At 61.3% G+C, this 57,671-nt stretch carries 40 protein-coding genes (1 of these 40 running past the window's edge); 26 read left to right on the top strand and 14 right to left on the bottom strand.

Annotation, left to right across the window (positions count from 1 at the left end; genetic code table 11):
* On the top strand, positions 1–609 hold a 609-nt coding region (locus tag K8U03_05230; GenBank protein ID MCE9604290.1), incomplete at its 5' end, for an amidinotransferase.
* A gap of 106 nt (positions 610–715) precedes the next feature.
* Entirely contained in the window at positions 716–1,681 is a 966-nt protein-coding gene (locus K8U03_05235; GenBank protein ID MCE9604291.1) for a class I SAM-dependent methyltransferase, read from the top strand.
* Between the two features lie 6 nt (positions 1,682–1,687).
* On the opposite strand, the gene K8U03_05240 is transcribed toward K8U03_05235, so the two are convergent.
* Positions 1,688–3,409 carry a hypothetical protein gene (locus K8U03_05240; GenBank protein ID MCE9604292.1) on the bottom strand — a complete coding sequence of 574 codons (1,722 nt, stop codon included), beginning with the start codon at positions 3,407–3,409 and terminating at the stop codon, positions 1,688–1,690.
* Between the two features lie 368 nt (positions 3,410–3,777).
* Between K8U03_05240 and K8U03_05245 the strand changes: the two genes are divergently transcribed.
* Entirely contained in the window at positions 3,778–4,422 is a 645-nt protein-coding gene (locus K8U03_05245; protein ID MCE9604293.1) for a DUF1080 domain-containing protein, read from the top strand.
* A gap of 26 nt (positions 4,423–4,448) precedes the next feature.
* Here the strand turns inward: K8U03_05245 and K8U03_05250 are convergent, their stop codons facing one another.
* The 3 genes from K8U03_05250 to K8U03_05260 are packed head-to-tail and all read right to left on the bottom strand — an operon-like array spanning position 4,449 to position 7,883.
* Positions 4,449–5,339 carry a cupin-like domain-containing protein gene (locus tag K8U03_05250; GenBank protein ID MCE9604294.1) on the bottom strand — a complete coding sequence of 297 codons (891 nt, stop codon included), beginning with the start codon at positions 5,337–5,339 and terminating at the stop codon, positions 4,449–4,451.
* 46 nt (positions 5,340–5,385) lie between these two features.
* Positions 5,386–6,681, bottom strand: coding sequence for a GNAT family N-acetyltransferase (locus tag K8U03_05255; GenBank protein ID MCE9604295.1), 1,296 nt, complete (start codon positions 6,679–6,681; stop codon positions 5,386–5,388).
* Entirely contained in the window at positions 6,678–7,883 is a 1,206-nt protein-coding gene (locus K8U03_05260; GenBank protein ID MCE9604296.1) for a GNAT family N-acetyltransferase, read from the bottom strand. The genes K8U03_05255 and K8U03_05260 overlap by 4 nt, the downstream gene beginning before the upstream one ends.
* A gap of 458 nt (positions 7,884–8,341) precedes the next feature.
* On the opposite strand from K8U03_05260, the gene K8U03_05265 reads away from it, so the two are divergent.
* Positions 8,342–16,813 (top strand): tetratricopeptide repeat protein, encoded by an 8,472-nt coding sequence (locus K8U03_05265; GenBank protein ID MCE9604297.1) that lies wholly within the window; start codon positions 8,342–8,344, stop codon positions 16,811–16,813.
* A gap of 6 nt (positions 16,814–16,819) precedes the next feature.
* Here K8U03_05265 and K8U03_05270 read toward each other — a convergent pair whose 3' ends face one another.
* From K8U03_05270 to K8U03_05280, 3 genes are all read right to left on the bottom strand, one after another.
* Positions 16,820–17,641 (bottom strand): MOSC N-terminal beta barrel domain-containing protein, encoded by an 822-nt coding sequence (locus tag K8U03_05270; GenBank protein ID MCE9604298.1) that lies wholly within the window; start codon positions 17,639–17,641, stop codon positions 16,820–16,822.
* Between the two features lie 4 nt (positions 17,642–17,645).
* Positions 17,646–18,476 (bottom strand): signal peptidase I, encoded by an 831-nt coding sequence (gene lepB / locus K8U03_05275; protein MCE9604299.1) that lies wholly within the window; start codon positions 18,474–18,476, stop codon positions 17,646–17,648.
* 84 nt (positions 18,477–18,560) lie between these two features.
* Positions 18,561–19,409: a hypothetical protein gene (locus tag K8U03_05280; GenBank protein MCE9604300.1), complete on the bottom strand. Its 849-nt coding sequence runs from the start codon at positions 19,407–19,409 to the stop codon at positions 18,561–18,563.
* Between the two features lie 215 nt (positions 19,410–19,624).
* Here K8U03_05280 and K8U03_05285 point away from each other — a divergent pair, with 215 nt between their 5' ends.
* Both K8U03_05285 and K8U03_05290 read left to right on the top strand, forming a co-directional pair.
* A complete protein-coding gene (locus K8U03_05285) occupies positions 19,625–20,998 on the top strand; it encodes an MFS transporter (GenBank protein MCE9604301.1) in 1,374 nt (457 codons plus the stop codon).
* Between the two features lie 214 nt (positions 20,999–21,212).
* Complete coding sequence (locus K8U03_05290) at positions 21,213–22,031, top strand: sugar phosphate isomerase/epimerase (protein ID MCE9604302.1); 819 nt, start codon at positions 21,213–21,215, stop codon at positions 22,029–22,031.
* 44 nt (positions 22,032–22,075) lie between these two features.
* Here the strand turns inward: K8U03_05290 and K8U03_05295 are convergent, their stop codons facing one another.
* Complete coding sequence (locus K8U03_05295) at positions 22,076–24,172, bottom strand: fused MFS/spermidine synthase (GenBank protein MCE9604303.1); 2,097 nt, start codon at positions 24,170–24,172, stop codon at positions 22,076–22,078.
* A 551-nt stretch (positions 24,173–24,723) separates the two neighbouring features.
* Between K8U03_05295 and K8U03_05300 the strand changes: the two genes are divergently transcribed.
* The 10 genes from K8U03_05300 (at position 24,724) to K8U03_05345 (ending at position 36,657) form a co-directional block, all read left to right on the top strand.
* Positions 24,724–25,290, top strand: coding sequence for a prepilin peptidase (locus K8U03_05300; protein ID MCE9604304.1), 567 nt, complete (start codon positions 24,724–24,726; stop codon positions 25,288–25,290).
* Entirely contained in the window at positions 25,287–25,808 is a 522-nt protein-coding gene (locus K8U03_05305; protein ID MCE9604305.1) for a pilus assembly protein, read from the top strand. The genes K8U03_05300 and K8U03_05305 overlap by 4 nt, the downstream gene beginning before the upstream one ends.
* Before the next feature lie 67 nt (positions 25,809–25,875).
* The gene (gene cpaB / locus K8U03_05310) at positions 25,876–26,982 is read left to right on the top strand and encodes a Flp pilus assembly protein CpaB (protein MCE9604306.1); all 1,107 of its coding nucleotides are present in this window, start codon (positions 25,876–25,878) and stop codon (positions 26,980–26,982) included.
* A 159-nt stretch (positions 26,983–27,141) separates the two neighbouring features.
* Positions 27,142–29,046 carry a pilus assembly protein N-terminal domain-containing protein gene (locus K8U03_05315; GenBank protein ID MCE9604307.1) on the top strand — a complete coding sequence of 635 codons (1,905 nt, stop codon included), beginning with the start codon at positions 27,142–27,144 and terminating at the stop codon, positions 29,044–29,046.
* An 88-nt stretch (positions 29,047–29,134) separates the two neighbouring features.
* Positions 29,135–30,355, top strand: a complete 1,221-nt coding sequence (locus tag K8U03_05320; protein ID MCE9604308.1) for a response regulator — start codon at positions 29,135–29,137, stop codon at positions 30,353–30,355.
* Positions 30,356–30,572: 217 nt separating this feature from the next.
* Positions 30,573–31,886, top strand: a complete 1,314-nt coding sequence (locus K8U03_05325; protein ID MCE9604309.1) for a CpaF family protein — start codon at positions 30,573–30,575, stop codon at positions 31,884–31,886.
* Between the two features lie 46 nt (positions 31,887–31,932).
* Positions 31,933–32,892: a type II secretion system F family protein gene (locus K8U03_05330; GenBank protein ID MCE9604310.1), complete on the top strand. Its 960-nt coding sequence runs from the start codon at positions 31,933–31,935 to the stop codon at positions 32,890–32,892.
* Positions 32,893–32,896: 4 nt separating this feature from the next.
* Positions 32,897–33,886, top strand: a complete 990-nt coding sequence (locus K8U03_05335) for a type II secretion system F family protein (GenBank protein ID MCE9604311.1) — start codon at positions 32,897–32,899, stop codon at positions 33,884–33,886.
* A 186-nt stretch (positions 33,887–34,072) separates the two neighbouring features.
* Complete coding sequence (locus K8U03_05340) at positions 34,073–34,630, top strand: hypothetical protein (GenBank protein ID MCE9604312.1); 558 nt, start codon at positions 34,073–34,075, stop codon at positions 34,628–34,630.
* Between the two features lie 185 nt (positions 34,631–34,815).
* Positions 34,816–36,657, top strand: coding sequence for a tetratricopeptide repeat protein (locus K8U03_05345; GenBank protein MCE9604313.1), 1,842 nt, complete (start codon positions 34,816–34,818; stop codon positions 36,655–36,657).
* A gap of 40 nt (positions 36,658–36,697) precedes the next feature.
* Here the strand turns inward: K8U03_05345 and K8U03_05350 are convergent, their stop codons facing one another.
* Positions 36,698–37,510 (bottom strand): formylmethanofuran dehydrogenase subunit C, encoded by an 813-nt coding sequence (locus K8U03_05350; GenBank protein MCE9604314.1) that lies wholly within the window; start codon positions 37,508–37,510, stop codon positions 36,698–36,700.
* Positions 37,511–37,726: 216 nt separating this feature from the next.
* Here K8U03_05350 and K8U03_05355 point away from each other — a divergent pair, with 216 nt between their 5' ends.
* The 7 genes from K8U03_05355 (at position 37,727) to K8U03_05385 (ending at position 47,649) form a co-directional block, all read left to right on the top strand.
* Positions 37,727–39,937: a fused MFS/spermidine synthase gene (locus K8U03_05355; GenBank protein MCE9604315.1), complete on the top strand. Its 2,211-nt coding sequence runs from the start codon at positions 37,727–37,729 to the stop codon at positions 39,935–39,937.
* Positions 39,938–39,958: 21 nt separating this feature from the next.
* The gene (locus K8U03_05360) at positions 39,959–40,606 is read left to right on the top strand and encodes a molybdenum cofactor guanylyltransferase (protein ID MCE9604316.1); all 648 of its coding nucleotides are present in this window, start codon (positions 39,959–39,961) and stop codon (positions 40,604–40,606) included.
* A 62-nt stretch (positions 40,607–40,668) separates the two neighbouring features.
* A complete protein-coding gene (locus K8U03_05365; GenBank protein MCE9604317.1) occupies positions 40,669–41,145 on the top strand; it encodes a tRNA (cytidine(34)-2'-O)-methyltransferase in 477 nt (158 codons plus the stop codon).
* 128 nt (positions 41,146–41,273) lie between these two features.
* The gene (locus tag K8U03_05370) at positions 41,274–42,323 is read left to right on the top strand and encodes an Ldh family oxidoreductase (protein MCE9604318.1); all 1,050 of its coding nucleotides are present in this window, start codon (positions 41,274–41,276) and stop codon (positions 42,321–42,323) included.
* 164 nt (positions 42,324–42,487) lie between these two features.
* Positions 42,488–44,938, top strand: coding sequence for a DUF1592 domain-containing protein (locus K8U03_05375; protein ID MCE9604319.1), 2,451 nt, complete (start codon positions 42,488–42,490; stop codon positions 44,936–44,938).
* Between the two features lie 37 nt (positions 44,939–44,975).
* Complete coding sequence (locus tag K8U03_05380; GenBank protein MCE9604320.1) at positions 44,976–46,346, top strand: DUF1552 domain-containing protein; 1,371 nt, start codon at positions 44,976–44,978, stop codon at positions 46,344–46,346.
* Between the two features lie 52 nt (positions 46,347–46,398).
* Positions 46,399–47,649 carry a hypothetical protein gene (locus K8U03_05385; GenBank protein ID MCE9604321.1) on the top strand — a complete coding sequence of 417 codons (1,251 nt, stop codon included), beginning with the start codon at positions 46,399–46,401 and terminating at the stop codon, positions 47,647–47,649.
* A gap of 49 nt (positions 47,650–47,698) precedes the next feature.
* Here K8U03_05385 and K8U03_05390 read toward each other — a convergent pair whose 3' ends face one another.
* The 3 genes from K8U03_05390 to K8U03_05400 form a co-directional block, all read right to left on the bottom strand.
* Positions 47,699–49,093: a DUF1501 domain-containing protein gene (locus K8U03_05390; protein ID MCE9604322.1), complete on the bottom strand. Its 1,395-nt coding sequence runs from the start codon at positions 49,091–49,093 to the stop codon at positions 47,699–47,701.
* Positions 49,094–49,347: 254 nt separating this feature from the next.
* Positions 49,348–51,600, bottom strand: coding sequence for a PSD1 and planctomycete cytochrome C domain-containing protein (locus K8U03_05395; GenBank protein ID MCE9604323.1), 2,253 nt, complete (start codon positions 51,598–51,600; stop codon positions 49,348–49,350).
* Positions 51,601–51,677: 77 nt separating this feature from the next.
* Positions 51,678–53,576 (bottom strand): hypothetical protein, encoded by a 1,899-nt coding sequence (locus tag K8U03_05400; protein MCE9604324.1) that lies wholly within the window; start codon positions 53,574–53,576, stop codon positions 51,678–51,680.
* A gap of 326 nt (positions 53,577–53,902) precedes the next feature.
* On the opposite strand from K8U03_05400, the gene K8U03_05405 reads away from it, so the two are divergent.
* Positions 53,903–55,516, top strand: coding sequence for a DUF885 domain-containing protein (locus K8U03_05405; protein ID MCE9604325.1), 1,614 nt, complete (start codon positions 53,903–53,905; stop codon positions 55,514–55,516).
* A gap of 74 nt (positions 55,517–55,590) precedes the next feature.
* Here K8U03_05405 and K8U03_05410 read toward each other — a convergent pair whose 3' ends face one another.
* Together K8U03_05410 and K8U03_05415 are read right to left on the bottom strand one after the other, a co-directional pair.
* Entirely contained in the window at positions 55,591–55,776 is a 186-nt protein-coding gene (locus K8U03_05410; protein MCE9604326.1) for a hypothetical protein, read from the bottom strand.
* A gap of 120 nt (positions 55,777–55,896) precedes the next feature.
* A complete protein-coding gene (locus K8U03_05415) occupies positions 55,897–56,085 on the bottom strand; it encodes a hypothetical protein (GenBank protein MCE9604327.1) in 189 nt (62 codons plus the stop codon).
* A 213-nt stretch (positions 56,086–56,298) separates the two neighbouring features.
* Here K8U03_05415 and K8U03_05420 point away from each other — a divergent pair, with 213 nt between their 5' ends.
* Together K8U03_05420 and K8U03_05425 are read left to right on the top strand one after the other, a co-directional pair.
* Positions 56,299–57,321: an SDR family oxidoreductase gene (locus tag K8U03_05420; protein MCE9604328.1), complete on the top strand. Its 1,023-nt coding sequence runs from the start codon at positions 56,299–56,301 to the stop codon at positions 57,319–57,321.
* 2 nt (positions 57,322–57,323) lie between these two features.
* Positions 57,324–57,671 carry the 5' end (the start) of a transketolase gene (locus tag K8U03_05425; protein ID MCE9604329.1) on the top strand. The gene runs 531 nt beyond the window's last position, so only the first 348 of its 879 coding nucleotides appear in the window; its start codon is at positions 57,324–57,326; its stop codon lies off the right edge, out of view.

The raw sequence follows: 57,671 nt of genomic DNA on the forward strand, positions 1-57,671 counted from the left end.
ACGGCGATCATCTCTCACTTCCGCCACCCACAGCGGCAAGGAGAAGAGCCGATCGATGAGGCTTGGCTGCGCGCGGCAGGGTTCCAAGTCCGCCGCTTGCCGGAAGAGATTTTCTTCGAAGGGGCCGGCGATGCCCTCTTCTGCGGCGACACGCTCTTCGCAGGCTATCGCATTCGGAGCCATGCGCGCGGCCATCAGCTGGTCGGCGCAGAACTCGGGGTGCGCGTGATTCCGTTGGAGCTCATCGACGACTATCACTACCACTTAGACACTTGCTTCTGCCCGCTATCGACGACCACGGCGATCTACTACCCGGCCGCCTTCGACGACTACGGCCGGCAAGTGCTCCGGGAGTTGGTGCCGGAATTGATCGCGGTCGAACGAGACGAGGCCCGCCGGTTCGCATGCAATGCGGTCGTCGTCGGGCGAACGGTCGTGACGAACACCGGTTGCCCCAAGTTGCACGAAGAGCTGCGCCGGCGCTACTTCACCCCGCTGGAAACGCCGCTGGACGAGTTCGTAAAGGCCGGCGGGAGCGCGAAGTGCCTGACGCTCCGTCTCGACGGCGAAGAAGGAGCCGGCTGGAAGCACGCGCCGGCCGGGCGCTAGAAACGATCGGCGGACGGAATCGCTTGACGGGTTCGCCTGCCGTGCGGCATGATTCGTGCGCCATTGCTCTACAGTGCCGTCCATCTCAACGAGAATCGAACGTTTTGTGGCTGAACTCGATCGTCTACTTTCCGGCATCAGCATCTATCAAGATGTCGTCGTCGCCGGGAAGACCGAGCGGAAGGGAGTGCGTGATTGCGAGAGTCGGTGGCAAGCGATCGCGCCGTATCTTCCTGCGCGGGGCGCGCTGCTGGATGTGGGGGCGAACTTCGGTTGGTTCTGTTTGCGCTGGTGTGCCGAAGGGGCCGAGCGAACGGCAGTCGCGTGGGAAGCCGATCTGCGCACGGCGGCCGTAGCGCGGTATGTGCTCGCCTCACATCGGCATGAACGAGTTTGCCTCGCCACGACCACGGCCGAAGCCGAAGCCGTGCGGAAAATGGAAGCGGCGGGCCAGCGCTTCGATGCCGTGCTCTGTCTGTCCGTGCTGCATTGGATTGCGGATCATCGCGAATTCGTCGCCACGCTGGGGCGCATCGCCGATCGGATTTTCATCGAACATTGCGACCCGCGCGAAGAGGGGGCGGGTATCGAACAGCTGCGCCGCGAGATCGGCGACATCGGGCCTTATCTACGCAACCTGTTTCCGGAGTTGCACGTCGAACGGATCGCCGTGTGGGAAGGGCATCGCTCGAAAGAGTATCCGCGCGAGCTCTGGCTCGTGGCTCGCAACGAAAACAAGCCGACGAGCGCCGAAGCGAGCCGCGCGGGTTCGTCGACGAATGGGGGAATCTTCGCCGGCGCGGTCTTGCCGCTCTCGGTCGTTTGGCCGCCGCGCTCTTGGTGGCGCGAACGGCTTGACGAGACGTTGCTCGAAGCTGACGGCCGGACGGTGTTCACGCCGCACGGGATCCGCTGCCGAGTCGAAGAAGAGGTTGATGCGAAGGGGGCCGTCGTCGATGATCCCGACGAGATTCGCAGCGCCATCGCGAACATGCCGGAGCGGGGTGTGACGACGCTCCGAAGGCGGCTGGCCCGTTGGTTGCATGCCGCGCGACGACGACTGACGAGGTGAGAACGGTTACGGCCGTTCGAGCATCATCACGTTGTTGTCCGCAACTTGGAACAGCGGTCGGTAAGGGGTGTTGTGGATCCCTTCGCGTGCGCGACCGAAGTACCACACGATGTTCATCGACAGGCCCCACGATTCGGCGGCGGTGCCGTTTCCTTGTTGGCCGGCCGGCGGCATGATGTAGTTGAAGCCGCCGACGAGATCGGTTCGGTTCGACATCGGAACGCGGAAGTCGGAGCCGATGATCGTGAGGTTTTGGCTGGTGAAACCGCCCCAGAAGCGACCTTGGCCGCCGTACTTGGTCGTGTAGCGATAGAAGAAGTTGTACATGTCGCTCGGCGTGATCGTTTGGTTCGCGACCATGTTGAAGATGGTGAAGCTCACCTCGTCGGACTTCGTGCCGAACACGCCCCAGAAGCCGAACTCATGTCCCCGGCCGGTGAGCCAACTGGTTTCGAGTCGGACCTGAGCATACGTGGCTTTGGTGTAAAAGTTGTCGGTCGTCCAATCGTAGGCGACGCCCCATTGCAGGCCGCAGCCGCGATAGGCACGATGGAAAATCGCACCGGTGACGAACACTTGTTCGCGAGCCGACGAGCCGAAGATGTTGCCCGAGAGATCGCTCTGCGCCCAACGGGCACCGAATTGATAGCCGATTCCGCACTTCGGATACGGCACGATCGCGCCGGCGAGATTGAACCCTTCGTTGAAGCCGAAGTTGCCGTTGATTCCTAAGTCGAGCGGACCTTTGAAGCCTTGCGTGCCGCCGAAGACGGAAGCTTCACGGAACAAGAAGCCGAGGCAGTTTTGCAAGCAGCGTGCGACCTGACCGCAGCCGATACGGTGGTGTCCGTAGAGACCGCATTCCGGGCAGCGCGAAGGATCGCCCCATTCGTCTTGGCTGCATGTCCCCGAACCGCAGTTGCCGGCCGCACAGTTGCCCGACACGCACGACGAGCGGTCTCCTTGACCTTGAGCACCTTCGTAGTCGGGATCGAGGTGGATGTCTCCTTGCAGGTATTGGGAGCCGTCTTGGGTGAGGTCGCCGTGATACTCGGTGCCGTCTTCGTTGTAGATCGGGCCGCTGAATTTTCCTTGGTTGCCCGAAACGCTATCGGGCACCGGCACGACTTCTCCGCGAATGGTTCCCGGCACCTGAGCGCGAGAGGTCGCCGAGCGTGGAGCGGGGGCTTGGATGATGCCGTTGGCATTGCTGCCGGAGCCGATCGGGCCCCCTTCGGTGATCTTCGGCGGACCGACGAGTTTCTCGCCGTCGGCGAGCCGGATGTTGTAGTCGGTAAGCGTTTGCGTGCCCGACTGCGAGCCGGCCTGATGCGCGACTTGGCGGGCATCGGAGCGGCCGGTGAAGTTCGAGCGACCGGCGGGAGCACGTGAAGGGACCGAGTGGAAGTGCGTGGCTTGCGATTGCGTGGCCGGGGCCGGCTTCGAGCGAGCGGCGGCAGGAGAACGATTCGTCGTGGTCGGAGCGGCTGGGCTTTGTTGCCAGTCGGGCCGGTAGGAGGCATCGGCGGTTTGCGTACTGCGAACGGCCGAGCTGTGCATGGCCGGGGTTGCGTAGTCGACCGTGGCTTCGCTAGTGCCTGCCGTCGCGGCACGGGTCGGAGCCCACTTGCTGTTTTGAGCGCGGCTCTGGGTCGACGCGAATGCCGCCGTTAGGAACAGTGCGGCTGTCGCGAGACGCGAGGCGGAGCTGAGATCGGCAAATGTCATAGAATCCCTCACAAAGCTGATACGTGCTCGAAAAGTGAGCCTGCACGAGTTGTCAGGCGTATATTCGGAAAGACCCTAACCGGAACTTTCGTTAAAACCGGAAAAGTTCTCGTAATCGGAAAAGTCTGACTATTCGACGCAGTCTAAAGACAAGCTTGTGCATGCATGAGAGAGGCTGATTACCAACCGAAGCCGGTCTTTGCACAACTTAGGCAGAACGCCTAGACATGAACCGCAGCCGAGGCCATGCTAGCGGCCTGGGTAAATTAGTGAAGAAGTCGCTCGGTACTGTGCTGTCTCTATTAGGAGTTTTGATCGTGAACGTTCGATCCGTTGTGCATGGTGCCGCGTTGGTTTTCCTCGGCGGCATGCTGACGAATTTTGCCCAAGCCCAAAATACGAAAGAAGAAGGCTTTCGGCCGTTGTTCGACGGCAAGACGCTCGGCGGTTGGGTGCAGCGCGGCGGCAAAGCGAAGTACACGATCGAAAACGGCGAGATCGTCGGCTCGAGTGTCGCCGGAACTCCCAATAGTTTTCTCTGCACCGATCGCGATTACGGCGACTTCATCTTAGAAGTCGAGTTTAAAGTCGATCCCGCCTTGAACTCCGGAATTCAGATTCGAAGCCAGATATTCGATAGCGAGAAATCGGTCGAGATCGGCGGGAAGAAAATCACGATCTCCGCCGGTCGGGTGCATGGTTACCAAGTCGAGATCGATCCTTCGGATCGCGCCTGGAGCGGCGGCATCTACGACGAAGGGCGGCGCGGTTGGCTCGTCGACTTGAAGGGGAACGCGGAAGCCCGCAAAGCCTTCAAGCAAGGGGAGTGGAATAAGTATCGCGTCGAATGCCAAGGGAGCTCGATCAAGACGTTTATCAACGGAGTCGCCGCGGCCGACTTGAAAGACGACGTCACGCCGAGCGGTTTCATTTCCTTGCAGGTTCACTCGACGAAGAACCCGAAGCCGCTAGAAGTGCGCTGGCGAAACATCAACATCCGCGAGTTGAAGTAGCTCGCGAGAGTAGTGCGACGACGCAGTTACTTTGCGTCTTTCATTCCGGCGATTCGCTTCGCAGCCCGCACTCCTCCGACGAAAGCGAGCTTCATCCGATCGCGCAGGGCCGACGCACCGACGTTGCTCGGCTTCACCCCGAGCTTGCGCAGCGACTTGTTCAGGCGATGCAGCGAGCGGCGATCGGTCGAGTCTTTCGTTTGAAACGTCACGCTGAACGAGATCGACACTTCGGGCCCGTTCTGCACCCAATGCGGCGCGGCCACCGGGAAGTGCAACCCATCGCCGGCGAGCAACTCGAAGCGTTCGCTGCGCGTGTTGTACCAATCTTCGAACGGCAGATTGCGATGGCCGCCGGTGAAGAACGCCTCGAGATTTTCTTCGGTGAGAATCTCGCGGTCGTTCTGCGGAAACATATGCACGGTCTTCCGCCCGCGGATTTGCAGCAGGAAGTTGTTTTCCGGATCGATATGGTAAGGCGTCACGGAGCCCGGCGACGAGATGAAGATGAAGCCGGCCTGATGTTTCATGCCCGGCGATACATGATCGGAAAGCCCGCGAATCTCCGCGAGGCAGCTGCCCAGTAGGTCCGAATATTCTTCATCGAGCTCGACGTTCTTCAGCACCATCCAGGAGCGGCATTCTTCGATGCGGCGAATCGTGTCGGGAATCGAGAGGCCGTTGAGCGGCGTCTTCGTCGGATCTTGCGAGACCGGGAGTTCGCCCGAGTTGTACTCGACCTTCTTCGCCGGCAACTTCTGAGCGAGCTCGATCAATCGCGGCAGCGAGAACAACGGGTGATCGCTCAAGTGGTGGCCGATCGTAAACGGGCTGCGATTGAACTTCGCGTCGAACGTGCTCTGATCGAGATTCGCAAGCAGGTTGCCGGTCGACGAGCGGAGAAGTTGTGGCGTCATAGGTTCCTCGGAGCGTATTGAGATGTGCTTGTTGTTTTTGAAGGTCTTAGTGCTGCGAATTCGTTTTCGAGGCCGCCCGACCGCCGGCAGTTTCGCGATGCTTCCCGCGCGACAGCTTCGACTTCACCCAGCGCACCAGCGGCATCAGCGAAACCGCGAGGTCGCCATAGCGGGCCCCGGTGGAAACGACGAGCGATTGCCGAATCGTCCGCTCCGGCCAAAGCGGGTTGATCATCGGATGGTCGGGTACGGCGCACGAATCCATCCATTCGATGCCGCGCTCGTGCAACTCGCGAATCAAAGCCAATTCGAGCAGTAGGCCGGGAGAATGCTCGGCGAACTTCTCGTCGTACGCGATCTTGAAGCTGTAACCGCCGTCGCCGGTCATGAAGTTGCAGATCATCGCGATCGGTCGGCCGTCGAAGTCGAGCCGGCCGAGCAGCAGCTTGTCGGCCATCGCGCCGCCGTGAAGCATGTCGCGAAAGAAGCGTGAGTGTCGTTCGTCGGAGTCGAGCGCCGTTTGCGAATCACCCTTCCAGCCGCCCGCTTCCAGCCGAAGAAACGCATCGACCCAAGCGTCGACATCGTCGTGGTCGCGATACCAGGAGGTGGTCAGCGTGCCCGTTTCGGCGAGGCGGCGTTCCGTGCGCTGAATGCTTTGGCGCTTCTTCCGCGACAGGCTCGTCTTCAAAAACGATTCGGCATCGGCGGCGCGGCGAAACAAAGCGCGCGTTTGCAGGTCTTTCGTAAACACCGGCCGGCGCGCGGCGTAATTCGACTCGATCAACGCGCGCTGGAGCGGCCCGTCGCCGGCGATCATCGGCAGGTGGACGACTGCGGCACCTTCCGGCGACGTGGCGGCCGCCGTGAAGAAGTAGTCGAGCACCTCGCCGACGCAATCGCGGCGCACGAGCGGAGTGCCGAGAAAGCAGTGTGGGTGTCGCCAAAGTTCCCAACAGCGTATAGGCAGACCATAGAACGACCGCCGACGAATGATCGGAAACAGTCCGCAGATCACTTTCGGACCTTCCGGATGCACGCGCTTCGGAGCTTCGATGACTAGCAGTTCGACCCGTTCGTCTTGCGCCAAACTGCACCAAGCCGGCAGCAGAAACCACGGCTCGAAAAACGAATTCGGCTCGATGGCCGTCGCGACCAAGCGTTGCCATGCCGGCTCTAATTGGCCGAGCATGTCGGGCTGGGTCTCGAACCGATGCGTGAACTCGAACAGGGGCAGATCCGGCTCGTCTTGGCGTGGCGGGGCGGCCCGATCGGTGGCGAGCTTACGCGCTTTCTGGGCGAGCGATACGGCAAGTGAGTCGGCCATGGCGTGCAGCGTCATACTTCGACGAGCTCCTTCGTGGCGAGCGGTTGCGCACTATCGCCGGTCGTAGAACTCGGCGCGCGTTGGTTCCTGATCGGCTGCGACGTGCCGGCCTTCGCACGATATCCGCGCCATGCGCGACTGAGATTCCGTGCCGCAACGAAAGCGGTGTCGCGAATTCTCGAAACGGTGCGGGGCGACACGCAGCGCAGCCGCGCCAACGGCACTGGTCGGCCGTTCCAATCGGCTTTATACGATTCGTCGCCGCGCAGGAAATCGAGCGTCGCGAAACCGGAAGCGATGAGCTGATCTACGGTGAAGCTATACAGCAAGTGCCCCGGCTCCAGATGCGCAAATGCGGGATCGAAGCCCGACTGATACATGTATGCGGTCTCGCGACCGAGCAGATACATCTGAATCGAAATCGGCACCCCTCGCTGCGTACACCACATGAGCCGGACGTTGCCCAACGGCGCAATTCGATCGACCGCGCTGCGCAGAAAGCGCTCGAACGTCGGATCGGTAAAGCACCCTCCGCCGACGACTTTCTCTTGAAACCGGCTTTGATGCAGACGGACGAAGTCGTCCCAGATCGCGGCGATTTCGTCCGGCTGCGCGGCCGAATGGAAAGCGATCTCGGGATCTTCGGAGCGGCGTCGCGCTTTGTGAATCTTGCGGCGAATGGTTCGATGTGTCGAGGCGACGAACTCGTTCCAGCTGCCGGGCAGCGAGGTCGTCCAACTCGATTCGAGCTCATCGGTCGAAATCGCGAAGCCCTGTTTTTTCAGACCGGCGACGAGCGACTTTAGCGACGGTTCGCCGATGTCGATCCCTTCCAGTTCCCAAAGATCGATCGGGCCGATGCCGGCCGCTTTCCAAGCCGCAGGATCGAGCAGCGCGGCCACGATGGCATCGATGTGGTTCGCGTCGTCGGTCGGGCCGAGCAGGATGCGGCGATAATCGGTGCAGGCCTTGCCGCTGCCGAGAAATTGGAGCACATGCCCCTGTACGCTTCGCCGGACCAAGTAGAACGGAGCGATGGCTACGATCGTGCCTGCCTCGCGCACGACGCCGAGCGCCAGCCGGCCGCCGCGTCGAAACTCGTGCCACCACGCGTAGCTCCACTCCCAGCCGTTGAGCGGGTCCTCGCCGGCAAGGCGATTCCAATCTTCGCGCAAAGAGGCGAAGCCGGCATCGCAGCGGATGATTTCGAGTTGCATCGAGGTTCGACCGAGGAAGAACGGGACCGTAGATCGCTAAATGTAGTGCGCTAAATCCGGCTGCGGCCGATAGGGACGCAACGGCCTAACGGAATGCTCCGTCAACGCACGTCAAACCTAGCTTAGAAACGTACGTCGGGCGGGCAGGTGTGGAGGTCCGCGGCCGGCGAAAGGCGGCGAGGTACGCCAATGATGCCGAAAGGCAACGTAAACGGCTGCCGATGCGTCGAAAAGCAGCGATTTTGCCGGCTCTGTTGAGGAAATTCCGTCGAAGTGCGGAAACTTTATCTCGGTTCGCGGCGTCTGATCGTCGGGCGGCACTCCCGGACCTCGCGCCTCGTCCTTCCGCACGTATCTCCCCGTTCGGCGGCTAGTTACATTGGGCGTTGAGCAACCGAGCTATCTTGTATTGGCCGGCATCTCTCGTCGTCGTTGAGAAATCATTGAGGAATCCGATCATGCGGTTCTCGCACTCCGTCTTGTTTCATGGCGTGGCTTGCACGGCGTTCCTTTCGTCTTCCTGGACGTTGCCGACGTCCGTCCTTGGTGCGGATGCACCGGAGACGACCTCGGCTAAGCCGCTCGGGAATAAGGCGGCTGCCGAAAAACTCCCTTGGGACGACGCCGAACCGATTCCCACGCCGATCGCCGAGCGCTTGCAAAGCCGCGATTATGCCGCAGCGGTGGCGATGCTCGATAAGCTCGCCGCCGAGCCCAAGGCCCCGCGCGCCCGCTTGCTCTATGCCAAAGGGCGCGCCTGGCATCAGGCCGGCAAGTTCGATGACGCCATCGCGGCGTTCGGAGTCGTCGAGAAGGAATTCCCGACCGATGTTTGGGCTCGCCGCGCGCGCTTCGCTCGCGCCGTCGCGCTGGCGAAGAAAGGGGACTTCGCTTCGGCCGAAGTCCTGTATCGGGCCGAGGCCGAATATCTCCTCTCGCACGAACGAAAGCAGGAACTGGCCGACGTCTATTTAAGCTTCGCCCGCAAGTATGCGAAGCCGCGCGATGAGAAGAGCCCGGCCGATCAACCGCCCCCCGACTTCGGCAAGGCGTTGCAATTCTTTTCCGCCGCCTTGGAGTTGGGACCGAAGCCGAGCTTGCGCCCGGAAATCGAACTTCAAATGGCCGATTGCCATCGGCTCTCCGGCAACTTACCCGAAGCCATTACGCGCTACGTGAAGTTCGTCAAAGAACGCCCCAGCGACGAGCGAATCATCGAGGCCCGATTTCGCTTAGGCGAAGCGCAACTAGCCGCGGGGAATCCTCAAGAGGCGCGGCATGCTTGGCAAGACCTGCTCGCGCTCGTGCCGGCCGATCGGAAGCCGGCCCGTCCGGAAGACGAAGACTTTCTGGCTCAAGCGGCGTTTCAGATCGGCACCACGTACGGCATGCCGACGCCGGCGAACGACGACGATCTTGCGCTCGGCACGACGGCGCTCGAGGCGATGATCGAACGCTTCCCCGACCACAAGCTGGCGGGGAAGGCGCGCGTGGCGCTGGTGCGGAGTCGGATCGTGCGCGGACGCTTCGCCGAAGCGACCGCCGCGGCCGAGTTGTTTCTCAAAGACACGAAGCGCGCCGCTTCGGACGAAGCGGCCGACGTGCGCAATCTGATGGGGTTTGCGCTCCGGCAACAAAAGAAGTTCGTGGAAGCACTCGCCGCCTGGCGAGATTTTCTGTTGAAGCACCCTTCGGATGCGCAGTGGAGCGCGGTTCAGCAGCGGATCATCGAAACGGAATACCTGATCGGCTGGGAGGCCTTCGAGAAGAAAGACTACGTCGAAGCGCGTAAGCAATGGAATGAATTTCTCATTCGCTATCCGCTCGATCCTCGGAGCCCGATGATTCTCTTTCAGTTCGGCCGTGCGGAATACTTAAACGAGAAGTGGGACGCCGCGATCGAGCAATGGCGCAGGCTCGTCTCGAAGTACCCGGGCCACGAGATTTCGTCGCAAGCGCAAATGCTCATCGGCATCCTCTTCGAAGAGAAGAAACACGACCCGATCATGGCGATGGCCGAGTTCGTGAAGGTGACGTGGGGCTCGCAGGTCGGCGTCGCCCAAAACCGCATTGCGCAACTCCGAGCCAAGCGCCTTACCGTCGCCACGGAGCGGATTTTCCGCACGTCGGAAACGCCCTATATTAAGCTCGATTCACGAAATATCGACAAGGTGACGGTGCGTGTCTACACGGTCGATCTGGAAACCTACTTCCGCAAGATGCACCTCGCGCGCGGCATCGAATCGCTCGATCTAGCGTTGATCGATCCCGATCGGACCTTCGAGTTCACGGTGCCTGAGTACGGCGAGTTCAAGCCGTGTGAAAGTCGGATCGAGTTGAAGTCGGAAGACTTGGCGAAGGCCGCCGACGCCGCGAAGCCGAGCGTCGTCGCCGTGACGATCGGCAGCAAGACGCTCGAAGCGACGACGCTCGTGATTCGCAGCGATCTCGACATGATCGTGAAGAGTTCGCGCGACGAGGTCTTCGTGTTTGCCGAAAACATGCTCACCGGCAAGCCGTGGCAGGGGGCGAGAGTTCTCGTTTCCAACGGCACTGAAGTGGTCGCCGAAGGAACGACGGCCGCGGACGGCACGTTCCGTGGCTCCTACAAGCAACTCCACAATGCGAAAGATGTGCGCGTCTTCGCCGCGTCGGACGGCAACACGGCGTCGAATGTCGTGTCGCTCAGCGGTGTCGGCGTCGGGCAAGGATTGCAAGAGCGAGGCTTTCTCTATACCGACCGAGGCGGCTATCAGCCGGGACAAGTCGTGCATGTGCGCGGCATTCTGCGCGGCACCGCCGACGATCGTTACGTCGTGCTGCCGAAGAAAAAGTACCGCTTCGAGACCTACGATGCGCGCAATCGATTGATTCACGGGGCGGAAGTCGTCACGGGGGACTTCGGCACGTTTCACACCTACTTCACGCTCCCGTCGATCGCCGCTCCGGGCGACTATCGAATTCAAGTGTGCGATATCGACGGGCGCGCCTTTCAAGGGAGCTTCCGAGTCGAAAATTACGCACTCGAACCGGTGCGGTTGTCGATCGATTTGCCGCGCAAAGTTTATTTCCGCGGCGAAGAAATCACCGGCACGATCAAAGCCGAGTATTACTACGGCACGCCTCTCGCCGGGCGAGAGATTCGCTACACGTTCGGCGACGGGCGAGTCGAATCGGCCCTGACGGATGCCCAGGGGAAAGTTGCGGTGAAGTACCCGACGCGCGAGCTGCGCGAACATCAAACGCTGACCCTCTCCGCACAATTGCCGGAACGCAACCTCGGCGCCTCGGCCGATTTGCTGATCGCGGTGCGGGCGTTTTCCGCCGCGATCAAGCTCCCTCGCGACGTCCTGACGACCGGGGAATCGTTTGCGGTCGACGTCTCGACGAGCTCGGCCGACGGGAAACCGACCGGCGAAAAGCTCACGCTCAAAGTCTTCGAGAAGACCACGGTCGAAGGGAAGCCGGGAGAGCGCGAAGTGCGCACGCTGGACGTCGCCACGGACGCGAAGACGGGCATCGCTCGCGTCACGCTTACGCTCGAACAAGCCGCTTCGTATGCGCTGCGCGTCGAAGGACGCGATCGCTTCAGCAATCCGGTCACGGCGAGCCGCGACATTCTCGTCTCCGGCGATGAAGACACCGTGCGGCTCCGGATTCTGGCCGACGAGCATTACTACAAAGCCGGCGACGAGGCGAAGTTCCGCGTCCATTGGCGCGAAGCGCCGGCCTTGGCTTTGGTGACGTTTCAAGGAGTGAAGATTCTCGACTACCGGCTCGTGCAATTGAAGACCGGAGACAACATTCTCGAACTGCCGTTGTCGGAACGCTTCGCGCCGAACTTTCAGTTGGAAGTGAACGTGATGACCGACGTACGCGACACGGCGAAGGCCGACTTGGTCGACGCGAAGGGGAGGCAGGAAGTCGCGAAAAAGAAAACGCGGTTGCACGTGGCGACGAACGAATTCTACGTCGATCGGGCACTCACGGTGAAGGTCGAGACCAAGCGCAAGGCCGGGGCGACCGGTCCGATTGCGCCGGGAGAAACCGTCGACGTGACGGTGAGCACCTTGGACGGGCAAGGGAAGCCGGTCGCTGCGGAAGTCGGTCTGGCGCTGATCGATCGGATGAACTTCGACCGCTTCGTCGGCAATCGGTCGTCGTTCGGCAAGTTCTTCAACGGCGTGCCGCGCACCGCTGCGATGCGGACGACGTCGAGCATCGAGTTCGATTATCGCCCCGCGACGGCGTCGATCAACGCGCGGCTCCTGTCGGAACAAGAACGCCTCGAGATTGCCGAACAAGAAAAAGACTTACGGACCTCGTTGGCAACCGCTTCGCAGTCCGGTGGAATGGGCGGCGGTGGTGGCGGCGTCATGGCTCAACAGAACGCTCAAGCTGCGGAATCGGATGGCCTCTTTCAAAACGGCGTGAACCTCGGCAGTGTGGTGCAGCAGGATAATATCCAGAACTTTGCGTTTTACGTCGGGCGCGAGGACGAAGCACGGATGGCCGGAGTCGGCGTGAACTCGAATGCGGGAATGTATCAAGGACAGACGACGATCGTCGCCGGCACGGCCGTCAACAGCCCGGCTCCTGCTGCCGCACCTTACGCGAAGCCGATGGAAGCGAAGCGAAAGCAGCTCCAGCCGCAATCGGACGCAAAAGGAAACGCTCTCAATCGCGAGAGCGCCGCTAAGGCGGACGTAGATCGGAGTGGCGCGTTCGATCAACCGATCTCGGCTCTCGCGACCGAACTCTTTTTCGACGGTTCCCAACTGCAAGATCGCGAGATCACGGTGCTCAACGGCGGAGTGTTGTCGAACCTCGATCGGGCCGTATTGAGCAACGATGCGCAGAAGAAAGAACTCTTCGAGAGTCTGAAGCGGCAAGGGGCGCTGCTGCTTCTCAGCGACGGCTTGCAAGAGACGGCCTATTGGAACCCCGCGATCACGACCGATGCCACGGGTAAGGCCGTGATTACGATCACCCTGCCTGAGCGCTCGACGGCTTGGAAGTTGCTCGCGCAAGGTGTGACGATGGATACGCGCGTCGGCGATGCCGAGAGCGAGTTGATCGTGAAGAGCGAGTTGTTCGGTGAGTTTGCGCTGCCGAATATCGTGACCGATGGAGATAAGCTGGATGTCGTCGCGACGATCCACGACGATCGGGCCCGCACGGCCGATCAACCGCAGCCGGCGATCGAAGTCACGCTCAAGACCGTGATCGGCGGCAAGAGTACGGAAGAAAAGCGAACGCTGGAAGCCGGCCCCGGCGGCACGGCGACTCTCCGCGAACTTTCGTTTCCGATCGCGATCGACTTGCCGAAACCCGCTGCGGCCAAGGAAGCCGGCGAGAACAAAAAAGGGAGCGCCGACTCTCCGTTGCCGACGACGGCGGAGGTGACCTTGTCGCTTACTTCCGGTGGGCAACGCCACCAGGTGAGCCGCAACGTTCCGATTCGTCCGTATGGTTTTCCCGTCGTCGCAGTCGACGGAGGAACCACGACCACCGGGACGACGGTTTGGATCGAGCAACCCGCCGACATGACGATCGAACGCCCGCGATTGGAGGTCGTCGTCGGCCCGAACGTCGACCGGAGCTTGTTGGAGATCGTGCTCGGCGGTCGGCGCTGGTGCGACTTGCACGAACGCTACGCGACGCCGCTGGAAACATCGTCGAGCGATCTGCTGGCCGGTGTGGCGTTGCAAAAAATGCTGAATACGACGCGCGACAAAGGGACGCCCGAAGCCGCCGAGCTCGACGCCCGCATTCGTTCCGCTTGCGGCTACTTGGCTTCGGCGCAGAACGACGACGGCGGTTGGAGTTGGTCGGGTGCCGGCGGCAACAGCAATCGCTATGCTTCGGCCCGCGTCGTGTGGGCTCTGAGCGTTGCGAAGGCCGGCGGCTACGCCTTCGCGCAAGAGACGTTCGACAAAGGAATTAATTATCTCGCGGCGCAGCAAGCGGCCGTCGCCGATGACGACCTTGAAGGCAAAGCCGTGGTGCTCCATGCACTGGCCGAAGCAGGGCGGGGCGATTTCGCCGTCGCGAATCGGTTGTTCCGAAGTCGAGGAACGATGGCTCAAGCGGGCATCGCCTACTTGGCGCTGGCGCTCGCGAAGATGGACCATGTGCCGATGGCGGCCGACCTGCTCACGACGTTCCAAGGACGCGAGCCGGTGGCTGTTCCAGCCGCCGCTCCTGCTGCCGCCGGCGCCGCGAAGCAAATCGACGCTAGTGGGCTCTCTACTGCACGGAGCGGAGCGACGGAAGTTCGAGCCCTCTACGCGCTCGCGCTGTTGCGATCGGGCATCGACGTCGCGAAGCAAAAGGAAGCGGTCGATTGGCTGCTCTCGCATCGCGCCGGCAATCGTTGGTCGCCGGAGAAGGCGACCGGTCCGGCTGCGGCGGTGTTGGCCGAGTGGTTCGCGAAGCATCGTCCCGGGGGCGAACGGTATAAGCTCGCCGTCGTCGTCAACAACTACGAAGCGGCGAATCTGGAGATCGATCCGAACGGCCCGATGCAGACGATCGAGATCGACGCCAAGCATCTCGTCGCCGGCAAACAGAGGATTCAACTCCTCATGACGGGCCGGGGGCACTTGGCCTATCAATGCGTGCTCGGCGGATTCGTCGCTGCCGAGAAGATCAAGCCGACGGCCCGCCAGTTCTACGTGCATCGCTATTGGGAACCGGCGCCGGTCGAATTCGAAGGCAAAGAATTGCCTCGCGGCTTCGACGTTGCGAGCGGCAACATTACGTCGTTCCGCAATCCGCTCACGCAATTGCCGATCGGCCGCCGCGGGCGAATTCAGATTCAAGTGGCTCGGCACTTCCCGAAGGGAAATCCGCCGGACGACCAGCTGGAATATCTCGTCGTGCGCGAGCCGATCCCCGCCGGTTGCTCGGTCGTCGAGCAATCGATCAAGGGGGGCTTCGAGCGCTACGAATCGTTGCCGGGCGAGTTGGTGTTTTACGTCGGCAATCGTCGCTATCCCGAGACGATTTCGTACGAGATCGTGGGGACGAGCGCCGGCGATTTCCGCACCGCGCCGACCATCGTCGCCGATGCATATCGTCCGGAAGATTTCAACATCGCCACCGGAGCGCCGCTCAAGGTCTTGGCGCGCGGACGAACGTCGATCGACACTTATCGCTGGAGCCCCGACGAGTTGTATGCTCTGGGAAAACGAAACTTCGAGAAGCGAGATTGGGAAACGGCGCGCAAACATCTCTTGGAGCTTACCGCCGGCTGGTCGCTCGATCCGGAGCCGTATCTCGATTCGTTGAAGATGCTGCTCGACGTCCATCTCGAGCTCGCTCGTCCGGCCGAGATCGTGAAGTACTTCGAGTTGGTTAAAGAGAAGTCGCCGAACATGGAGATTTCGTTCGACAAGATTCTCAAGGTCGGCGCGGCCTATCATACCCTCGGCGAATACGAACGGAGCTATCTGGTGTTCCGCGCCACGGTCGAAAGCAGCTTCGCTCGCGATGCGGCGGTCGCCGGCTTCTTAGACGCGCAGGGAGAATTCTTGCGCAGCGTCGACGTTATGCGCCGGCTACTCGGCGAGTACCCGCCGGAACCGTATGCGGCGGCGGCCGAGTATGCGCTGGCGCAGCAAGTGTACGGCTACGCTCCACGCGTTGCGGGCGATGCGAAACTGCGTGAACGGAAGCTCACGCGGCTGGCGCTGGTCGCTGCGGGCGAACGGATGCTCGACAACTTCCTGACGGCCCATCCCGACGATCCGGCGGCCGATCAAGCGGCTTTCGCCGATGCGAACGCGCTGTTGGAAATGGAACAATACGACCGCGCCGTGGCGAAGTGTCTCGCGTTCGTCGAGCGCTACCCGAAGAGCGAGTTCGTGGATAGCTACTGGTATGTCGTCGGCTATAGCCACTTCGCGGCCGGCCGGCCGGAAGCGGCGCTCGAGATCTGTCGCAAGGTCGCCGAGATGAAGCACGTCGACCCGAGCGGACGCGAAACGGAGAGCCGGAACAAGCAGCGGGCGATCTACATTCTCGGCCAAGTTTATCACAGCCTCGGCAAAGCGGCCGAAGCGATCCGGGAATACACGCGCGTCGCCGACCAGATTCCCGACGCGAAGCTCGCGATCGATTACTTCGCGCATCGCACCATCTCGCTGCCCGAGGTGACGACGATTCGTCCGCAAGATCCGGCGAAGGTGGTGCTTAAGTTCCGCAACGTGCCGAAGTGCGAGGTGAAAGCGTATCGGATCGACTTGATGAAGTTCAGCCTGCTGCGGCAAAACCTCAGCGCGATCACGCAGATCAATCTGTCGGGCATCCGTCCGTTGCACGAAGCGACGATCGAACTCGGCGACGGCAAAGACTACCGAGACCGCGAGCATGCCTTGCTCTTGCCGATCCAGGAAGAGGGGGCTTACCTCGTCGTATGCCGCGGCGACAACTTGCACGCCAGCGGCTTCGTGCTGATCAGCCCGCTTAAGGTCGAGGTGCAGGAAGAAGCGGGGAGCGGGGAAGTGCGCGCGACGGTGAAGAACGTGGCCGACGATAAGTTCGTGTCCGACATTCACGTCAAGATCATCGGCTCACGCGACGGCGAGTTCAAAGCCGGCGAGACCGATTTACGCGGCGTGTTCGCGGCGGAGCCGATCTCAGGACATTCGACCGTGATCGCGCAGGCGGGAACGAATCGCTACGCGTTCTATCGCGGCGAGGTCGATCTGTTGCCGCGTCCGGTGCCGAACGCCCCCCCTACGACTGCGCCGCAGCAGCAACAGCAGCGCCAGGCCGCTCCCGGCAAGAAAGCGGCTGGCAAGGAGTATCTGCTCGAAGAATTGCAACGAGGCAATAACATGAACCAGCAGATCCAAATCGACAACTTGCGCAACAACTACTACAACAACCGCGACAACGGGGTGCGCGCGAAGGCGGCGTTCTGATCCATATTAGACGAGGTCGACTCGATCGCCGAGCCGGATCGTCTTCTCGGTCTCGGAGAAGCCGAGCCGGGTGTTGACGCTCAGGCGGTAGTAGTGGTCGAACGGCTCGCGCGCCGCCCACCGAGGGAGGGTGTTGCGGCGCCGCTCCGCGAAGGTTTGCGCGAAGCCGCGAAAGACTTCGCCGGTTTGCGAATCGCGCGTCGGCACGACGCACCGCGCGCAAGGGTTGACCCCCGCGAGGACGACGTCGCCGATGCGAAACGGCACCACCTCACGCGTGTCGGGCGAAGCGTACGACGAGAAGAGTCGATCTTCCCAAAACGCGGGGCACTCTTCCTCAGGGTCGTAGGCATCGGCGGCGGCGTCGACTTCCAAGTTGGCTCGAAAGCGGCGGCGCATCTCCGCGACGTCGAGCGACGGGAACCAGCGCGCCGTTTCGAGGAGCGTCGGCACCGAGATCAACGTAGCGCCGGGCGAATCGCCGTCGTCGGGAAAGCCCGACTCGCGATTCTCGATGAAACGCACGGGCGTGCCGAAGTATTCGCCGCACCAGCGTTCGAGATCCGCGTTGCCGGCCGCGAGCGCGAAGGTCGCCGAGGGGCGATCGGCGGCGGAGAGCGTGACGGTCTCGGCGGCAAGATCGAACGTCGACCGTAGCCGATGCATCGCCGCGTAAGCTTTGCCGTTGACGAATTTGCCGTCGGGCTTTTGCAGCGCGAAGCGGCGGTCGTTGCGCAATCCGCCGGCAGGCGTGAAACCGGATTCGTCGACCTCGACGCCGTCGAACGACTTGATCGGATAGACGATGATCTTCGTCAGGCGCGGCATGCGATTATTCGATCGTGTGGAGAAACGGCGGCTTCCCGAAGTGAAAGAGCTTCGTGCTGACGATGTGCGGTCGCTTCGCGTAAGCGAGCACGCGGCTATCGTAGCCCGACGTGATCGAATCTTGCGAAACGAAAAAACAATCGGCCGGGACTTTCAGCATCCGCGGCGATTGCGGCACCTGCAGAGCGATCGGCAGATGCTCCGACGGCGCGACATGACGCTCGATTTGGCCGTTGATCACGTAGCGTTCCTTGGAAATCGAAATCATATCGCCGGGCACCGCGATGATCCGGCCGATCATCAACGTGCCGGGCTCCGTGATCTTGTTATCGGCATCGAGCTCGAACAAGACGACGTTTCCGCGTTGCAAACGTGCGTCGTCGACGCTGCGGTGGAACAGCAAGCTTTCGTCTTCGGAGATCGTGGGAGACATGAGCGAGCCGCCGAACGCGACGAGCTTATACGAATTGAGCACGACGACGGCGAAGATCGCGACCGCGATCCAAATGGCGAGCGCACCGAGCCAAGGGTTGAACGAAGAAGGGGCCAAGCTCGCGGGAGGCCAAGCCGTGTAAGTGCTGAAAAGCTCCAAGCCCCAGAGAACGGTGCCGGCGATGATGAAAGCGATCGTCGCCAGCAGGAGCGTTTGCGAAGGGACTATCGCCGTGGCGATGGCGGCGACGAACGTGCCGATGCTCGAAAGGTAGCAGAGCGCGGCCATGGCGGGACGGCCGAGGTAGGCGAAGCCGGCGCCGGGACAAACCCAGGCCTTGCGACGCGCCGTCTTACGATAAGCGAAGACGTTGATTTCGGCGGCGGGTGTCGTGGTTGCCAAGAGGAAGTTCTTTCGCGGCGAGGGGCGCGTTGCGGGCGATATTGCTCTGCGGTGATCGGAACGGGGGCTGTATCGATCGGGCGGTTACCAATCCGTTAGCCGCTTACGCTTGGCAGCTTCGGCATCGAGCACTTCGTTGATCGGCTGGCTTGGCTTCGGAAGCGGGGGCCGACGCGGAGCGCCCGAGGCGTCGTCTGCGGGTTCTTCGTCGACCTCTTCGTCTTCGGCTTCCGCGGCGATCGCGGCAAGCCGCTCGTTGGCCGATTTGATTCCTTCGAACGTGCCGCCGACGACGACGGCCAGCGTGCCGAAGATCGACAGATAACAACCGAGGGCGACCCCTTGCGAGTAGCCCGCGCCGTTGACGTCGGGGGCATTGAAGTAGAAGGCCAGCACGGCGATCAGGTAGATGGCGCCGAGCGCCGTCCAAACCCAAGGAATCGTCCAAGCGAAGTCTTCGAGCTCGGGCTTGAACTTCGGCGCAGCGAACCACGCCGCTCCGGCGATGACGAACAGCACCCCGAACCAACCGGTGCCGGTCGACCAGCCGAAGAGGGACATGCTGCCGCTGCGGAGCGAGACGTTCTCCAGATTTCGCAGCCGCTGGTCGTAGTCTTGGCCGAAGGCGGCTAGGTAATAATCTCGGTTAAGGCTTTGATTGGCCTGCCAAGCGACGCTGTATTGAGCGATGCGGCTATCGTAGTCTTTCTTGTCCTCGGCGGTCATGTTGGCGGTGATCGCTTCTTGCGCGGCGGCATCGGCGACGCTCACCCCTTGTTGCTCATACACGCGCTCTTTCTTGAGCCCCCACCACGACATGACGAACGAGAGGACGATCAGACCTGCGCCGATGTAAACGAGTCGCCGGCTGTTGGTCCGCGCCTTCTCGATGCCGAGAGTGAGCTTGGCTTGAAGTTCTTGAGGAGTCGTCACGGATGAAAGGTTCCGGAAAGAGAAGCGAAGAATGGACAAGCCACGGAAGTGCGGTGGCGTGCGCGGCCGATTCTCCGAGTTTACCCCCTTCGACACTCGATTCAAGCCGCGAGCGAGCTGAAGACCGTAAGAATCGTAAGCTTCATCGGACCGAGTTGCGCGTCGGCCGCGCTTTCGTCTCGTCGGCGCATCGATTCCGTTCTAAAATCGACGCCATGACCACGCTCCCCCGTTCGTCGCCCGACGCTTCCGATGAATTGCCTTTAATCGCCATGACCGGGGCGATTGAGGAGTCGTCGATCGGCGCCGGACCGAGCGAAGAAGACGGACGTGAAGTGCGCAACGTCGTGGCGCTGGCGTCGTACGACGTCATCTTGCGGATCGGTTGGATCTTCAAGACCGAAAGCGTCATCATGCCCGCCTTTCTCGACTTGTTGGCGGGGCCGGGCTGGATTCGCGGCTGCCTGCTCGTCGTCAATCGGTTCGGGCAAAGCGTTCCTCCGGCATTCTTTGCGCGCCGGCTGCGCAAGATGCCGCAGAAGAAGTTGGCGCTGGCTGCGTGGACGTTTGCGATGGGCCTGCCGTTTCTGGCGCTGGCCGCGGTGTGGCATGTCGTCGGCAACGGCCCGCCGGCGTGGATGGCCGGCTTGTTCTTAGTGCTGTATGGAATCTTTTCTTGCTGCCACGGATTGAATCAGCTTTCTTATAGCACGTTGCAAGGGAAGCTCGTGCCTGTGCGATTGCGCGGGCGGCTGATGGCGCTTGCCACGTTCTCGGGCTCCGCCGCGGCGATCGTGTTTGCGTGGTGGCTGATGGGAGACTGGCTGCAACGCTCCGACGGCGGCTTCACCTATATTTTCGGCTTCACCGGATTGATGTTCGCCGGCGCGGCGGGCTTGGCCTTGTTCATTCGCGAACATGCCGACGATCACGAACGCCGAGGCGAAGTCGTCGACCATCCTCTGCGAGGTGCGTGGGATGTCTTGCGTGAGGATGCGAACTTCCGCAAGCTTGCGGTCGTCGTGATGTTTTCGGTCGTCGGCACGGTCTTGTTCCCGCACTATCAGGCCATGGCCCGCGAGGAACTGCGCCTGACGGGAGAGAACTTGATGATCTGGGTTATCGTGCAGAATGCCGCGGTCGGGATGTTCGGCTTGCTGTTGGGTTGGGTGATCGAGCGGCGCGGAGAACGGCTCGGCTTGCGCATCGCAGTGTTTTGCAACGCGCTCGCGCCGCTCGCGGCGCTGGGGATCGCCTCGTTGAACGTTGACGAAGGGCGGCGCTGGTTCTGGGTCGTGTTCATCCCGCTCGGCATGACTCCGATCTCGCTCAAGACTATGGTCGGCTACACGCTCGAGATTGCGCCGGAGCACGATCACCCGCGCTATCTCAGCACGTTGAGTTTGTGCCTTGCTGTGCCGTTTTGTTTTTCGCCCCTCGTGGGCTGGTGCGTCGATCTGTTCGGCTACGAGCGCGTGTTCGTCGGAGGAGCCGCGTGTATTGCACTGGCCGGAGTCTTAACGTTCGGGCTCATCGAGCCGCGCCACGCTCGCCGTGCCCCGTTGCCGGATTCGAGCACGATCGTTTGAACTCGCCGGCGCGCAGAAAAGCAAGATCAAGATTCAGCGAGTTTTTCTATGATTCGGCAGAAGAGTGCCGGCATCCTTCACGTCGCTTTACAGAACCACGACCATGCGAGATACTGGCTCGCACATGAGGGAATGTGGTTCGCAAGCGCCGCTGATGTTATGCCTCGGCGCGAATCTCAGTGAGCCGATGAAGAGTTTGTAGGAGCGCACACGGATGGCGGTGTTGTCGATAAGCGAGCTGACGACCTTTCGTTGGTCGTTCGAGGAAGACGTGGCGCAGGTGCGCGAGGCGGGATTTCGCGCAATCGGCGTTTGGCGACAAAAACTCGCCGAATACGGCGAAGCGAAAGGGATCGAGCTACTGCGCAAGTCGGGGCTCGCCGTTTCGAACCTGCAATGGTGCGGCGGCTTCACGGGCAGCGACGGCCGGTCGCATCGCGATGGCCTGGAAGATGCCCGCGAAGCGATCGAGCTCGCCGCGGCGTTGAACGCCGGCTGCCTGATCGTCTACAGCGGCGCACGAGGCGGTCATACCTTTAATCATGCCAAGCGGTTGCTGCGCGACGCGCTCAAGGAGCTCTTGCCGATCGCACGAAAGCACAAAGTAACGCTGGCATTGGAGCCGATGCATCCGGATGCGTCGGCGGAATGCACGTTTCTCAACGACCCGCTCGATGCCTTATCGTTGATCGAAACGTTTCACGATCCGCATTTGAAGCTCGCTTTCGATACTTACCACATCGGCTTGCTGCCGGACTGGCAAGCGAAGTTGAAGGCGGTAGCCGAGCATATCGCGGTCGTGCATCTCGGCGACGGCACGGCCCCGGTCGATCGAGAACAAGTGCGCACGCGGCTTGGCGAAGGGATCGTGCCGTTGCAGGAAATTCTCTCGGCATTGCAAACCGCCGGCTTCGACGGTTATTACGACGTCGAACTCGTGGGGATGAACTCGGAACCGGCGCGCTATCCGGAACTGCTCGCGCATTCGCGCGATGCGTTCACGCGCCTGACGACGCTCGTGCAACTACCTTAACGCGGTACGCTATTGCCTCGAGGCTTCGCTTGCTGCCGACTGCTTTAATGCAGCAACACTTGCCGCAAGCTGCCGAAGTCATCGGTCCAGAGAATCGGGTCGAGCTTCGAAGGGATCGGCCGGAAGTGGGCCGTCGCTTGCGGGTCGTTTAAGAACTGCGTGTTGCGCGTCAAGATGAGCCAATCGGAGCGTTGCATGGATTTGCTCCGATCTTCGGCGCTTCCTAACGAGCGAATCTGCAACTGCAACTCCGCGGCATGCGCTCGCACGACCGGCGCCAGATCGACGTTGTCGTTCGAGATGTTCATCACGATCATGCCTCCTTCGGCAAGATGCGCGTCGTAGGTGCGGAAGCACTCGCGAGTCAATAAGTGCATCGGCACGGCATCGCCGCTGAAGGCATCGATCACGAGAATATCGAACTTCTGCGAGCCCGAGATCAGTTCGCGCTCTAAGCAGACGCGCGCATCGCCGAGCACGATCTCGTTCGACGCGCGGCTGTCGCGCAGGAACGAGAAGTATTGCTGAGCCATGCGAATCACATCGGGATTGATCTCGTAGTAGCGGATCGAATCGCCGGCCTGTCCATAGGCGGAGATGACGCCCGCCCCGAGCCCGACGACGCCGATGCGCAGGTTGCGTCGGTCGGCTTCGGCTGATGCGCGGCGAGGATGCAAGCTCGCGGCGACGGCGAAGCCGCTGTCGGGCCCATAGTACGAGGTCGGCATGCGGCGCAAGGCTTCGTTCGTGAACTGCACGCCGTGGACGATCCGGCCGTGAACCATTGCGACTTGCGGGCCCACGGCATCGCTTTCGCGATTGACGATCTTCAGCACGCCGTAGAAGTTGCGAGCCGCGGTGATCTCGGTCGCATCGGCGGCGAACGCTTGTTTGCCGAGCGCAGCGCAAAGAGCCATGCAAGCGCAGCCCAGGCTGCACCAGACCCAAAACGGCTTCAATCGATACAGCGGAGAGCGTGCATCGCGCTCCAGGCATACGAGCAGCAGCACGCAAGCCGCGGCGAGCCCGAGTTGGTATTCGACGTAGCCGCTGAAGAGGCGCGGAGCGACGAGCGCGGTGAGCAACCCCCCGAGCGCACCGCCGACGGAGATGAGCAGATAAAACAACGTCAGATGCGAAGGATGCGGTTTCGCCCGGACGAGCTCGCCGTGGCAGGTCATGCAGACGGCGAACAGCGCGAGGCCGTAGACGACGAGTTGCGTGTCGTGTCGAAACATCGGGCTGTTGTCGACGACGTACCAAGCCGCACAGGTCGACAGAGCCAACAACGGCCCGAAGACATCGCGGCGATACCAGCGCGGCGCATCGAATGTGAGAATGAACGAGATCAAATAGATCGCCAGCGGCACGATCCAAAGAAACGGCGTGACCGCGACTTGCTGGCAGATTTGATTCGTCGTCGCGAGCAGCATGACGGAAGCGGTGCAAGCGAGCAGAATCCAGAGCAGCTTCGTGCCGCTGGAGACCGCCGCCGGCGCACCGGCTTGCGCACGCACGAGCGTAGTAGCGGCGCTGCTGGATAGCGGTGCTTCGGTTTTCGAGAAGCGGATCAGCTTCACGGCGTTCCAGCCGCAGACGAGCGTGAAGGCCGAGTAGAGCATCGACCACACCGCGGCTTGCGTGCCGAGCTTCAACGAGGGTTCGACCAGCAGCGGGTAGCTGAGCAGCGCCAACAGCGAGCCGAAGTTCGACAGTGCATACAGGCGGAACGGCGAGCGGTTCGGATATTCGCGTGCGAACCAGCTTTGCAACAGCGGGCCGGTCGTCGAGAGCAAAAAGTAAGGAATGCCGATCGTGTTGACGAGCAGCAGCAGAATACGCCACGACGGCGACTCTTCGCCGCTCGGCTTCCACGAGTCGTCCGGCACGATCGGCAGCATGACGAGCGACGCTAAGAGCAAGATGAGATGCACGATCCCTTGCGTGCGGGGCTTCATGCGCGTGGTGGCGAAATGCGCGTAGCCGTAGCCGGCGAGCAACAGCATTTGGAACATCAACATACAGGTCGTCCACACGCCGGGACTACCGCCGAACCAAGGCAAGATGTATTTGCCGATCAGCGGTTGCACTTGGAAGAGCAGGAACGCACTGAGGAAAATCGTGACGGCGAAACGGAACATGACGAGCCTTCATGTGGGCGCACGCGCTGGGCATAGATTGATGCTTTTACGCGCTGGAAAACGGAGCCGCGACGGCTGCCGTAGCTCGAAAAATATAGGTTTCGTTCCGGGAGCGGCCGCCAAAGTTTTTGCGAGCTAACTTGGAACGGGAATCGCCGGCGCCGCGATCGCTCGACGAAGCGTGGAAAACAACCGACGAGTGCCCGACGGTACGACCGCTACGACACGCATTTTCGGCCGCGCAATAATCGGCACCATGCGCAACCACGGTACGCTTTGCGTAGGGTTCCGAAATCCACATCCGTCCTAGCGATTCGTGACCTATGTTTTCAGTAGACGTACCGTGTATGCGCTAAAAACGAACTTTTCCAGACCGGAAAAATAGCCATGTATCCGACCTTGCCGCTCGAACCGGCCGCCGTCGTTCAAGTCGTGACGGCCTTGTTCACCCTGTTTACGACGCTGTTCACCTGCATGTTTTGCCTCCGCGGATAATCCTGAGCGGCGACTTGCCGCTCGTTAAAAAACTTCGAAATGGGACGCTCAATACGATGTTCGATTTTCATGAAATCTTCTCCGCCGTCGTACGACACTGGCCCATCTGGGTTGTGACGACGACGCTCGTCGTCGCGGCCGTCATCGACGGCATCCAGTTGAAGGTGCCGAATTGGATCACCTTCCCGATGATCATCGCCGGTTGGGTCTACAGCTTCGCCTACTTCGGCTGGGCCGGGTTCGGCTGGAGCATGCTCGGCACCGTGGTCGGGTTGGCTCTGTTGATGCCGGCGTATGCCATCGGTGGCATGGGTGCCGGCGATGTGAAGCTCTTGGCCGGCATCGGGGCCTGGATCTGGACGATGGACACGCTCTATGCGTTTTGCTGGACCGCGGTGTTCGGCGGCGTCATCGCCGTGCTCATGGTCTGGTATCGCAAAGCTTGGGAAAAGCACAGCACGCAGTTCTTCGCGATCATCAACGAAGTCGTAGCGATTAAGGATCCGGAACAACTCGCGACGATCGCCGCCGAACGGAAGCCGCGCATGCTGCTGCTGCCGTACGGAATTCCGATGGCGATCGGCACGATCTTCTACTTCGCAATGTCGGGAATGTTGATATGAGCCTAGTCACCCCCAATTCGACGAGTACGCTAGCGGCCCTCGCCGGCGCTAGAGGCACCTGGCAACTCGAAAAGTTTTCCCAAACCTCCGCTGGGAAGTTGGAGAAACTTTACCGGTTGTGCCGAAAACAGAGACGGGGTGCTGCCGTCGTCGAGTTCGCAGTGGTGGCGCCGATTTTCATCATGCTGGTGTTCGGCATGATCGAATATGGCCGGATGGTAATGGTTCAGCAGCTGATCGTGAATGCGGCAAGAGAAGGGGCGAGGGTCGGAGTTCTCGACGGCGCCACGACTTCCAACGTCACGTCGACCGTGAATTCCTACCTGACGAATGCTTCGATTTCAGGCGCGACTGTGACGGTTAGTCCTAGTCCGCCTAGTTCTGCCGGATATGGCGCACCCGTGACTGTTACCGTCTCAATTCCTTTCAATCAAGTCAGTTGGTATCCGTCGCCAATGTACTTAGGCGGGAAGACATTAACGACAACAACCGTTATGCGTCGGGAGACAGTTCAATAGCGTTGTGCCGGACGATGCGTTGATAGCACGAACGACAGTCGCGACGAACGTAACGGAGAGTTAAGCCATGCGTCCAAAATCCTTAATGCTGTTAGCCATGGCGCTCGGTTGCGGCCTGATTGCCGCGATCGGCATCAACCAAATCATGGCGCGCCCCTCGAACGAAGTCGAAACGACTTCGATCGTCGTGGCGAAGCGCGAAATCCTGAAGGGCGACCTGATCAAGCCGGACGACATTCGGCTGCAGGAATGGCGCAAAGACGCAATGCCCGAAGGGGCGATCGAGAAGATCGAAGACCTGCAAGACAAACGCGTCCGCTCGTCGATCATTCCGGGCGAGCCCTTGCTCATGGGCAAGCTGCTCGACGACAAAGGGGGGAACATCGAAATTCCCGCCGGCATGAAAGCCGTCACGGTCAAGGTCGACAACGTCAGCGGATTAGGCGGACTCGTTAAGCCGGGCGACAACGTCGATGTGCTGGTGCATGTCGTCGCCGATCAGCAACGCGGCATCATGGCGACCACGACCAAACGCTTCTTGGAAAACGTCAAGGTCTTAGCCGTCGACGACGTTACCGAACGCCCGACTGCCGGCGAACCGTCGATCGCCGCGAAAACGGTTTCGTTGCTCGTCAGCCCGAAGGATGCGATGCGTACGACGCTGGCCTCGGAAATCGGGACCATCCGGTTGTTGATGCGGAGCGCGAAAGATCAAGGAGATTCGGGCGAACAAGGAGTCGGCGACGGTGGCGTAGGCATCGCCGATGTACTGGGTGGTCAGTCGGGCTCCGGCACGGCTGCCGCTGCCGGTGCGGGCGGCTCGGCCCTACCGCCGGGAATCACTCCGCTGCCGCCGGTAGCGGAAGGGGACGGAGTCGGCGAGGCGCTGAACAAGGGTTTCACCTCGCTCGGCGACTTGCTCAAGGAAATGCAAAACGCGCGCGTCAACGGCCCGCCGCCGGAAAAGAAGACTTGGAAAGTGTTGTTGATCGAAGGACCGGAAGCGAAGGAAGTGGAATTCAGCGCAGGCTCGCGGATCGCGCGCACGGTCGGTGGTTTGGAAAGTGCGCCACCGGCCGCAGCCCCGGCGGCTCCGATTCCGGCCGCACCGCCGGTGAGCCTCGGCTTGCCGCCGGAAGACCCGATCGACCGCCAGCCGGATGTCGTGAACTGAGTAGGAATGCCGTAAGAGTTACGAAGCAGGACGGAAGAGCAGAACGGAAGAGACGGAGCTTAACACCAAGGATCTCAGTCGAGACGTAAGTTCGCCGATCGACGAACGAACGAACCGACTGAACTGCCCGCCGACTAGGGCCCATAAGGAAGATCAAGGATGATCTCTCTCGACACTCGCTATGCGACGACTTTGCCGGCGCTTCTGCGCCGCGCCGCGCTCGGCCTCTCGGCTTGGGCCCTCGCTCTGGGCGTAACACACGCACAGCAACCGGCGGCTCCTCCGGCCGAAGCCCCGCGCTCGTCGATCACGATCGCGACCCCTTCGAAGCCGTTTTCGCAATTGGATCTTCCGCCGGTCACGCACCAGGTTTCGGAAGCGGTCGATCGCATCCAGATGATCGTGAACACGAGCCGCATCCTCTCGCAAGAGTCGAAGATCCCGCAGGCGCAGGTCAACAATCCGGAGATCGTCGGACTCACGGCCTTGTCGCCGAACCAAGTGCAGATCTACGGTCGCCGGCCGGGCGTGACGCAAGTCAACATTTGGGATGAAAAAGGAAGCATTCGCACGATCGACGTCATGGTCCACGGCGATGCACAAGAGCTCGCCCGGCTGTTGCACGACACATTCCCCAAGGCCGCGCTACGCATCCGGCCGATCTCGACCGGCGTGATCATCTCGGGCTACGTCGACGATCCGAACCAACAGAGCCGCATCGTCGAAATCTCGCAGAACTATTATCCGAACGTCATCAACTACATCACCGTCGGCGGCGTGCAGCAAGTGTTGCTGCAAGTCCGGATCATGGAAGTGTCGCGAACGAAGCTGCGCAACCTCGGCGTCGACTTAGCCGCGGTGATGCAAAGCGGCAGCGCGTTCGGTTCCGGGGCGGCGGGCATTCTCACGACGACGGCGCTGTCGGCGTCGAACACCATCGCGACTTCCGGGCGGCAGACGATTCCGATCCGCATCTCGAGCGGCGGCGACAACTTCTATGCGTTCGTCGAAGCGCTCAAGCAAAACAACCTCGCTAAGGTGCTCGCCGATCCGAACTTGGTGACCGAAAGCGGCCGGCCGGCGTTTATGAACGCGGGTGGTGAGTTTCCGATCTTGGTGCCGCAAAGTCTCGGTACGATCTCGGTCGAGTATCGTCGTTTCGGTACGCAGATCGACTTCGTGCCGATCGTGATGGGGAGCAACATCATCAACCTGCAAGTTCGCCCGCGCATCAGCGAAATCGACGATACGCGCAGCGTGACGATCAACGGTCAGCAAGTTCCCGGCCTCACGGTGCGCGAGGCCGACACGGCCGTCACGCTTCGCGCCGGGCAGACCCTTGCGATCGCCGGTTTGGTGCAGACGCGCACCAACTCGTCGACGCGCGGTATTCCCGTCTTGATGGATACGCCGGTCATCGGTTCGTTCTTCCGCCGTACCAGCGATCAGATCAATGAAGTCGAGTTGTTGATCATGGTCACGCCGCAGATCGTCGAGGGGATCGATCCGCAGCAGATCTGCGACATCGGCGGCGGGCCGGGAAGCCAAACGACGAACCCTGACGATCGTCAGCTCTTCAATCGCGGCAACATCGAAGTCTTGCCCGATCCTTGCTTCCGTCCGCCGCACTTCCAACGTGAGTTCGCGATCTCGCCGAACGGTGTGAGCGACGTGACCATTCCGCCGCCGGGCCCACCGACGGGTGGCGAGCCGCTCCAAGCGCCGATCCAAGACCTAACGCCGCCGAAGCCGATCTCGACTGAAGACGGCACAAGGCCGAACGGTGCGTTGATCCGTCCGCTCCCGCAAAATCCTCCCAACCCGGCTTTCGACGATCAAAACGCGGCGGCGCAGAACCGCACGCAAGGGTTCTTCGTCTCCGCGCCTCGCAACAACGTCGATCCGATGGGCACGGTCGTGGTGCGGGGAAATTCGGCGGCGCCGCAAAACACCCCGAACCCACAAGGGAATTCCCCGACACCGCAGACGTTGCCCCCCGTACAACCGGAAAATCCGTCAGAGATGGGACTAATCGGCCCAATTGGGTATGACGTGGCGAAATAAATACCGCAGTTTGCAATCCGGCCGTAAGTGCGTCCTATAGTTTCTCACTGCTGGTTACCCGGATTCTTTTTGCGAACCATTCACCGCCATGAGCAACGTCTTACGACTGGCGATTGTCGATCCCGTCGACACGACGCGTAACGCGCTCAAGACCATGCTCTTGGGCATGGATACCGTGTGGCTCGAGGCGGAATGCTCGCGCTACGAATTCTTCGCCGACGTCATTTCGCAGACGCATCCCGACATCGGGATCGTCGTGCTCGACAACAATACGAACAAAGGCCTCGACCTCGTCGAGAAGCTCGGCCAGGCCTCGCCCGATTGTGCGATCTTGGTCATCAGCGCTTCCACCGAAGGCTCGGTGATCTTGCAGGCGATGCGTGCCGGAGCGAAAGAATTTCTCACGCAGCCCGTGAAGCTGCAAGACATTCTCGACGCGCTCGGCCGAATCAGCGAGAAGAAGTTCGGCAAGGGTGAGAACAAGGCCCGCGGCAGCACCGTGATCGCCGTGGCCGGAGCGACCGGCGGCGTCGGCACGACGAGCATCGCGGTGAACCTCGGTTGTGCGCTGGCGAAAGATCCTAAGAAAACCGCGGCACTTATCGATCTCGATCTTTGCCTCGGCGACGCGGACGTGTTTCTCGACGCGATTCCCGATTTCACGTTGGTCGACGTCGCGCAGAACGTTTCGCGGCTCGACTTCTCGTTGCTCAAGCGCTCGTTGACGAAGCACTCGTCGGGCCTTTATCTGTTGCCCCGGCCGGTGCAGATGGAAGACATGGCGCTGATCACGCCTGACGACCTTCAGCGCGTGATCGGCCTGATGAAGGCGACCTTCTCGCACTTAGTGCTCGACCTCTCGAAGGGCTACACCGCCAACGATATGGTCGCCTTGCACATGGCGAACCATATTCTGCTGGTGACGCAGCTCGATCTCCCTTGCTTGCGCAACGTCGTCCGGTTGTTGACGTCGCTCAAGGAAAACAAAGAGCTGTCGGACAAGGTCAAGATCGTCGTCAATCGGGCCGGGTTGGATACGGGAGCGATCACGCTCAAGAAAGCTCAGGAAACGATCGGTCGCGAAATCTTCTGGCAAGTGCCGAACGATTATCGCACGATGATCGAAGTGCGCAACAACGGCGTGCCGCTCGTGGAGCAAGCCCCGAAAGCGAACGTGACGATGTCGATCGTCAGCCTGGCCGAAGCACTTTCCGGCGAGAAAAAAGAAGAAACGGTCGCCGAAGTGGTGGCCGATCCGAAGGCCGCGAAGAGCGGGATCTTCGGCATGTTCAAAGCGAAGGCTAAGTAAGCCTTTCGCCACAGCCGCGCTTCGACGCAGCGGATCTTACGCACGAACGGCCCAACCGCCGGAAACTTCCGTGCGGTTTCCCCTCTCTCAGGCCGCATCGCGAAACTCTCGACGATGCCGCAAAACCGTGAGCTATGGTTTGACGGAAGCAATATCTTGCGCTTTCGTTCTCTTCTCGTAACTTCGTACCGTGAGCGGGTTCGCTATGGCTAAAACAATGTCTCCTAACTTGAAGCCCGGAGATAAAACCTCGGACAACGAGTTTGAGAATCTCAAGCGCCGCATTCACAGCAAGCTCGTCGATAAGCTCGATCTGACGAAAGTCAGCGAGATGGACAACGACGTGCTCCGCCGTGAAATTCGCATGGTGATCGAGCACCTAAGCGATGCCGAAAACACGCTCCTCAATCGGGCCGAACGAGAACGGCTCGTTGAAGAAGTGCTTGACGAAACCTTCGGCTTCGGGCCTCTGGAGTTGCTGCTGAAAGATCCGCTGATCAGCGATATTCTCATCAACGGTCCGAAGAATATTTATGTCGAAAAGCGCGGCAAGATGGAGAAGTCGCCCGTCACGTTTCGCGACGGCGCGCACTTGCTGCAGATCATCGACCGCATCGTGTCGAAGGTCGGCCGTCGCGTCGACGACGTGAGCCCGATGGTCGATGCTCGCTTGCCCGATGGTTCGCGTGTGAACGCGATCATCCCACCGCTGGCGTTAGACGGTGCCGCGGTTTCGATTCGCCGCTTCGGTTCCAATCCGCTCAAGCTCGAAGACTTGCTCAACTACAAAGCCTTCACGCCCGAGATGGTGATGTTGCTCGAAGGAGCGATCAAGGCCCGGCTGAATTGCGTGATCTCCGGCGGTACCGGTTCCGGTAAGACGACGTTGCTCAACACTCTGTCGAGCTTCATCCCGGGCCACGAACGCGTCATCACGATCGAAGACGCGGCCGAACTTCAGCTTCAACAAGAGCACGTCGTGCGCCTGGAAACACGTCCGGCCAACATCGAAGGCAAGGGAGCAGTGTCGGCGACCGATCTCGTGAAAAACGCCCTGCGTATGCGGCCCGAACGGATCATCATCGGCGAATGCCGCGGACCGGAAACGCTGGACATGCTGCAAGCCATGAATACGGGCCACGAAGGTTCGATGACGACGCTGCACGCCAATACGCCGCGCGATGCCGTCGCACGTATCGAGACGATGATCACGATGTCGGGCTTCGCGCTGCCGTTGAAGGCGATGCGTCAGCAGCTTGCCAGCGCCGTCGACTTGATTATTCAAGCCAACCGTCTGCAGGGGGGCGTCCGTCGGATCACGGCGATTACCGAAGTCGTCGGAATGGAACAAGACACCGTCGTGTTGCAAGACATTTATAAGTTCGAGCCGCAAGGGATCGATGCCAACGGCAAGGCTTACGGAAACTTCGTCGCCTCGGGAATCCGGCCGACGTTTATGGACAAGCTCGAGCAAGCAGGCGTCCGCTTGCCGGCGAGTGCGTTCCGCCAGCGCGTGATGATGCAAGCTTAGAGTCGCAACGCTTGATTCGATCGTTTGAGAGTTTCAACGAGGTATTATGAGTCCGCTCATTATTTCCATCGCCGTGTTCGCCGCCGTAGCCGGCATCATCGGTGCCGTCGCGCTTATGTTCCGCGGCAACGGCGAGACGAAAGTCGAAGATCGCCTGAGCATGTTGACGAGCGTCGGCCAAGCGAAGAAAGACGCGCCGGGCGCGTCCGTCATTGCGCAACCGCTCGACGCCGTGCCGTCGATCGTCGAGTTGGCGATGGCCCGCTTCGAGCGTTTTCAGCTCCTCTTCCAGCAGGCCGATACGAACCTCACGCCCTCCCGTTTCTTCTTGATCTCGGGCATCCTCGGCCTCGGCGGCGTGTTGGCGACTTTAGTTGCCGGCATCAGTTTCGCGATCGCTCCGTTCGCATTCGCGGGCTGTGCGACGTTTCCGCTGATGTGGCTCATGCTGCGCCGCAAGCGCCGCCTGAAAGCATTCGGCGCGCAACTACCCGACGCGTTGGAGTTGCTCGCTCGGGCCTTGCGCTCGGGGCATAGCTTGGGAGCGGGCTTCGATCTCGTTCATCAAGAAATGCTGCCGCCGATCAGCGTCGAGTTCGGCCGCGTGTTCGAAGAAAACAACCTCGGTATCCCCATTACCGAAGCCATGAACAACCTCACCGACCGGATCCCGAACCTCGACTTGAAGTTCTTCGCCACGGCGATCGTGCTGCAACGACAGACCGGTGGTGACTTGGCCGAAATTCTCGACAAGATCGGGGCGCTCGTTCGCGACCGCTTCCGCATCTGGGGACAAATTCAAGCCCTCACCTGCGAAGGTCGGCTGTCGGGCGTCGTGTTGCTCGGCCTGCCGATCGTCTTGTTTATAACCGTTTATAGATTGAATCCCGAATACGTGATGGTGCTGTTCCGCGATCCGATGGGCAAGCAGATGCTGGCCGGTGCCGTGGTGATGCAGCTCATGGGTGCGTGGATGATTCGCAAGATCGTGAATATCAAGGTATAGCGCTATGTCGACCGACCTTCTTTTGTTCGCCTTCATCGGTGCCGATCAACTCGTTCCGGTCGCCATCTTCGGCGCATTCGCGATCGGAGCTTGGGCGCTGCTCAACACCGTCGCGGTCGAGAAGCCCCGCGCGCTCGAGCGGCTCGAAGAGTTTAAGAACCCGGGCAAACGCAAACGCCGTTCGGAAGACGAATCGGCGATGAAGAAGCAAGACTCGACGATGACGCGCATGCTCGCGATGGCTTCGCCCGCGCTGGCCGCTCCGCTGCAGCCGACGAACGTCAAAGACGCCGGCAAGCTCAAGCAGAAGCTCGACGAAGCCGGCTTTCGCAACGAAAACGCGCCGGCGATGTTTCTCAGCGTGAAGGTCGCGATGCTCGCCATCGGGCTCTTCTTCAGCGGAGCCGGCGTCGCGCTATTTACCGAGATGAACCAGAAGAACATCATGATCGCCGTCTCGATCACGGGCCTGATGTTCTATATTCCGGAAATCGTGCTGCATTTCATCGGCAAGAGCCGCAAAGAGCAGATCTTCCTCGGCTTGCCCGACGCGCTCGATCTGATGGTCGTCTGCGTCGAGGCGGGGCTCGGGCTCGATCAGGCGTTGCGCAAAGTCGCCGAAGAAATGAAGCGCTCTTATAAGATCATCTCCGACGAATTCGGCTTGGCGAACTTCCAGATGCAAGTCGGCAAGCTGCGCGCCGACGTGCTCCACGATCTCGGCAGCCGTACCGGAGTCGACGACTTGCGGCAACTCGCCGCCATCTTGATCCAGGCGGATAAGTTCGGCTCGAGCGTAGCACAAGCTCTGCGCGTGCAAAGCGAATCGATGCGCACGCGCCGCCGTCAGCTGGCGGAAGAAAAAGCCGCGAAGACGGCCGTTAAGCTCATCTTCCCGCTCGTGATCTTCATCTTCCCGGGCATCTTTGTGATTTTGGTCGGCCCGGCGGCGATCACGATGATCCGGCAGATGTTCCCGGCGATGCAAGGGTAAGAGCCGCGTCGGGTCCGGTTATAGCGACCGCGTAGGAGCGACCATGCGGCCCTCGGCCGGCTCGTTTATCGCGCCGGCAACGACGATAGCTTGAGAATAGTCTCTCGTCGGCGAGCGCATGATGCGCGGGATGTGGAGACTCGTGCTTCGGCTACCGGAGCGTGCGTTTCACACGGAGGTGCTCGAATGTCTCGTTCGCGCCATGCTTGCTTGCTAGCGATTGCGGCTCTGCTGCCCGCCTCGGCGTTTGCCGAGAATTGGTTCTCCAATACCTACCGCGGCTTCTGCAACGAGTTCCGCAGCAACAACCAATGGCCCGAGCAGTTTCTCGACCACGACCGCGCGGCAGCTCGCGCGCCGTTCACCGCGATGGTTGCTGCCGGCTGGCGCTCGCAGAACACGCTGAGTGCGTATCACTTCGACGATATCGCCGGCGACCTGAATGAAACCGGTCGGCTCAAGATGAAGTCGATCTTGTTTGAAACCCCCGTCGATTGGCGCTCGATTTACGTGCTGCGAGCCGACGATCCGGCAGTAACAACGGTTCGAGTCAAAGCGGTGCAAGCATACGGTCTCGGCCTGCTGCAAGGGGAAGCCTTGCCGCCGCTCATGGTCACGACGGTCGAGCCGCGCGGCGCACGGGGCGATGTTACCAACGGCGTTCACCAACGCGTAATGGAAAACGCTCCCGTGCCGGTCCTTCCGCCGGCACAGCGCGACACCGGCTCGTCGTCCGGCAGCTAACGGCCGGCTGCAGCGTTGCCGGCATGTACGAGCCCTCCCCTCGTAATCGATTTGTTTGGCAAACTTGGTCTTCTTCGCTAACGTCGACCCGCGGCGACGGACGAAGAAAAAGATGACGCGCGAGATCCAAGGATGGGATCGCGCCTCATCGTTGCCCGAGTTCGCGTCGCAGGGAGGGTTTTATCGTGGTAATGCACCGTCAAGCGGGTCGCTGGTTGCTCGTGGTCGCGTTGACGACGGCGCCGAACGTCGGCTGCAAGAGCGGCTTTTCGTTTCCGGTTTGGAATCCGTTTTCGAAGCCGACACCGAGCGGTCCGATTCTGCAACGTGAGTCGGATGGCGGCTACATTCAGCCACCTTCCCCCTCGGTAGCCCCGCCGGAACCGCGCGCCGAAGAGTTCGGCTGGACGGCACCGTTCCGAAAATTCGGCGAAACGATCTCGTCGCCGTTCAAGAAGTCGGCGACGAACAAGCCCGCGAAGCCCGTGGTCGCCGAAGACGATCCCGTCTCCTTGGTCTCGAAGCAAGCCCCGGCCGGCGCTACGCTCTACATCTCGCTCGCCAAGCTGCAACACAAGGCCGGCAATACCGAATCGGCGATCGAGCAGTATCAAAAGGCGCTCGAAGTCGAGCCGAAGAATCTTCAAGCCCTCTTAGGGCTCGCGCATCTCTACGACAACGTCGGCGACTACCCGAACGCGATCAAGAGCTACAAAGCGGCCGTCAAGGCGCATGAAGATAGCGCGGCCGCGTTCAACGACCTCGGCCTCTGCTATGCCCGCAGCAAGAACTTGCCGGAGTCGATCACGGCTCTGAAGCGCGCGGTAGAGCTAGACGAAACCAAAGCGCTGTACCGCAACAACTTGGCGAAGGTCTACGTCGAATCCGACCGAGCGCCGGAAGCTTATAAGATCCTCGTCGGGGCGCATGGCGAAGCGGTGGCGCATTACAACGTCGGCTATATGCTGAACGATCGGGGCCAAAAGACGCAGGCTCTCGAGCATTTCAAAACCGCCGCGAAGCTCGATCCGAAATTGAAACCCGCGCAGCAGTGGGTCGAGCTCCTCAGCAAAGGCGAAAGCCAATCGCGCACCGTGGTAGTTCCCCCTCCCGCCGCACCCGTGGTCGTGCCGAGTCTAGTGCCGAGCCTAGCGCCGAACATTGCCCCCGTTGTCGGATCGACGGCGGCGGCACCGAGCGTTGAACCTGCGGCAGGCCCGGTGGTGGCACCGGTCGCAGGCCCTCGCTATACGCAAGTTTCGTTGCCGACCGATGAGTCGCCGGTTGCTCCTCCGGCCGCGAACGTGCCGCCGGCGCTTCCGCTCATCGTCTTGCCTCCGGAAGCCTCGGCCGAAGTCACCCCGTCGGGTGCCGCTTCCGTGATCGCTGCGGCTCGCGCGGTCGGCTCGCCTTCGCCCGGCGCAGCTCCGGAAATCGCTCCGCGAGCCGCTGCCGCTTCAGCGGGGCCGATCGGTCCTTTCATTTCTACACCACCGGTCGCAACGTCGCCGAAAGCGGAAACCGACCCGTCTTTGAATACGCCGATTCCTTCGCCGATCATCGTGCCGGGACGAGCCGAGCCACGCTTGTCGGTCGATTCGCGACCACGCTATTCGACGGAAATGCCGTCGGCCAACGGAGCCGGCGCCGGTCCGATAAAGTTGCCGCCCGCCGCGCAAGACGCACCGAGCCCGACAACGACTCCGCTCCCCGCGCCGGCCGCCGATGAAGAAGGCCCGCGCTTAGGAAAGAAGCAGCGTCCAACCGACACGAATGTCGTCGGCGATCGTTATGCGACGGGCAGCCGATACTCGACGGGCAACCCGGTCGTTGCCGCTCGGCCGCCCGTTCCGGCCGCGCCCATGACGGCTCCGATTCCGCCATCGCAGGGAGCCGTTCCTCCGCTACCCGAGCAGTTCTCGAAGGCGACGAATCAGGGGCCGGTCGCTAAGAGCGGAGCGGCTCCTAGTGCGGAGCCGACTGCACGTCCTGCCACCGCGGCTCGTTATCCGGCGAGCCGCTACTAAGCTTTCGCTTCGCCGCTAAGTGGCGATCGCACATCGAGCGTCAGCTCGCGCGCGTCAGGACTTCCCCTTTGCCGACGGTCAACGCATCGCCGGAGTGCATGCGTAGCTCCGTGGTTGCCAGTCGTTCGTCGACGCTGAAGCCACGGGCGCGTAGCTCTGCGAAGTAAAGCCGTAAGAAAGTCGGGTTGCATCGGCCCGCGGCGCGAAACGTCGGGAGCAATTGCGGCGGCCGGCCGAATATGGCGAGTGTGCCACGACGCATTCCCGCGGCGGCGCGCATGCCGGTCGTTCCGAAGACGAGCATCGTGCCGGCGATCATGTTCCAGGCGGGGAAGTCGCCGGTGTCGCCTCCGACCGCGATCAAGCCCCGCCGCATCAGATAGCCGGCTTCGCTTCCGGAGTTCTTTTCGATCAAGAGCGTGCCGCCGGTCATTCCTCGCGCGCTTCCTCGATACGCGGCGCCGGCCTGATCGCCGGCGGAGCCGCGAACATGGATCAGACCCGACTTCATTTCCGCGCCGAGCCAGTCTGCCACGTTGCCCGCAACATGGATCGCGCCGCCGTGAAGCTCGCTGCCGACATGCCTGCCGGCGTTGCCCTCGATACGCAGCGTTCCGCTTTGCATCTTCGCACCGATCCAATGCACCCCGGCCAACTCGCCGTGCAACGCAACTTGCTCGTCGCTCGCGTCTCCGGCGACGCGAAACAGTTCGCCGAGCGCCACGCTTTGGTTGCCGTGGAAGATCGGGAGCCGCTCGATCGAAGAAGGCGAGAGTGCCTGCAACTTATCCGGCACGATCCCTTCGAGTTCGACCGGCACCGATGTCGTGCCGCGGTAGGTGAGCGTGAGCATGGGCCGAACAAAGAGAAGAAGCGATAAGATAGCGAAGTGATCGTCTCGCGCGACGTCGCACGAATCGAAGTTCGTTCGATTATAGTCCGCGGTCGGCGCATGTCCTAGTCGGGAGCGACGATCGGTCCCCTTGGCCCGTGCGAAACCGTCGGCGATCGATTATCATCGAATCAGTCAGCGTCGTTCGTCATAATCCCTCGTGTGCATCTCTCCGTTATGCATTCTCTCGTTGCCGAGCCGAATCCGCCGGAGCCCGCAACGATCGCCGAACCTTCGCGCTGGTTCGCTCGGGCCGTGGCGACGATGACGTTTCTCGGCGCGTTCTTGCTCTTTCAAGTGCAGCCGCTGATCGGCAACGTGATCCTGCCGTGGTTCGGCGGCACTCCGACGGTCTGGACGACGTCGATGTTGTTCTTTCAAGCGATGCTCGTCGTCGGCTACGGCTTCGTATATCTCACGACGCGTTTCTTGCCGCCGAGTTGGCGGAGTGTATTGTTTATCGCTTGTGCGGCGCTCTCGCTGGCTGCGTTGCCGATCTTGCCCGATGCCCGTTGGAAACCGACTCCCGACACGGACCCGACCGCCGGCGTGTTGCTCTTGCTGTTCGCTTGCGTCGGGGGGCCATACTTCTTGCTCTCGACGACAGGGCCGGCGACCCAAGAGTGGTTTTCGCGAGCCTTCGCCGGCCGGTCGCCGTATCGGTTGTATGCGCTCTCGAATCTCGGCTCGCTGCTAGGTCTGCTCACCTATCCGCTGCTAGTCCAGCCGACGCTCGATCTCCCCGTGCAATCGCGATTGTGGAGCATCGGCTTCGGCGTGTTTGCGTTGCTGGCCGGGTTCTGCGCTTGGCGCGTACGAGGCTTTGCCGACGTTCCCCTGATCGCCACGCCGCAGATCGACGAACCCGTGAAGCGACTGGCCGGCAATAAGAAGTCGCGCGTCGAGGCGGTCGCAGAACCGGCGGCCGCCAAGTCGCCTCTGCGCGAATCGCTCCAATGGCTCGCGCTGTCGATGGGAGGCTCGGTTCTGCTGCTCGGAACGACGAATCATCTCTGCCAAGATGTTTCTTCGTTTCCGATGCTCTGGATCGCACCGCTCGTCGTTTACCTCACGACCTTCATCATTTGTTTCGATCGGCCTCGCTGGTACGTCCGTTCGTGGCTCGCCGTTCTCACGATGATCTTGGTGCCGCTTGCTTGCTTGCCGATTCTCGAAGACGCACGTTACGATTTCATGCGCCCTCGGTTCTTGCCGGTCGCAGTCTTGAACCTGGCGATGTTGTTCGTGGGCTGTATGCTTTGCCACGGCGAGCTTGCTGCCCGTAAGCCGCGCCCGCAACGACTGACGTTTTACTATCTTGTGATCGCCGTCGGCGGCGCGCTCGGCGGGCTGTTCGTAAGCATTATCGCGCCGCTGATCTACACGCTCTATTGGGAATGGATTCTCGCCTCCCCCGGGCTGTTTCTATTCGCCGCGATCTTGCTGGCCGACAATTGGACGAAGGCCGGGTATCTCCATCGGCTCTGGGCGAAAGGGTTGTTCGTCGCCGCGATCGTCGCCGGGTTGCTGCTCGTTGCGCGCAACCATATAGAACGCAGCGAAACGTATGTGCTCGCTTCGGCTCGCAACTTCTACGGCGTCGTGCAAGTCAGCGGCGTCTACGATGAGAAGAACAGCGACGAGTTGAAATGGGCCGTGATGCGGAGCGGGTCGACGCGCCACGGGAGTCAGCTCTTCAAAAGCCCCGCCATCGGCGACAAGGTTCGTCGCATGGCGACCACGTACTACGGCTCGGATAGCGGCATCGGCCGCGCGTTGTTTCGGGCCCGTGAGTTGCCGAAGCCGCACCGGATCGGAGTCGTCGGCTTAGGGGCGGGCACGCTCGCCACCTACAGCCGGAGCAACGACATCTTCCACTTCTACGAGATCAATCCGATCGTAGTCGATTTCGCGAAAGAGTATTTCACCTATCTCAAAGATTGCGAAGGGAAATCCGACGTCTTGCTCGGCGACGCGCGGCTGACCCTCGAAAACGAGCCGCCGCAAGACTACGACTTCTTGATCCTCGATGCGTTTTCGAGCGATGCCATTCCCGTGCATCTGCTCACGACGCAAGCCTTCGAGATTTATCTGCGGCATTTGAACGAAGACGGCATCCTCGCGATTCATATTTCCAACAAGTATTTGAATCTCGCGCCGGTCGTCGCGGCGGCGGCGAAGCGCTTCGGCTTAGAAGGGACGTTGATCTACAGCCGCGACGATCCCGACACGCTTCAACAAGCGTCTCGGTGGGTCTTGATGACGCGCCGCACGACGAGCCCGCTGTGGCAACGCTGGTCGCGCGAGGGCGCGAACTCGCTCGACGCTTTCGACACGATCGAGCCTTGGACCGACGAGCGCAGCAATCTGTTGGAAATTCTCAAGTAGGACCGACAGGGCGAGCCACGCATGCCGACGCAATGGGGAGCGATTATCGTCTGCGGCGGAAAGAGTAGCCGGATGGGAACCGCGAAGGCGTGGCTGCCGTTCGGCTCCGAGTTGATTTTGCCGCGCATCGTGCGGATCGTCGGCGAAGCGATCGCGGGGCCGATCGTCGTCGTCGCGGCCCGCGGCCAGGCGTTGCCGCCGCTAGTCGGCGAAATTGCCGTCGTCGTCGACGAGCAAGAAGATTGTGGCCCGCTCGAAGGATTGCGCGTCGGCCTCGCGGCACTGCGGGGTCGTGCGGGAGTTGCCGGCGCGTCCGCTTGTGCGTACGCCGTCAGTTGCGATGTCCCCCTCTTAAAGCCGGAGCTGATTCGTCGCATCTGCGCGGCTCTCGACGAGGAACCTTCGTTGGCTGCCGCGGTTCCTCGTTGCGGCGGCTTTTTGCACCCGCTCGCTGCGGCTTATCGGATCGAGGCCGTACTGCCGCACGTCGAGCGACTCGTCGCCGCGAGAAAGTTGCGGGCCGCGGGCTTGTTCGAGGAAATCCGTACGCGCATCGTCGACGAAGCGGAGCTCCGCGTGCTCGATCCCTCGCTCGCCGGCCTGCGCACGATGAACACGCCCGAGGAATACGAAGCCGCGCTCCGAATCGCCGGCTTGGCGTCGGGCTAGTTCCGCGTCTGGAGATCGGCGCCTCTTGACCGCGGTTTGCTGCGCCGCGTATTCTGCTCGACGTGAACTACGAACCGCTATTCCACGTCGTCCTCTTTCAGCCCGAGATCCCGCACAATACGGGAAGCGTCGGGCGCACGTGCGTGGCCGTCGGCGCGAAGCTCTGGCTCGTTCGTCCGCTCGGCTTTCGGGTCGACGACTACTATTTACGCCGCGCGGGCCTCGACTATTGGGAGCGTTTGGAGTGGGAAGTGGTCGACGATTGGGCTCAGCTCTGCGAGCGCCTGCCCGTCCGGCAATTCTATTATTTCACGAAGACCTCGACGCGGACTTACAGCGACGTCGCTTACGCGCGCGACGATGTGCTCGTCTTCGGTTGCGAAACCAAGGGGTTGCCGCCGTCGCTGCTCGAAGAGAACCGAGACCGTGCGCTGAAGATCCCGATCCGTTCGGCGGTGCGTAGTTTGAACCTGTCGAACAGCGCCGCGATCGTCATCTATGAGGCGGTGCGGCAGCTCGGCGTGACGTTCGACGGCTGAAGTCGCGGAATTCCGCGCTGCGCGACCCATTGCAATTTGGCGATCGGTTGCGGAAAATCGCTCGTTCACCGTGCGCTATCTTTCGTTTAACAGCTTTCGTTTAACAGACCGAACTCCGGATATCAGCCATGCCCGTTCTTTCCGCCGCCGCGTTGACCGAAATGTCGCAGAAGATGCTCGCAGCCGGAGGGGTCGGCGGTACGGAAGCCGACCTCGTCGCGAAGAGTTTGGTCGAAGCGAACCTCTGCGGCCACGATTCGCACGGCGTCATGCGTCTGCCGTACTACATCGATTGCGTGGCGAAAAAAGAAGTCGTGCCGGGCGTCGAACTCCACATCATTCGCGAGAGCGATTCACTCGTCTCGGCGGACGGCAACTGGGGCTTCGGCCAAACGCAGGCCCGCCGGTTGATGGACTTGCTCATCGCCAAAGCGCAGCAGACCGGCGTCGGCGTCGGTACGTTGATTCGTTGCGGCCACATCGGCCGGCTCGGTGAATACTGCGAGCAAGCCGCGGCGGCCGGCATGGTGTCGATGCTGATGGTGAACACGCACGGCGTCGCGCGGCGCGTCGCCCCCGTCGGCGGTACGGCCCCTCGCTTGGGAACCAACCCGCTCGGCATCGGCGTGCCCTCGAAGGACGGCACGCTCATTCTCGACTTCGGCACCAGCGCCACGGCGGAAGGAAAAGTACGCGTGAAGAAGATCGCCGGCCAACAAGTGCCCGACGGTTGGCTGCTCGATAGCGACGGCAAGCCGACGAACGATCCCAACACGCTCTACGGCACCCCGCCGGGCACGATTTTGCCGATGGGAGGCAACCAAGCCTATAAAGGCTTCGGCCTCGCGATGATGATCGAGATTTTCTCCGGCGCTCTTTCCGGCGGCGTCACGATCCGCGAGAAGCCGATCAACCAAAACGGCAACTGCGTGTTCATGCAGGTTATCAATCCGGCGGCGCTCGGAGGAGCGGAGCACTTCGCGGCGGAAGTCACGCAGTTGAACGCGTTCGTCCGAAGCTGCCCCCGCATGGATGGGGTGCCGGAGATTCTCTTGCCCGGCGATCCGGAACGCCGGACGTTCGCCGAGCGCTCGAAGAACGGCGTGCCGCTCGACGACGGCAACTGGAACCAGCTTAAAGCCCTGGCCGATAAGCTCGGCGTGGCGACGAGCGTGTAGCAGAGTTGGTCTAGCGAGAAACTTGAGAAGTTCGCAGCGTAGGCGATCCCTGCGATGTGCGCGCACTCGTCGCAGCGGACGGCCGATCGATTTCCGCTCGTCGTCATCTTAGGGTCGGCATGTTATGCTAGACAGGCGAGCAATCCGTTCGTCGAAGCTGACTTATCTCTCCGCGCCCCGACTATGAGAACGCCGTGACTGTCGTTTCCTCCGTCCGTGCTTTGCTATTACTGTTCGCGCTCGGAGGAGTCGTTGCGGCGGCCGAGGCACCGCCGGCAGCCGCGTTGGATCCGAAAGTGCAGGCGTATTTCAAGACGCACTGCCTGAATTGCCACGGTGCCGACGCGACGAAGAGCGACTTTCGGATCGATACCTTATCTCCGAAGGTCGGGCACGAAGACACTCCGCAGTGGCTTGAGATCATGGAGCGGATCAGCTCCGGCGAGATGCCGCCGAAGGACGTGAAGAATCGCCCGACGGCCGAAGAGAGTGCCCGGATCGTCGAATGGCTTGCCGGCCGGATCAAGGAAGGAGAAGCCGCGCGCATGGCGGCGCGCGGTCGTGTTTCCTACAACCGGCTGACGCGCGATGAGTATGTGAATACGGTGCGCGACCTGATCGGCGTCCACTTCGATGCGACCGATCCAGGGGGCTTTCTGGAAGATCCGGAATGGCACGGCTTCGAGCGGATCGGCTCCGTCCTAACGCTCTCGCCGTCGAACGTCGAAAAGTATTTCTCCGCCGCCGAGACGGTGCTGGCCGAAGCCTATCCGGCCGTGCAGCCGAAGTTTCTCGAAGCCTCGAAGCGGGCCGTCGCGGAAAACGAAATCGATGAGTCGCATCGCGAACGTCTGCGCGGCCTGGGTCTGCTCGACAAGGTGCGCTACGAGTTGTGGGCCGGCGACGTCTTTCGCGGTTCCGTTGCGGAGGCGCTGCCGGAAGCCGGCATCTATGAGATCAGCTACACCCTCAGCGGATTGAAGCCCGAGAAAGGGCGCGCGCCGCGCTTATTCGTCTACGAGACCAAGCTCGACCGCGTGCTGCATGAGCAAGATGTCGTCGCGCCGGAAGATAAACCGATCACGGTCACCTTCCGCACCCATCTGCCGCAGGGGCGGCCGAACATTTTCGTAATCAATGAAATTCCCGGGCCGTCGAACACGCCGCGCTCGGGCCGCCACGGTCGGCGACCTTTCGTCAGTACGAAAGACGGCCGTATTCCTTGGCAGATGAAGCTGACCGACGAACAAGGTCGTGCGCGGTACCCGTTTCTTATTTTGGATTCCATCTCGTTTCGCGGGCCGATCATTTCGGCGGAAGAACGCAAACGTCGCGACGAATACTTTCCGCGCGAAGCAGGCAACCTCTCGCAAGTGCGCGTAGGGCTCGGCAAGATGGCACGGCGCGCGTTCCGGCGGCCAGTCACGTCGGAAGAACTGGACGGTTACGTCGGCATCGTGCAAGCTGAACTCGCGGCGAAAGAAAAATTCCCCGACGCCGTGAAGGCCGGCATGCTCGCGATCCTCTGCTCGAAAAGCTTCCTTTTCCTGGCCGAAGGAGACGAAGACTCGGATCGCGCGACGTTGAACGACTGGGAGATCGCCTCAAGATTATCGTATCTCCTCTGGAGCACGATGCCGGACGACGAGCTCTTCGCGCTCGCCGAACAAGGCAAGCTGCGCGACAAGGCCGAGCGGGCGAAGCAAGTCGCGCGGATGCTGGCCGACCCTCGCGCCCAGCGGTTCGCCGATTCGTTCGCTACCCAATGGCTGCACCTCCGCAAAGTAGGGCAGTTCCCGCCCGACAAGAAAATTTATCCCGAGTACGACAAGCACTTGGAAAAGAGCATGGTCGGAGAAACGACGGCGTTTTTCCGGCAAGTACTTCAAAGCGGTCTCACGCTCCGCGAGTTTCTCAACTCCGACTGGAGCATGTTGAACGGCCGTCTCGCGCAGTTCTACGGTCTGCCGGCCGGAACCGTCGTGGGAGACGACTTTCAGCGCATCGCGCTGCCGGCCGAGAGTCGGCGCGGCGGGCTCCTCACGCAAGCGGCGATCTTGTCGCTCACTTCCGACGGCACACGGCATCGACCCGTCCATCGCGGCAAATGGGTTTCGGAAGCGATCTTCGGCAAGACCCCTCCGCCGCCGCCGGCGAATGTCGACCCGATCGCCCCGAATCCGATCGACGCGCCGAAAGCGACGTTGCGCATGAAGCTGGAAGCGCACATCCACGATGCGCGCTGCGCTTCGTGCCATAGCAAGATCGACCCTCTCGGGCTCGCCTTCGAGAATTACGACGCGATCGGTCGCTGGCGCACGGAAGAAGTCGTCGAAGGTACAGGCGACAATCCCAAGGTCGATGCCTCCGGCAAATTCCCGGACGGACGTAGTTACGCGACGCCCGAAGAGTTCAAGCAATTGCTGTCGGCCGATATCGACACGTTCAACGCCGCGTTCGTCGAGAAACTCGCCACGTACGGTCTTCGCCGCTCAATGTCGTTCGACGATCGTGACGAGTTGGCGGCGATCGCCGCCGCCGGCCGCGCGAAGGATTATCGCCTGCGAGACATTATCGAGGCGTTGGTTGTTTCGGATTTATTCGTGAAACGCTAAACAAGATCACCGCTTCTTTACCTCAGGATCAAGCACGATGAGCAACATCAACCTCCGGCGCTGGCGCATGAATCGACGTCAGATGTTGCGCGGCCTGGGCGTGACGATGGCTTTGCCGCTGCTCGACTGCATGGCCGCTGCCGAGCCGGCGGCGTCGTCGAAGCCGAAGCGGAGCGTGTTTCTTTACATTCCCAATGGCGTGAACACGCTCACTTGGCAGATCGAAAAGGCAGGCACCGACTTCCGTTTCAGCTTGCCTCTGGAATCGCTCGAGCGCCATCGAGCCGACGTGACGCCGATCTCCGGCTTGCACCACCCGCTGGTTCTCGGCAAGCATCACAATTGCGACAAGGTGTGGCTCACCGGAGCCGATGTGCCGGGCGACGGCGGCGCGTTTCGCAACACCGTGTCGGTCGATCAGCTCATGGCCGAGGTACAAGGGCAGACGACCCGATACGCCTCGCTCGAGATGGCGATCGAAGGGCACTCGCTCGCGTGGTCGCGCGACGGCATTCAGATTCCGGCCGAGCGGAATACTCAAGCGATTTTCAATATGCTCTTCGGCGTCGAGCGCGAGAGCAATGAGTCGATTCGCCGCCGGCTCACGCGCCGCGGCAGCATTCTCGATCTCGTCGCCGACGACGCCAAACGAGTGACGGGCAAGCTCGGCAGCAAAGACCGCAACAAGTTGGACGAATACCTCACGGCCGTGCGTCAGGTCGAAGTGCGCACGCAGCGTGCCGACTCCTGGCTGAACATTCCGAAGCCGAAGCTCGAAGGGGGCGATGCGGCGCGCTTGAACCGCAAGCTCGATCTGCGCGCCGTGACGGAATACCACCGCCTGTTTTATGATCTCATGGTCATGGCGCTGCAAACGGATTCCACGCGCGTCATCAGCTGCATGATTTGCAGCGAATCCAATGGCGGTTCCATTCCCGACATCGGCATCTCGCAGACTCGGCACGGCTTGTCGCATCACAACGGCGATCCCGAGCAGCTGCGTCGTCTCACGCAGACCGACACGTTTCTCGTCGAACAACTCAGCTACTTTCTCGATCAGCTCAAGGCGCATAAGGAAGAAGACGGCCGTTCGCTGCTCGACACTACGCAAGTGCTGTGGGGAAGCGGCATGGCCTACGGACACAGCCACGGCAACGCCAACCTGCCGACGTTGCTCGCCGGCGGCCGCGCGTTGGGCTACAAGCACGGCACCCATCTCGACTTCAACTTGCCGAAGATCGGCAAATACGACGTCGCCGATGCCAACGCCCACTATCGCGTCTGCTCCCGTCCGGTCGACGGCGATGCGCGGCTCAGCAACCTGTTTCTCACCATGCTGCAGCGCGTCGACTTCCCGACGGACAAGTTTCAAGACAGCGTTCGCCCCCTGTCGGAAATCGTCGCGTAAGAATAAGAACTCGGAACCCGCGGGCCTGCGCTCGGCGGCTGATGGACTACCTATGACGCCTCTCGCTCGTTTATCTTTCGTCGCCGGTTTCTGTTTCGCGCTCTGCGCCGCTTTAGCACAAGCCGAAGAGCGGCCGAAGTATCGCATCGATGCCGATGGCCCCGTCGGTCCGAACCAGCCGAAGAAGGTCCACCCCAAAGACCAGACCGCGCTGGAGTGGTATCAAGTCGTCGAGGGGCGATTCCCGCCCGCCGGCTCGGCGCACGCCATCACCGGCGAACTGATTTTCGTCGACCATCTCGAACGCCGGTTTCATCTGCGGGTCGATCGGAACGACAGCCAAGATCGGGGCGTATGGGACCTGCCGGTCGACGCGGCGATGCTTCCGTACGGCGCGATCTACTACCACGGCGCGCCCGCCGCCTTGCAAGACATTCCGCTCGGTACGCACTTGCATGGGCAGTTCTACATGCGCGCTCCCGACGACAAGACCGCCTCTCCTTCGGCCAACTACAATCGCAAGACTCCCGAGGTCGACTTTCGCCGTTGCTTCCTATTGGAAGACGACTTCTCGCATCACGCGAAGCAAAACGAACTTTGGAAAATCGAGTCGGTCGATCTGTCGACGAAGAAACTCGTTGCCGTGCTCCAGCGCAACGGCGCGCCGGCCGAGAAGCCGCGCACGTTCGATCTGCTGACGAGCACGCGCGTGCTCCATGGCAACGGTTTCGGCAACCTCGAATCCATCAAGCCGGGACAATCGGCATTGTTCAACCTCACCTGGGGGACGCTCTACGGGCCGGGTCGGATCGTAGACATCATGCTCGACGAGCCGAGCCGGCGGCTCGCCACGGCGCAGCAATTGGAACGACACCGCAACCACACGCGCGAACGCGGTCTTGCCGGCTGGATCGACGAGGTCGACGACGAAAAGCAGATCGTCACGATCACGTTCTTCGGCGGAGTCGATCCGAAGCTGTTCGACGAACTGACGCACATCAATCCCGAGCCGTTCGGCTGGCCCCTCTCGAAGCCCGAAGACAAGCCGCTGGAACCGAAGGGAACGATCGCCGTGGCGCGCGAAAGCCTGATGACGTACGATCCGGTGAATGACCGCAAAGGGGGGAACATCCTCGACATTCGCAAGGTCCCGATCGAGCCCGGCAGCGGCGGCGTGCGCATTCGGGTGAAGTGCGACATGCTCTTAGAAGGCTACCGCCCGCACCGCATCGTGCGCTTCTATCCCGCCACTTGGAAAGTGATTGCCCTGCCGCAAGAAGAACAATTCCAAGGGCGGGAATAACGGCGTCGACAGGGCGAGACGAACGCAAGTCGACTCAGTGCGAAGTAGCTCAGCGACAGACCTGCTTCATGATCCGATGTTCTTGAACGCCGGTAAGGCGCTGATCTAAGCCGTTGTTGAAATAGGTGAGCCGGTGATGGTCGAAGCCCATCAAGTGCAAAATCGTGGCATGCAGATCGGACACGTGGCAGCGATCTTCGACCCCTTCGAAGCCTAGTTCATCGGTCGCCCCGACGGCTTGCCCACCTTTCACGCCCGCTCCCGCGAGCCACATCGAGAACCCGAGCCAGTTGTGATCGCGGCCGGGCTTGTCGATTCCTTCGCTCGTCGGCGTGCGGCCGAATTCGCCTCCCCAGACGAGCAGCGTTTCGTCCCACAAGCCGGTTCGTTTCAAATCGGTGATCATCGCGGCGATCGGGCGATCGGTCTCGGCGGCATGCGTCTTGTGGTTCGTGATGCAGTCGCTGTGGCCGTCCCAGGTCGATTCGATATGCCCGCCCCCCGAGTAGAGTTGCACGAAGCGCACCCCTTTCTCAATTAGGCGGCGCGTGATCAGACACTTGCGGCCGAAGTCGGCGGTGATCGGATCGTCGAGGCCGTACATTGCGCGGGTCGCGGCATCTTCCTTTTCGACATCGACCACTTCGGCCGCCGTAGTTTGCATCCGATAGGCGAGCTCGTAAGCGCCGATGCGCGCCGCCAGTTCGTTTTCTTCGCTTCGTGCTGCGGCATGCCGCTCGTTGAGCGATTGAATCAAGTCCAACGTGCCGCGCTGCATGCGCGGCGAAACGCCTGCCGGATTATCCAGATCCAACAGGGGCGACTTTCCGCTGCGAAACAGCGTTCCCTGATGACGCGCCGGCATGTAGCCGGCTCCCCAATTCGGCGCGCCGCCGATCGGGCCGCCGCGCGGATCGGTCATGACGACGTAGCTCGGCAAGTTGTCGTTGAGCGAGCCGAGGCCGTAGTTCAACCACGAGCCCAAGCTCGGCCGGCCGGTGAGCGGGCTGCCGGTGTTCAACTGCAAGCAACCGGAGGAGTGCGCGGCCGTGTCGGTATGCATCGCTCGGAGCACGCAGAGCTCGTCGGCGTGTCGCGCGGTGTGCGGAAACAATTCGCTGATCTCCAGGCCGCTCGCACCATGCGGCCGAAAACGAAACGGGCTGCGCATCAAGTAGCCGACCGGCCGGCTGTTCGAGCCGACCTTCACTTTGCCGTGGTACGGCTTGCCGTGATGCTTATCGAGCGCAGGCTTAGGATCGAACGTATCGACCTGACTCGGCGCTCCGTTCATGAACAGGAAAACGCAGTGTTTCGCCTTGGTCGTGAAATGCGGCTGCGGCGACGTGCGAAGATCGGTCTCGCCGGCGCGAACCGGCGGCGAGAAAAAGCCATCGCGCCCTAAGAGGTCGACCAGCGCGAGCGATGCAAAGCCGCCTCCCATCTCCCACAGGAAGTCGCGCCGCGACCGACGGCAGGGAGTGGGGTTGTCGAGGAATCGCCGAGGTTGCGTGGTCACGTGGAAGAACTCTCGCTCGACTCAATTGGGGTAAACGAACTCATTGAGATTCAACACCGCCCGGCATAACTGTACCAACGCTCGATGTGCAGCCTCTGCTTCCGAGCTCTTCGTTTGCGAAAACGGCGCTTCTTGCCGAAGCTGCGCCGTGGTTCGGTCTAAAAACTCACGGATCGTATTCAGTTCCGGCTCGCTCGGCGAGCGAACCAGCGCCAAGCGATAGGCCAATCGATTCGGGCTGCGGTGTCGGCACCCGCCTCGCGTTCCAATCGTCGGGCGAAATACTCGGCTTGCTCGTTCACGAACGTGCCGTTGTAGAGCGTTAAGGCTTGCGTCGCCACGTTGGTGATCGACCGACGCTCGCTGCTTTGCGTCGTGTCGCAGAAATCGAACGTTTCCAACATCGGCACCATCAACGTTCGCTTGACGAAGGTGTAAATCGTGCGGCGTTTCACTTCCTCAGGGGGCGACTTTTGCCAGGCCGACTGTTTGTCGGTATGAGCTTCGATCACTGCTTCGGGCAGCGGGAGATAGACCGCGGGCCCGAAGGGCTTGCGATTCAATTCGCCCGACACCGCCAGCGCGCTATCGCGAATGGCTTCCGCATCGAGCCTGCGATAGGGATACCGCCACAGCCGCTTATTCTCGGGATCGATTTCGACCGAGGTTGCTTTGCGTTGCGAGCTTTGCCGATAGGTGTCGCTCGTGAGGATGAGTCGATGCAGTTTCTTCAACGACCAGCCGGCGTCGTGCGTGAACCAGTGCGCGAGCCAATCCAGCAACTCCGGATGCGTCGGGCGAGCACCCATGTGGCCGAAGTCGCTCGACGTAGCGACTAACCCGACGCCGAAGTGATGTTGCCAAACTCGGTTGACCATCACGCGAGCGGTGAGCGGGTGATCGGGATCGGCGAGCCACTTGGCAAGCGTGAGCCGGCGCAGCGTGCTTCGAGTCCCTCCGGCAGGGAACACCGGCTGCGCATTCGCCAGCACGGCCGGAACGCGCGGCTGCATCACGGGCCCGGGATTGGACGCTCGGCCCGACTTGAGCAGATACGTCGCCGGAGCTACGGCCGAATCTTCGAAGAGCCGATACACGCGTGGCAGGTCGGGCTGCTTCACACGCAGCAAACGTTGTTGATCGCGCAACTCCGCCAAGGGGGCATCCGAATCGCTCGACGGTTTTTTCTTTTGTTCTTCGAGCAACGCTCGGATCCGTTTTTCCAATTCGGCATCGGCTCGGTCGCGGTCCTTCTGCGCCTCGATCTGTTCGGCCGTTCCGACCGGTAAATCGCGATCGTTGCGCCCTTGGCTCGGGCGACGGAGCGGCGCGAGAATCGCCGCGAGACTGTAATAATCGACCATCGTAAACGGGTCGAACTTGTGTTGATGGCAGCGGGCACAACCGAGCGTGATTCCCAAAAACGTTTGCGATACGGTGCGAATCATGTCGTCCAACTCATCGGCCCGATACTGCGGGGCTTCGAGCGGATCGACCTCGTCTTGCCAAGTTCCTAAGGCGTGAAAGCCGGTTGCCGCCAGCGTCTCGAACGTGACCTCGGGAAGTTCGTCGCCGGCAAGCTGTTCGACGACGAACCGGTCGTACGGCTTGTCGGCGTTCAGCGAGCGAATCACGTAGTCGCGATACTGATAGACGCTCGGCTTGGGGGCATCGCGCTCGTAGCCGTTGGAGTCGGCGTAGCGCACCAAGTCGAGCCAGTGGCGAGCCCAGCGTTCTCCATACGCGCTGTCGGCCAGCATGCGGTCGATGAGTCGCTCATAGGCTTCCGGCGCGGAGTCGGCGAGAAAGCGGTGCTGCTCTTCGATGGTCGGCGGGAGGCCACGCACATCGAGCGAGGCGCGCCGCAGTTGATCGGATAGCGGGGCTCGTTCGGATAGCGCGAGCCCTACGGCAGATAGCCTCGCCGAGATAAACGCATCGATCGGATTCGCCGTGCGAGCCGTGGCGGGACCGACGGGCAAGGGGAGACGTACAACTTTTCGGAACGACCAAAAGTCGCGCGCTTGATCGAGGTCGACCGTTTTCTCATGGACTCCCAAATCGCGATCTTTGGGCCAGCGAGCGCCGGAGGCGATCCAACTCCGCAACCGTTCGGCTTCGGGGGCTGTCAGGCGTCGTGCGTCTTTGGCCTCCGTCGGCGGCATTTCGCCCGCGGCAATGCGCTCGATCAGCAAGCTCTCGGCAGGCTTTCCGCGCACGACGGCAGCGCCCGAGTCGCCGCCGCGCAGCTGCCCTTCAATCGTCGTTAGGTCTAAGCCGCCGCTGCGCTTGTTGATTTGATGGCAGTCGATGCAATGTTGCACCAGCAGCGGGGCGATATCGCGCTCGAAGTCGGGCTCGTCGGCCGCTGCCGCAAGCGCGGCGCAAGGCAGCAGCAGGCCGAGGATGAGCAGGCGACCCTTCAACCGCATGGTCGATTCCTTCGCAGGCGCTCGCGGGTTGATCGTTGCTTCGGAGACGCCGCCGCGCAGGCGAAGCGACGCGGCTCTTATTTCGCTTCAATCGTTAAGTCGGGGCGGGCCTTGCGCAAACGCTCGACTCCCTCGGGCGTGATCTTCTTCATGCCGCTGAGGGAAAGTTTCTTGAGCTTCTTCGCAGCCGCTAGGGTTTGCAAGCCTTCGTCGGTTAATTGCGCGCTGCCGATCTTCAGTTCTTCCAACTGCGGCATCTCGGCCAACTGGTTGAGCGAGTCGTCCCCCACGGTCGGAGCATGCGAGATGTCGAGGCGTCGCAGCGTGGCGATCTTCGCCGCGTGGACGAGACCGGCCGGGGTCGCTTGGTTGTCGAGCAGCGAAAGGTCTTCCAACGGAAGCTTCGCGAGCGCGGCCACCGCTTCGCCGGAACTGGCTTTCTCCATGCTGCCGATGCCGCAACGTTTCAGCTGAGTCAGAGCGGCAAGGCTCGCGGAGCCCGCATCCGTAAAATGGGTGTGGGCGAACCAGAGCCGGCCGGAAATGGGAAGCTGCGAAATCGCTTGCAGCCCGGCATCGTTTACCGGCGTGAAGTGCAAGTTGACGTTCTCCAACTTCGTTAGGCCCTTAAAGTGGGCGAAGCCGGTGCCGGTGCATTTTGTGGAAGCGAGTCCCAAAGTGCGCAACTCGGTGAGTCCGCCGAGATGCTTGAGGCTCTCGTCGGCGATCGGGGTGAGCGTCAGGTTCAGTTCTCGCAGCGCGGTGAGAGTGCCGACATGGCGCAAGCCGTCTCCGTGGACCTCGCAATTCGCTAAGTCGAGCTTGCGCAACGTGGGAAGACCGACAAGCCGGCTGAGCCACGCATCGGTTGCTTGTACGTTGCGGCCCCCCTTGCCTTTGAGCGGGTTGTTACCGTTGTAGAGATCGATCGCGGCCGGCACATCGAAGATGCTCATGCCCGTATCGCCGGTCGCTAGGTAAAGCCATTGCGGCCCGGTGGGGGTGCAGTGGAGTTTGCCGCCGACTTTCGCGACGTCGGCCTCGAGGGCCAGCGTGCTGCGCCGCATTTCGCAAGCTTGTTCGATCGTCGGCAGAAGGGCCGTGAGCTTGCTTTGCAGGTTCTTGTCGGACAATCTCGCGATCAATGCGGGCCGGCCTTCCGACGCATCGAGCGAGAGGATCTGCGACAGCAAGGCTTGGTCCTTTGCCGTCGTGTTTAGCTGCGCGAGAACGCCATCGAGATATTGCTTGACTTGAGGATCGATCTTTTCGAACCCCACGACCGACGGCGGTTGCCCGAGCGCGTGCCGCATGGCATTGTGCATGAGATACTTGCCGGCATCGTGCGTGAGGTGAATGTCGTCGCGATAGAGGACTTCGAGCTTTTCGAGCGGAGCCCGTTTCGCGGCGATGTCTTCGGCGATGATCGCCAAGAGATTTTGCGCCAACGTTTGTCGGATCTCGCGGCCCGGATGCAAGCGTTTCAATTCGGCGATCAACTCGCGAAGATAAGCCGGGCTATGCACCATCTGCACCGGTACCGAGTAGCTCGCAAACTCGTCGGCGCGCTGCAAATACATAGCCCAACCGGAATGGACGACGAACACGGCCTTGGGTTGCAATTTCATCCAAGCGGAAATCGTTTCGACATCTTGCGCCAACGTCGAGCCGTAGTGAGGCTGCACCGAGATCACGTCGTATTGCTTCTCGGCCAGCGCCGCAGGCCAGAGCGTGGAAGTCTTCACGCAAGGCTTGCCGGGATTCGCAAATACGAACGGCAGGCTCACTCCGCAATCGACATGCCACTGCACATCGCCGCTGAGATTCCCGGGCACGGTGTCCCAGGTCAGCGAGTTGCCGATGAGGTAATAGCTGGGGCCCTTCGGCTCGTTCGCCGCACTCGCAACTAAGGCCTGAACAACGATGGCCTGGGCGATGAAGATCGAAAGTAGCAACCAAGTCTTAAGACGATTCATCGGTCTGTTGTTCCTAAGGGAAATCTTTTTCCATCGGTTTGAGTCAATGTCGTCGCGGCAACTCTCGTCGGCTAGATGCCGCCGGCCTCGCCCCCGACTATAATCGCCGCGGCCTTACGAAGCCAACATCCCACGCCCGTTTTCTTCACCTTCTTAGTCGACGCACGACCATGATTCGCACGATCTTCATCGCCGCTTCGGTATTTCTCGCAACGATCGGGGCCTCGCAAGCGCAAGTCGCCGAAGATAGGGCCGAAGATAAGCTAGAGGCGTTTTATAGAGCCTAACTAGAAGAGACCTTTCGCCTGCGACCGCTCGAGGCGACGTTGCTGGGCGACCATCGATTCGATGCCTTGCTCGACGATCTTTCGCCGCAGGCGCGCGCAGGCTGGACCGCTCAGGCCCGACGAGGATTGGATGCGTTGGCGAAAGAGGTTTCCTACGAAGGTTTGTCGCCCGACGGCAAGGTGAGCTACGGCATCTTTCGCGACGACCTCATCCGCACGATATGGCTGGCCGAGAACACCCGCCCATTCGAGGAAGATCCGCGCACGTATGGGGCGTATATCAGCGACGGCGTCTATTCGTTGCTGACGCAATCGACGTTGCCCAAGGAAACGAACATCTCGAACGCGATCGCGCGCATGAAGCAGATCCCGCGCATCGTCGCCACGGCGAAGGAAACGCTTACCGTTCCGCCCCGCTCGGTGTTGGAGACCGCCGTGCTGCAAAATCGGGGAGCGATTCGCTTCTATGAGAAAGAGATCTTCGACCTCGTCGGCGACACGCCGCAACTGGCCGCTTTGAAGGAAACGGCCGGTACGGTGGTCGAAGCGCTTCGCCGGCATCAGCAGTTCTTGGAAGTCGATTTACGTCCTAAAGCGAATGGAGAATGGCGGCTCGGCAAAGAAAAGTTCTCGCGCAAGATCGAGTTGGTGCTCGACGCCGGAATGTCGTCGGACGAGGTTCTCGCCGACGCCGAGGTGGAGCTTGCGCGCGTGCAGCGCGAGATGTACGTCATCGCACGGCAACTGTGGAGTAGTCGTTTTGCGCAGACGCCGATGCCGCCCGATGATGCCGCGGGCCGTTCCCATGCCATCGCCGCAGTCATTCGCGCGGTCGGTCAGGATCATGGTCCGCCTGAAATGCTGATCGCCGATGCTCGGGCTACCGCCGGTCGCATCAAAGAGTTTATTCGCGAACACGATATTCTTCGTCTTCCCGAGCCCGATCGTTGTCTCATTTTGGAAATGCCCGAATTCCGGCGCGGCAACGCGGCGGCCTATCTAGAGCCGGCGCTCCCGCTCGATCCGCAGGGTTCGAGCACCTATGCGGTGAGCCCACCGCCGGCCGATTGGAGCGCCGCGCGCATTCGGAGCTTTCTCGAAGAATACAATCGCCGGATGCTGCAGGTGTTGACGATTCACGAAGCCTATCCCGGCCACTACGTGCAACTCGAGTATTCCAATCGGAGCAAGTCGTTGATTCGTCGCACGCTGCAGTCGGGCGTGTTTATGGAGGGGTGGGCGGTCTACACCGAGCAAATGATGCTCGACCAAGGTTACGGCGACGGAGATCTAGCGCTCCGATTGAATCAACTGAAGTTTTATCTCCGAGCCGTGGCGAATGCCGTGCTCGACTACAAGATGCATTGCACCACACTGACCGACGAAGATGCGTTGCGATTCTTGATGGACGACGCTTATCAATCCGAAGGAGAAGCGCGGTTGAAGATCATTCGAGCCAAACAAAGCTCGGTTCAATTGAGCACCTATTTCGTCGGCCGCACCGCGCTGTATCGCTTGCGTCAGCAGATTCAACGTGAACTAGGCGAGAAATTCGAGCTCGGTCGTTATCACGAAGCGGTCTTGGATCACGGCTCGGTCCCCGTGAAATACTTGCCCGACTTAGTTCGAGCACGATTGGCTCGGCCGAGATAGTCGTTTGCTGAGATTACCTAGATGTTTTTCAGCGAAGCCACCTGGATGGCGGCCCGACGGAATCGCAGTCACTTCTACTTCTCGATATAAGCGTTCACGCCGACGACGACTTTCTTGCCGTTCACGACGCATTCGGTTTCCTTGTTGCCGCGCGTCGACGCGACGACCATCGTCTTGCCGCTGGCCGAGCGTTCCGGCTTGTCGTGGAGCGTGAGGCGAATGATGAGTTCGTTGCCTTCGATCTTGGCGGTGAAGCTCATGGTCCGGTCCGTTCGGAGGGAGGAAGTTTCGCGATCGTCGAGGATTCCGCAATCGACGAAATCGTCGCTCGCTCGCCGCCGGCGTGAGAAAATACGCTGAGAAACTTCTTCCTCTGCGAACTACCAGGCTCGAACTCGATTCACGGCTCGCACCGTGTTGCCGTAGATGTGGCCGGGGCGATACGGTCGCTGAGTGATCGGGGTGGCTCGAATTGCGGCGCGCTGCGAAGCCGAATAAACCGCCGATGCCGGTTGTGCGGACAGCGAAACAGCGACGACGGCAAGCGCGAATAACGTGCGTAGAAACATGGGATGGCTCTTTTGATGTAGTGCTGGATTTTCCAGCCCTAATGCCGGACGACCCGCCCGGCACGGGCGACGCGAAGATACTTCAAATTCCGTGCCAAGATCAAGGAGCTGGCCGATTTGAAACCGAGCCGCCCCGCCGGCCGCGGGCAACTGTGTTACAATCCCCACTCATTCGCCCAATACATCGCCGTAGTACACGCACGCCGCTCGGACATGAACCGCTCTCCCCTTATTCGCACCGTTTACGTTACCGGCGGAGGGGGGTATGTCGGCGCGGTTCTGATTCCGAAGCTGCTCGCGGCGGGCTACCACGTGCGCTGCCTCGATCTATTCTTATACGGTGAAGACGTCTTCCCGACGGTCGCGCGCCAGGCATCGCTCGAACTCATCCGCGGCGACCTGCGCGATCAAGCCTTGCTCCGTCGCACGCTCGCCGGCTCCGACGCGGTCATCCATCTAGCGTGCATCTCAAACGATCCGAGCTTCGAGCTCGACCCGGCCCTCGGCAAGAGCATCAACTACGATAGTTTTCGGCCGCTGGTCGAGCTGTCGCGCGCGGCCGGTGTGCGGCGTTTCATCTACGCGTCGAGTTCGAGCGTCTACGGAGTTAAGCAAGAAGCGAACGTCACGGAAGAGCTCGCGCTCGAACCGCTGACCGACTACTCGCGCTTCAAGGCAGCTTGCGAAGCGATTCTCGCGGAGTATCAAGCGCCCGACTTTACGACCGTCACGCTCCGGCCCGCGACCGTGTGCGGCTACTCTCCGCGACTTCGGCTCGATCTCAGCGTTAACATTCTCACCAACCACGCCTACTCCAACGGCCGCATTCGGGTCTTCGGCGGCAATCAATATCGCCCGAACATCCATATCGACGACGTTACCGATCTCTACGTTCGCCTGCTCACGCTCGATGCCGAGTTGGTGGCCGGCCGAACGTGGAACGCCGGCTACGAAAACCAAACGATCAACGATATCGCGGCGCATGTGCGCGAGGTCGTCGTGCGCGAGCCGGGGCATGAGCTAGTCGCGATCGCACACGAACCGACCGACGATCAGCGGAGCTACCGCATCTCGTCCGAAAAGATTCGTCGCGACATCGGGTTCGTGCCGAAGCATTCGATCGCCGAGGCCGCCGCCGACTTAGTCGCCGCGTTTCGTGCCGGTAAGGTTCCGAATCCGATGCACGACCCGAAGTATTACAACATCAAAACGATGCAGGCGCTGAGTCTGCGATGAACATGCCCGACCCAGGCGAACGGTTGCGCGAGATTGCTGCTGCGGCCCGAAAGGTCCGGGGCCAAGTCGTGCAAATGTCGCATCGCAGCGGCGCGGCGCATCTCGGCTCGTCGTTGTCGTGCGTCGATCTGTTGCTCGCCGCGTATGCGTGGGGAGTGCGAGTCGATCCTCGTCGGCCGGATGCTCCGGAGCGCGATCGGCTGATTCTCAGCAAAGGGCACGCAGCCTCGGCGCTCTACGCGGTCGCGGCGGAAGTCGGCTTCTTCGACGAAGAACTGTTGCAGACGTTCGGCACTCCTGGCGGTCGGCTTCCCGAACAGCCTGCGCCGCGCTGCTTGCCCGGCATCGAA

Source organism: Planctomycetia bacterium, assembly GCA_021413845.1.
Taxonomy (GTDB): Bacteria; Planctomycetota; Planctomycetia; order Pirellulales; family PNKZ01; genus PNKZ01.

Excerpts from the sequence above, each read along its gene's own strand:
- K8U03_05395 (MCE9604323.1), bottom strand. The coding sequence starts at position 51,600 with ATGCGGTTGAAGGGTCGCCTGCTCATCCTCGGCCTGCTGCTGCCTTGC.
- K8U03_05370 (MCE9604318.1), top strand. The coding sequence starts at position 41,274 with ATGCCCGTTCTTTCCGCCGCCGCGTTGACCGAAATGTCGCAGAAGATG.
- K8U03_05340 (MCE9604312.1), top strand. The coding sequence starts at position 34,073 with ATGTCTCGTTCGCGCCATGCTTGCTTGCTAGCGATTGCGGCTCTGCTG.
- K8U03_05315 (MCE9604307.1), top strand. The coding sequence starts at position 27,142 with ATGATCTCTCTCGACACTCGCTATGCGACGACTTTGCCGGCGCTTCTG.
- K8U03_05265 (MCE9604297.1), top strand. The coding sequence starts at position 8,342 with ATGCGGTTCTCGCACTCCGTCTTGTTTCATGGCGTGGCTTGCACGGCG.
- K8U03_05360 (MCE9604316.1), top strand. The coding sequence starts at position 39,959 with ATGCCGACGCAATGGGGAGCGATTATCGTCTGCGGCGGAAAGAGTAGC.
- K8U03_05320 (MCE9604308.1), top strand. The coding sequence starts at position 29,135 with ATGAGCAACGTCTTACGACTGGCGATTGTCGATCCCGTCGACACGACG.
- K8U03_05415 (MCE9604327.1), bottom strand. The coding sequence starts at position 56,085 with ATGTTTCTACGCACGTTATTCGCGCTTGCCGTCGTCGCTGTTTCGCTG.
- K8U03_05385 (MCE9604321.1), top strand. The coding sequence starts at position 46,399 with ATGACGCCTCTCGCTCGTTTATCTTTCGTCGCCGGTTTCTGTTTCGCG.
- K8U03_05305 (MCE9604305.1), top strand. The coding sequence starts at position 25,287 with ATGAGCCTAGTCACCCCCAATTCGACGAGTACGCTAGCGGCCCTCGCC.
- K8U03_05335 (MCE9604311.1), top strand. The coding sequence starts at position 32,897 with ATGTCGACCGACCTTCTTTTGTTCGCCTTCATCGGTGCCGATCAACTC.
- K8U03_05330 (MCE9604310.1), top strand. The coding sequence starts at position 31,933 with ATGAGTCCGCTCATTATTTCCATCGCCGTGTTCGCCGCCGTAGCCGGC.
- K8U03_05410 (MCE9604326.1), bottom strand. The coding sequence starts at position 55,776 with ATGAGCTTCACCGCCAAGATCGAAGGCAACGAACTCATCATTCGCCTC.
- K8U03_05250 (MCE9604294.1), bottom strand. The coding sequence starts at position 5,339 with ATGACGCCACAACTTCTCCGCTCGTCGACCGGCAACCTGCTTGCGAAT.
- K8U03_05325 (MCE9604309.1), top strand. The coding sequence starts at position 30,573 with ATGTCTCCTAACTTGAAGCCCGGAGATAAAACCTCGGACAACGAGTTT.
- K8U03_05295 (MCE9604303.1), bottom strand. The coding sequence starts at position 24,172 with ATGTTCCGTTTCGCCGTCACGATTTTCCTCAGTGCGTTCCTGCTCTTC.
- cpaB (MCE9604306.1), top strand. The coding sequence starts at position 25,876 with ATGCGTCCAAAATCCTTAATGCTGTTAGCCATGGCGCTCGGTTGCGGC.
- K8U03_05240 (MCE9604292.1), bottom strand. The coding sequence starts at position 3,409 with ATGACATTTGCCGATCTCAGCTCCGCCTCGCGTCTCGCGACAGCCGCA.
- K8U03_05350 (MCE9604314.1), bottom strand. The coding sequence starts at position 37,510 with ATGCTCACGCTCACCTACCGCGGCACGACATCGGTGCCGGTCGAACTC.
- K8U03_05270 (MCE9604298.1), bottom strand. The coding sequence starts at position 17,641 with ATGCCGCGCCTGACGAAGATCATCGTCTATCCGATCAAGTCGTTCGAC.
- K8U03_05300 (MCE9604304.1), top strand. The coding sequence starts at position 24,724 with ATGTTCGATTTTCATGAAATCTTCTCCGCCGTCGTACGACACTGGCCC.
- K8U03_05400 (MCE9604324.1), bottom strand. The coding sequence starts at position 53,576 with ATGAATCGTCTTAAGACTTGGTTGCTACTTTCGATCTTCATCGCCCAG.
- K8U03_05355 (MCE9604315.1), top strand. The coding sequence starts at position 37,727 with ATGCATTCTCTCGTTGCCGAGCCGAATCCGCCGGAGCCCGCAACGATC.
- K8U03_05255 (MCE9604295.1), bottom strand. The coding sequence starts at position 6,681 with ATGACGCTGCACGCCATGGCCGACTCACTTGCCGTATCGCTCGCCCAG.
- K8U03_05420 (MCE9604328.1), top strand. The coding sequence starts at position 56,299 with ATGAACCGCTCTCCCCTTATTCGCACCGTTTACGTTACCGGCGGAGGG.
- K8U03_05290 (MCE9604302.1), top strand. The coding sequence starts at position 21,213 with ATGGCGGTGTTGTCGATAAGCGAGCTGACGACCTTTCGTTGGTCGTTC.
- K8U03_05260 (MCE9604296.1), bottom strand. The coding sequence starts at position 7,883 with ATGCAACTCGAAATCATCCGCTGCGATGCCGGCTTCGCCTCTTTGCGC.
- K8U03_05245 (MCE9604293.1), top strand. The coding sequence starts at position 3,778 with ATGCTGACGAATTTTGCCCAAGCCCAAAATACGAAAGAAGAAGGCTTT.
- K8U03_05380 (MCE9604320.1), top strand. The coding sequence starts at position 44,976 with ATGAGCAACATCAACCTCCGGCGCTGGCGCATGAATCGACGTCAGATG.
- K8U03_05285 (MCE9604301.1), top strand. The coding sequence starts at position 19,625 with ATGACCACGCTCCCCCGTTCGTCGCCCGACGCTTCCGATGAATTGCCT.
- K8U03_05390 (MCE9604322.1), bottom strand. The coding sequence starts at position 49,093 with ATGGGAGGCGGCTTTGCATCGCTCGCGCTGGTCGACCTCTTAGGGCGC.